Source organism: Streptomyces sp. NBC_01320 (genome assembly GCF_035974375.1).
In the GTDB taxonomy this organism is placed as follows: Bacteria; Actinomycetota; Actinomycetes; order Streptomycetales; family Streptomycetaceae; genus Streptomyces; species Streptomyces yanii.
The window spans coordinates 11,506,066-11,561,139 of the sequence record NZ_CP108390.1 but is presented as its reverse complement, the minus strand read 5'-3'; the positions used below and the strand labels follow the sequence as shown (position 1 = coordinate 11,561,139).

Here is a 55,074-nt window from a genome sequence, read left to right as displayed (position 1 = left end):
GTGTGCAACTCTTCCTCCACCGGAAACTACGTGAACTACTTCACGAAGGTGCAGACAGTGCTGAACCAGACTGGTCTCAAGGTCTACTGACAACGGGCCGCCGCAACCGGCGGAACCTGCCCTGGCCCGGCCGCGTCACAGGAACAGGGCAGTTGCCACGTCACCGTCTTTTCGGAGGTCCACATGCGCATCCGGGCGTCGCGCTCACTGAGCCTGCTCGCTGCGGCGGCTTTGTCCGCCGCCGGCTTGGGGGCCGTCTCCGGTTGCGGCGGCCAGAAGGATGCCGACGGCGACACGGCGGTGATGGCGCACCGTGCCCGCAAGGTCGCCAGAGCCTGGGACGGGTCAACCGCTGCCGCCGCGTGGCGAGTTGGCTACCACCCCATGGGCGAGGTGGCCCAGCTGCCGCGCGGCGGCCTGCGGAGCCAGGCTGACAAGCGGGCCTACCAAGACCACACCTTCGTCCTGCGGGGCACGCTACCCGACACCGGGCCGAAGGACGGCCGGGTGACTTGGATCGGAGGCGGATCGCTCACACGGCAGCTGGCGGGGGCGGTTGAGTCGTACAAGACCCTGGCTGGGGGCCGCACCGGCGGAAAGCCACACCTCACTGTGACCGGGGCGAAGCTGGGTGAGATGAGTGTGGCCACCAGCCGGGGACCGGCGGTGGTCCCAGCCTGGCTGTTCACCCTAAATGGCTATGCCTCCCCTCTCAAGCAGGCCGCTGTCATCCCGTCGCCACTCCCCCGGCCGCCGATCGGGCGGGCCTACGGCGTCCCGGGCTATCCGCTCAATCAGCTGGTCCAGATTGCCGCAGGAGGGCGTTCGGTGACCGTGGTTGCCCTCCACGGTGCCTGCGACGATGGCCCCGTGGTGGCTGTACTGGAAACACGGGGCAGCGTGGTGCTCTCGGGCTCCGTCAAACACCGTAAGGACGACGGCGGCCACTGCACCAAGCAGGCAAGGTTGCAACAAGTGACTGTGAAGCTGGCACGACCCGTAGGCGACCGCGTTGTGGTCGACGCGCACACCGGCCAACCGGTTCCCTGCAAGCCACCGCACGGACCCTCGCCGAGCTGGAGTTGAGCAGCGCAAGTCCTTGCCTGTGGAGCTCGAAAAGCCATCGCTGCAGCTCAAGCCGCGTATCGGTATTCGTTGATGACCCCGCCCAGGACGCGGGTGCGCAGAAGCCTGCGGGGTACGCGATCGTGCAACACCGCTGGCTGTCCCGGGGCTTCGGGTGGTCTTTGGTGTCGTGATCGGTGTGGCCGGTGGCAGGTGTAGTGCTCCTGATACTCGGCGAGGACCTGTCGGGCGTGGACCTCGTTCATGATCGGGATATGGTCGAGGCCTCGCGCCGGATCGTGCCGATTACTCGCTCGCAGTAGGCATTTCACGCGCGGCGCCCGAGGTGCGCTGAGCAGCACCTCGGTGTCCTCGGCTTCGAAGACGGCGTCGAAGGAGTCGGTGTACTTGCTGTCGCGGTCGCGGAGAACGAAGCGCAGCAACTCGACGCGGGTGCCGAGGTCGACGGCGAGATTGCGGGCCTGCTGGGTCGCTCACTGCGCGGTGGGGTGGGCGGTGACGCCGCGCCGTGATCGAGGACGCCTACTGGCGTGCCAGCCCGTGGCGGTCGGCCCAGGCGTTGATCGCCGCGGCCAGCTCCTCGGGGCGGTCCTCCGGGGAGTGGTGGCCGGCCAGGCCGTGGCGGGAGACCTCCAGGCCCGCGATGTTCTCCTCGCACCAGGCCACGGTCCCCTGATCGGTCATCGCGCCCGGTCCCGGCTCGAACGCGGCGAGCAGTTTGGGGACTTCGGGGCTGGCGGCCAGCCAGGCGTCGTACTGCTCGATGCGGGCCACGACGTCGGCGGGCTCGGCATCCAGCGGCATCATGCGCGTCCATGCCAGTACCGGGCGGCGGCTGTGCGGGGTCGGGAAGGGGCGGCGATAGACCTCCAGGTCGGCAAGATCGAGCGGGGTGGCGAGTGTGTCCGGGAGCCCCTCAATGAACAGCGACTTCTCCAGGATCATCTCCTCGCCCACCCCGGGGGTGCGTAGAAGGGTGAACAACTTCCGCCCGGCTGCCGGAAATTCGTCGTCGACCAGCGGCTTGATGATGGTCTCGGTGAAGGCGAGGCCGCGGACGGTGCCCGGGAGGCGGGCGGCGCGGTCGAAGGCGAGCGCGCCGCCCCAGTCGTGGCCGACGAGGACGGCCTCGGTAAGGCCGAGGGCGTCGAACCACGCGTCGAGGTAGCGGGCGTGGTCGTCGAAGGAGTAGGCGAGGTCGGGCTTGCCGGAGTCGCCCATGCCGATGAGGTCGGGGGCCAGAAGGCGGCGGCCGGGCGCGGCCACCCCCGGCAGGACGTTCCGCCACAGGTGGGAGGAGGTGGGGTTGCCGTGGAGGAAGACGAAGGGCAGCCCGTCGGGGTCGCCGGACTCGCGGTAGTAGAGGGCGGAATCGAGGACGGGGAGGGTGGGCATGGCGGTGTCACTTCGCTTTCGATACGGGGGATTCAGAGGTTGAGGCTCAGGACGCGGTCGACGGCGATCTCGACGACGACCAGGTCCAGCGGGGCGGGCGGGTCCGCGCGATAGCGGACGGTGTAGCGGCGGACCGCCTCGGCCAGGCGCGCGGGGGCATCGGTGACCGCGGCCCGGCCTTCGAGTGTGATCCAGCGGAAGCCGTCCGCCTGACAGAGCGCGACACGGGCCGCCGGGCCGCCCGCCTCCACGTTCCGGGCCTTGCGGGCCCCCGCCCGGGTGGTCACCCGGACCAGGCCGGTGGCCGCGTCGAAGGTGAAGCGGACGGGGGTGACGTGCGGGGTGCCGTCGGGGCGGAGGGTGGTGAGGGTGGCCGTGTGCGGGAGGGTGAGGAACGCTCGTGCGACGACCGGGAGTTGGAAGGTCGGGCGGCTCACTTCTTCTTCACGCCCTCGTCCCAGATCAGCTTGGCGATGTTCGGCTTCACGGCCGTGGTGATGACGCCCATGGCCGTACGGACATACCGCCGCTCCGCCAATTCGCGCAGCATGCTCGCGGCGAGGTCGGCACGGGCGGTGAAGACGCCGTCGGCGCTGGTCTCGGCGGTGTGGTAGTCCGTGACGACGGGGTGCTCGAAGAGGCCCGAGGGCCGGACGAAGGTCCAGTCGAGGCCCGTCTGACGGATCACGGCCTCCATGCGGCGCATGTCCTCGTGGAGGGTGCGGCCGAGACGTCGGTTCACCAGCGGGTCGAGCACATGGTTGAAGAAGTGCGCGCCGGTAGGGCGCCAGTTCGGGTCGGCGATGCTGGAGCTGACGGCGAGCAGCCGCTTGATGCCGTGGCGGGCCATGGCCCCGGTGATGACGGTGGCGCTCGCCGAGTACGTGGTGATGGTCTCCTTGCTGAAGCGTGCGCCCAGCGCGGAGAGGACGGCGTCCGTCCCGCCGATCGCGGCGTCGACAGCCGCCGGGTCGGTGGCGTCGGCGACGGCCACGGCAAGGCCGGGCCGCGCGGGCAGGGAGCCGGGTCTGCGGGTCACGGCGACGACCTCGTGGCCGGCGGCGAGGGCCTGGTCGGTGAGGCGGCGGCCGGTCGGTCCGTTGGCACCGAAGACTGCGATACGCATGGTGTCGGGTCATCCCTTCGTATGGTTTCCGGAACGCCCTTGACTGTGCTGCTCACCAAACGCAGGCTCAACGCTGATGAATAACGCCGCCCCTGCCCCCACCCGCACCCGAGGCCGCCCCCGCGGCAACCCGCCGACCCGCGAGTCGATCGTCTCGGCGGCCCGTTCGCTGTTCCTGGAGCACGGCTACCGGAGCACCACCCTGCGCGCGGTGGCCGGGGCCGCAGGGGTCGACCCGGCGCTGATCGCGTACCACTTCGGCTCGAAGAAGGGCCTGTTCGCGGACGTGATGCAGTTCCAGTGCGCCAATGCGCTGGCGGTGGACGACGTCCTCGGCGGTGACCCGGCCACCCTCCCCGACCGCCTGATCGACGCGGTGACCGACCTGTGGGAGGACGCCGACTTCCAGCAGCTCACCACCCAGGGCGACGAGGCCGCCGAGGTGATCCGCGAATACCTGGAACGCGAGCTGCTGGCCCGGCTTGTTGAATTTCTCGGCGGCCGGGACGCGACCGCCCGCGCCACGGCCGTGGTGACGATCCTCGGCGGCCTCATCTACACCCGCTACCTCAACCCCCTCCCCACCCCCGCCGCCCTCACCCCGTCCGAGATCCGTCACAGCCTCACCCCGGCGCTGCGCGCGGCACTGGCCCCGAGGCCGCGCGCGGCGGCACCCACCAGAGCCGGCCGTCAGGGCTCGCCGACCTCGGGCGGAGGCGCCGTTCGGCCTTGACCGCCTCAGCGCCTCCAGTGCGGCGTAGCCCGAAGACCGGGGCGTCTTCCGGGAATCCCGGTGAACCCCGGCGGTGCCCGCGCCCGGTGTGCTGACCGGCCAGGATCAATCGCGCCGGCATTTCCTGTACCTCAACTACTCACGCCCGGGGTGCGGGTGCGGGCATGACCGGCACTCGCCCCGGGCGGCACCCCATCCGCGCAATCCTGAACGACGAATGGAGCAGCATGTCCTACGACGGGGCGTTCCTGTGGGGCCCGGCGAACTTCACCGGACGGCCGCCTGCCCGGCTGGTGGTGGAGGGCGTCGTCGTGGGCGTCGTGACGGCCGGTCTGGTCGCGGGTGCCGCGGTGACGGGTGTGCTGACCGGTTTCGACATGATCGGCACGGTGGTCGGAGCCGTCGTGGCCCTGGTCTCCGCCGGGTATCTCCTCTCGACGAACGCGGGACGTGTCCTGGTCGGTGCGGTCGCCCTGTTCGGCGGGTTCCTCGCCTTGTGGATACCGGGCCAGACCGCGCAGGCCGTCCTGGCGGCGCGCGGCGAGAGCCGCACGGTGGTGGTGACCGAAGTCCACGTCCACCGCTACGAAGGACGGAACTACGTCAAGAACTCGTGCTCGGTACGTCTCCTTGACGGCACCCCGGTCCCGAACGAAGCCTGGCGCAGCTGCGGCGCCGACGCCCGCCCGGGCCAGCACATCACGATGGTCTTCGACCCGGAGGACGCCGTCCCCCCGGCCGACCGCATCCTTCCCGCCTCCGCCGCAGCAGCCCTCGCGAGGCCGGCGGCGGCAAGTTTGGCGCTCGCGGCACTGTGCTGCGCCGCGGTGATCCGGTCCCAGCCGTGAGACGGGAGCGAAGCACGCGAGGCATCGGTGTGGGCTGGACCCAGAACGGGGCGTTGCACGGATCTTTCTTGAGGTGTTTTCCGAGTTCAGAGGCAGTTTCAGGACTCCGGGGCGGGGCGCTGTGCGGGCCGTGTCGCCACCCCCAGGCGCGTAGAGCCTGGGGCAAGGGATGAGGCAGCGCGGAGCGGGGGAACCGGGCGCGGAGCGGCCGGTGACCGACTGCCCCGTCCCGCGGCACGGCACGGACGGCGCGGGTGCGCCCCCTCGTGGAGGTCGCGCGGGTGACTCCTCCACCCCGTGAACGGGGTGGCTTCTCGCTATGCCGGTTGGGCTTCGCGACGGACCAGCCCGGCCCGTAGAACGTTGAGAGCACCGACTGTGTCCGCGTGCGCGGTGTGGCCACAGGCGACGCAGTGGAACTTCTCCTGGGTGGGCCGGTTCTCCTTGGCGGTGTGCCCGCATTCGGGGCATCGCCGGGAGGTGTTGCGGGGGTCCACGGCGATCACTTCCCGCCCGGCGCTCTCAGCCTTTGCATTCAGGATCGCGAGGAACACCCCCCATCCGGCATCCGATATCGAGCGGTTCAGTCCGGCCTTGGCCGCTGCCCCGTTGGGCAGGAAGCTGCCCGGCTGGTCGGGGTCGGGCTTCGGTTCGGGGGCCTTGCTCATGTTGCGGATCTTAAGGTCTTCGTGCGCGATGAAGTCGTGTTCCCGCACGAGGCCGAGGGCGGTCTTGTGGGCGTGGTCGAGGCGCTGGCACCGCACCTTGCGGTGCAGACGTGCCACAGCCTCTACCGCCTTGCGGCGGCGCTTGCTTCCGCGCTTGCACCTGCTCAGTGCCTGCTGAGCTGCTTCGAGCTTCCCTGCGGCCTTTCGCCCGTGACGCGGGTTGGGCACGAACTCGCCGTTCGAGCCGGCGAGGAAGTTGGCAATGCCCAGGTCGATGCCGACCACGCTGCCGGTCGCGGGCAGCGGCTCGGGCCGGGGCCGCTCGGCCGTCAGGACCACATACCAGCGCTTGCCCTCACGCTTGACCGAGACCGTCTTGACATGGCCGACCACCGGCCGGTGCCGGTGCACCTTGACGTGCCCGATGCCCTGAAAGCGGACGCGGGTGACCGGGTCATGCGCGGTGGCATCCCAGCGGCAGCCGTCACCGTCCCTGGGGAAGTCCACCGTGTCGAAGCGGCCGATCCCCCTAAAGCGCGGACAGCCCGGCTTGTCCCCGGCCTTGATGCGCCGGAAGAACGCGGCAAACGCCTTGTCCAGCCGGCGCAGGGTGGCCTGCTGCGAGGAGAACGACCAGCGGCCCTGACGCTCCGGGTCGAACGCCCGGATCTCCTTGAGCTGCACCGACTGCTGCCCGTATCGGACCGTCGTCTTCGAGGCGTGCCGGTAGGCGTCACGACGCTCTTGCAACGCGCCGTTGTAGAGCGAGCAGTGATCGCGCAGCATCTCACCGAGCGCTTGTTCCTGCCGGGCGGTGGGCCGCATGAGGAACTTGTACGCACGGATCATTCAGCCCACCCCTCCGACTCGAATCGACCTTAACCGTAACATTGGTTCATGTCACCACGTTGGGAACCAAACCCCGACGTACGGCGCGGCCGTCACGTCATCCACCACCTCCACACGCAATTGATGTCAGTCACCAGATACCGGCGGACCGTCTTCAACGACGAGATGCTGACACGCTACGAAGAGAGGAGTTCACCGGCCACGTCAACCAGGCCATCATGCACGGCCGCTTCTGGTCCGGCTCCTACTTCGCGGGGTCATGCGGCGGCGCACCCCTCCACGTGGTCAAGGACTACATCGAGAACCAGAAGCGGCCCGACTGAGCGCGGCTCCGCGGGCGAGGCATTCCGGAGCGAAACTGCGGCGCTCCGCGCCGCAGGGTTCAGGATCGGATTCCCTCCCCGCCTGAAGGCGGGGATTCCCTCCGAAGAAGAGGGATGGATCCTCGGGCCTGGCCCGATGTCCGCGGCCCGGGCTCCGTGGAGGAGATCCGGGAGGCGTTCCGGCGTTGCTGGATCCAGTACATGCCGCACGCCGGAGCGATCGAGGTCCGTGACATCGGGTGGGCGGGCTGACCTGCTGCCTTGCGGCCAAGCATCAATGCCGACTGCCCTACAGGGCTACACGCGCGATTGCTGTACCCGTACGGATGAGTCCCCGCCCAGCCGGGAATAGCGGGCACGGGTCGCTGTTGATCACACCATGACTTCTGAGACGCGCGAGGCATTCGGACGGGTCGGCATCTGGAGCAGTGCCCTGCACGGGGCGCGGGCGGACGACGCGGGCAAGGGGGCGATCGCGGAGGCGGTCGCCGAGCTCGAAGAGCTGGGGTACGGCACTCTCTGGATCGGGGGCAGTCCCTCGCCCGACGACGCCGCGGCTGTCGTCGCCGCCACCCGCACAGTCACTGTGGCCACCGGCATCCTGAGCATCTGGGACCACACCGCCGAGGAGGTGGCGGCGCGGATCGCGGCGATCGACGCGAGCACGCCCGGGCGATTCGTCCTCGGCCTGGGCGTCAGCCATGGCCCGATGGTGCCGCAGTACGCGAAGCCGTACAGCGCAATGGTCGCCTACCTCGACGCACTCGACGCCGCCACCCCGCCCGTGGATTCCGGACGTCGGGTCCTGGCGGCGCTCGGCCCGAAGATGCTGAAGCTCGCGACCGGCCGGGCGCTGGGCGCACACCCCTATCTCGTCACCACCGAGCACACTGTGGAGGCACGCGAGGCGCTCGGCCCCGACGCGCTGCTCGCCCCGGAGCTGTCGGTAGTGCTCGACACCGACCTCGACCGGGCCCGCACCACTGCGCGGAACATGCTGGGAATGTACCTCCGGCTGCCCAACTACACCGACAACCTGCTGCGCCTGGGGTTCGCGGAGAGCGACTTCGAGGGCGGCGGCAGCGTCCGTCTCCTCGACGCCCTCTTCGCCCTGGGCGACGCCGAGCGCGTGAAGGCCCGGACGCGGGAGTACCTCGACGCCGGCGCCGACCACGTCGCGCTCCAGGTACTCACCGCCGACGAGGGCGGCGCCGGCCTGCCGCGGGCCGAATGGCGTGAGTTGGCCGGGGCCTTCGCCGATGAACTGTAGAGGGCGGCTCGCACGGGGAGCCGGACCGGGGACGCTGCCACTGCTGACTCTTCATGCTGACGCTGCCGCTGATCACGGGCCGTGAGGTTCCGCCGGATCACCTGCCAAGCTCCCAGGTCGTCTACCAGGATCGTCATCACCTGGGCAAACGCGGGCCCCACCTCCCAGGCATTCCAGACATACAAGGTGTTCGGGGTGCCAGGCTCCCAGGGCGAGCAGCGCGTCGGCCTGGCTGCGCGGGAAGTCGGCCCAGGTCGTGCTCTGCCGTTCGGGCGCGGGCGGGATGCCGTGCTCGCGGAGGGTCTCCCAGACCGTGGAGGCGGCGGCCTTGATGCCGAGAGCCGGGAGCTCGCCGTGGATGCGGCGGTGTCCCCACGAGGGGTTCTCGTGGGCCAGGCGCGGCACGAGGGCGCGGATCGAGCGGACAGTGGGCGGGCGCCCACAGCACTTGGGCGCGCAGGTCACGGCGTGGCGTCGCTTGAGCAGGTTGCGGTGCCGGCGCGCGATCGTGTCCGGGTGTACCAGCAACAGGAGGTGCCGCAGCTTGTCCATGGGGAGGTGGTGGAGCAGGCCGACGAGGACCGCGTGGTCGGTGTCGGTGAACCTGGGCCGGCCGACCTGGCGCTGCAGGACCAGCAGTTGGTGCCGCAGCGCGAGGATCTCGATGTCTTTGTCCCGATCGCTCATCGGCAGCAGGCGCAGGAACGCGAAGGTGTTGGTCACGGCGAGGCATGCCAGGCGCAGCAGCACGACAGATCATGATGCCGCCCGGCACCTGTCCCGCGAAAACCGCGGGACGAGCAGCGAGTGCCGCCCCGAGATCGGCGCTCAAGACTGCCACCTGCACGGATGATCTATCGGCACCCGCAGTGCTGAGGAGTCCGGCAGTGGTCGGCCGTAGCGGGCGGAGAGACCGGGCGGTACAGCGGGTGGGCAATACCCATAGCCGACATCGCGAAGCGGGCCAGTTACCAGCAGATCGAGTTGTCCTGTTGCGCACTGCCCGTTGCCCAACATCTCCTCATATGCTTGTAGTTCACCTATCCGCCCGTTTCAGGGGGTGTCGTGCCAGCCGACACGATGTACTGCTACACCTGCGAATCTGACGAACAGCACCGTCGCCTCAATGCCACGGAGAAAGTCTGGCTCAAGAACCGCACGGGCCGGAAGACCGTCGAGGAGTTCTTCATGTGCAAGGCTCCGGGCTGCCGCAATCTGCGGACCGGTTTCAACAAGCGCCCCTTCGACCCTGTCATCCGCGTGCCCTTGCCCGACTGACCCCTCGCGGGACAGCAGACCCGCCGACGCACGCTGCTGAAGATGCTGCCGGGCGAGCTGGAGCAGTGGGCACCGGTGCCACCGGCCATCGCTGGCCCGGTCCAGCCTTCGCGCGGATTACCGAGCTGACCGCCGTGGCACCCAGTACGGTCCCGGCCTGGACGCAGGACTGACACACCACCGCGAGGTCTCGCACGCCGACGTTCCCCGCTCCGGGCCCTGATCAAGGGCAGGGGGACAACGCCATGGGCGTCATCCCCTTACCCCGGCGCTGATGTCGCGGCAGGCTCAGGGCCGGCGGCCTACCGGGTGTCCGCCGGGGCGTCGGCCAGCATGACTGCGGCCTTGATCGGCCTCGGGAAACATCGGTGCAGCGGTCAAGACCGGCCGCGGCTCCGCGACTACAGCTGAGCTGCGTCAGTCCAGGCAGAACTCGTTGCCCTCCGGGTCGGTCATCACGATGAAGCCGGCGCTCATCGGGGGAGCGGGCTCGTGGCGACGTACCCGCGTCGCTCCCAGCGCGACGATCCGGTTGCACTCGACCTCCAGCGCCGCCATCCGCTCCTCTCCCTGCAGTCCGGGAGCCGCGCGGACGTCCAGGTGGACGCGGTTCTTGGCGACCTTGTCCTCCGGCACCTGCTGGAAGAACAGCCGTGGGCCGTGACCGTCCGGGTCCTCGATGGCCGATCTCGTGTTGCGCTGCTCCTCAGGTACGCCGATCCGCGCGAGGAAGTCGTCCCACGCGGCCAGCGGGTCGGCGCCCTCGGGCAGGTCGACTCCGGGCGGGCCGGGGTGGAGGTAGCCCAGTACGTCGCGCCAGAAGGACGACAGCGCCCGCGGGTCGTGGGCGTCAAAGGTGACCTGGATGTGGCGGCTCATCGGGTTGCTCCGTTCGTAGCGGGTTTCGTGTGCAGGTAGAGGTCGCGCAGCAGGCAGACCTCGGACAGGTGGTGGATCAGCTCGCGGTGGATGTGCAGCACCAGTTCGGCCATGGGCATCTCGGGGAAGGGCTCCTTCTCACCGATCGGGGCCCGGAGCCCGGCGTCGCCGAGGCCGCCCACCCCAGCCAGCCAGATGTCGAACTGGGTCTCGAGCTGGTCGAGCGCGGTGGCCGCGCTGCCGGCGTACTCCCAGGTCTCGTACGACGCCGCCGGCGCGCCGAAGTCTCCCGCGTTGCGCGCGGCAAGCACGCCGACGAGGACGTGACCGAGCCGCCACGCGATCGTGGTGAAGGCCGAGGGGACCGGCTGGGGGGATGCGTAGTCCATCGCGAAGTCCCCGGCACCGAGCTGCACGGGCGCCGTCGAGCTGCCGCGCGGCCGCACGCTCCAGGCGTCCGGCACCGGCGACCAGAAGTACTCGTCGTCGGTGAGGCCCTCAAGCCGGGCTCGGAGTTGATGTTTCCAGTGGAACTCCCACTGCTCGCGCAGCGTCCGGTTCCAGTCGATCTCGTCTGCATCCATGGAGCCACCGTGACACCTCTGGCGGACAGGATCGGTCCGCTATTTCTGGCAGGGTGGGCAACATGGACGTGTCAAGCGGCGACGAGCGGGGTACGACGGAGCGGGTGCTCACCCTGCTCGGGCTGCTGCAGCAGCGCCAAGTCTGGACCGGCCCCGAGCTCGCCGACCGGCTCGGGGTCACGCCGCGCACGGTACGGCGTGATGTCGAGCGGCTGCGCACGCTCGGCTATCCAGTGCATGCCAGCCAGGGTGTCGGCGGCGGCTACCGGCTCGGGCCGGGGCAGGACCTGCCGCCGCTGCTTCTCGACGACGAGGAGGCGATCGCCACCGCGGTCTCGCTGCTCGCCGGCGCGGGCGGCGCGGTCACCGGCGCCGGCGATGCCGCGCTCCGGGCACTGACCAAGCTCGACCAGGTGCTGCCGACCCGGTTGCGGCACGAGGTGCGCGCGCTCTCCGGCTCGGTGGAGTCCTTTGGCGGAGGCCGCACGCCAGTCGACCCCGAGATGCTCATGACGCTGGCCAGAGCCTGCCGCGACGAGGTTGAAGCCGGCTTCGACTACCCGTCCGGGGGCGATGTGCGACGGCGGCGGGTCGAGCCCTACCGCCTGGTCGCCTCCGACCGGCGCTGGTACCTCCTCGCCTACGACCTCGATCGCGACGACTGGCGCAGCTTCCGCGTCGACCGGATGACCGACGCGTCCGCACGGACCTGGCGCTTTTGCCCGCGCGCGGCGCCCGACGCGGCAACGTACGTGCAGGAGGGTGTGGCGAGCCGGGTCTACCCACACCAGGCGCGCTTCCTCGTGCACGCGTCGGCCGACACGGTGCGCACCCAGATTCCGGCGTCGGCGGCCGTCGTACGACAGCGCGGGAGCGAGTTCTGCGAGGTGCTCAGTGGCGCCGCCAGCCTCGACGCCGTGCTCATGCACGTACTCCTGCTGGGACACGCCTTCGAGATACTCGACCCTCCGGAGCTCGGAAGGCGCTGTCGCGCGCTGGCGCAGAGATTGCTGTCGGCTGGTGCAACGATCTCACCCATCCCGGACGTGGAGGAGTCATGAGCCGCGACCACACCAGCGCCGAGGAGCACCTCCGTCCTGAGCACTTACGGTTCCGGCCCGGATACCCCCGAAACATCACCACGCGCTCCTTTCACATCTTCGGCTCGGCTCACGCGAGGCCCCCTGGCTTCACCATGGAGCCAACGCGGCTGCCGACGTCACACCGCCGACCCCGTACCACAGGGAGGCACTTGGAGGCGCGACGTCGACGCCCACCAACCGAGAGACAGACGCCCGGATCCTCCGAAAGACGGCGAGCGTCAGCTTCCCGCGGAAGTGAGACACCGACGAAGCCGAACTCTGCCGGACCTCGCCCGCGAAACCGGCATGAGCACCGCGAACATGGCCCGCTGGGCCCACACCCACAACATCCCCCTCCGGCCCCGCGGCGGAGTAAGCCACAACATCGCACTCCGCGTCGTCGAGCAGGCAGCCAAGACCCAACCATCCTGGGAAAGGCCCTCACCAGTCCCTATGCCTGGCAGCGACTCGACCGCTTCGCGACCGCATCGTCCTACCGTTCCTAAAGACTGAGCATGAGTTGCACATGCTCAGCCGAACGCCCCGAACGGTCTTGGGGGTTCTGGTCCACCGCGTTCGCTCCGCATTCAGTGCCATCGGATCGTGTCCGTGGTCCGGGTAGGTGGGGGCGGTGTTCCTCGCTCCTTCGGCCGCTGGGTCGAGCCTGGACGGTCCGATGCCCCGCACCATCGCTCTGGTGGTGTGGGGGCGGTGCCGTCCGTCGCCTGATCCGGTGACCGAGGGAGCGTCGTCCAATCGCCACCGCTGCGGCGTAGTGCCGTGCAGCGGGGCGTCGAGGTGTGGAGAGGGGCTTTTGCCAGTGCTCGGCGCCCCACTTGGAGGTGTAGGCGGGATCGACAGCTATCACGCCAATGCCGGCTTCGGCGCACATGCTCAGCAGGCGTGCGCGGAGCTTTCCGGTGGGGATGCCGGAGATGAGCTGCCGGAACTTCTTCTTCCGGCCGTGCTTCTCCCGCGTTTTGGAGTCGGTGAAGTCGAGGTCTTCGATGGCGATGACCTTGACGCCGACGTTCCGCGCCCAGTGGAGGAGGCGGGTGAGGGCGTGGCGGAGCTGCGCGTCGCGGTGGCTGGCAGTGCCGGACAGGTCGTAGCCGAAGCGGCGGGGTGCACCCACCGGGTTGCCGTACTTGTCCAGCAGCCAGGCGGCCAGGTGATCCGCGTTCGTGTCGACGCCGATCACGCCACCGGCCCGCAGCGTGCTGAGAGGGACGATGGGCAAGTCCCTGCGGGTCCAGGACGCATCGAGGTACCAGCGCCCCGAGGACGCGTTGAGATGGATGCGGTAGGCCACGGCCCGGTTCGTTTCGATGCGGTCGCGCCACTCTTCGCCCCGGTGCGGGAAGGTGACCTTCGCGGTCAGCACGTACCGGCCGTGCTTGCTGTTGGCCAGGCCGGCGAGCGGGACCGGGAGTTTGATACTGATCTCGCCCTCGGGGGTGACGCGGATCGTCTCGTTGCCGAAGCGTTTGCCGGACTCGCCGTCAGCGGTCAGGAACCAGCGGGATGTCTCCCACTCAGCCCGCCACCGCTGGGGCGTCTTGCCTGCTGCGGCAAGGTTGTGCCGCTGCTTGACCAGCCGACGACTGCCCCGCACCACGGAGACCTTCCCGACTTCCCGTTCGGCGCGGACTTGCTCGTACCGGCCTTCGAGGATCGCCAGGCGGCGCGTCTTTTGGAACCACTCGTGCTTGGAGCGGTAGCCGCCAGGCTTGCCCCGGCCGCCCTTCTCTCCAACCGGCAGCGACAGCCGGTGCCGGATCGTGCGGATACCGGCATCCAGAGAGACAAGGTGCTGATGCTGGGCGCGACGGGACAGGCCCCACTGGTCATGCGTGTTGGAGGTGACCGAACCGGCCCACCGTGACGACGACTCGGCGGTCATGTCCCGCTTGCGTGCCGCCCACGTGTCCGTGGAATGCTCCAGGCCGTCCCGGCACCTACGGGAAAGATCCCGGGACGCCAGGCAACCCATGTGCTCGCCGACCAGCCGCAAGACCTTCTCGTCCTCGCCGGTCAGGCCCTTGAGGCGGTCCCGGATGCTCACACCCGTGGGCCCGTCGGCGACGAACGGCCGGGCGATCTGCCTGAGCGGCCTGTGCTGGTCAGCCATGCTGCGCGGCCTCCAGGGCCTTACGGGCACGGTTCTTCGCCGAGCGGCGCCCGTACAGGCGGGCGCAGAACGACGTCAGCACCTCCACCACATCGCGCACCAGATCGTCCTCGACCTCGCCGTCGTCCAGGACGACGAGGCGCCGACCATGCGCGGACAGAGCGGCTTCGACGAGTTCGACGTTCATGCGCCCGAGACGGTCTTTGTGCTCGACCACGACCGTGGTCACGCAGGGGTCGGCCAGCAGCCGTTTCGCCTTGGAGCGGGCGCCGTTCATCCCAGATGCGATCTCCTCCTCCACGCGGACCACCCGGTGACCGGCCTTGGCCGCCCACTCCGACAGGCGGGCTACCTGACGTTCCAGGTCGCTCTTCTGATCGTGCGAGGAGACGCGGGCATACAAACCCAGGCCGCCGATGGCCTCCGGCGTGGTGGCTGCATCGACGTTGACCAGGATCGTGCGCGGCCCAACACGCCGAGCAGGCACGGGAAGCGTCCCGTTCTTAAACCAGCGGTACGCAGTGTGGGGGCTCACCCCCTGCGCTCGTGCCCACTCAGTCAGATTCACACGAAGATCATAACGCAACTAGAGTCAGGTCACGCACACTTATACACACTCAACCGACGCCAGCTCCACACCCCACGATGCGCGAGGCAGCGCAAGCCCTCGGTATCAACCAACCGACCCTGGTGATCCAGATCAACCGGTTGGAACGAGACCTGGGGCAGCCTCTGCTTGAGCGGGCTGAACGCGGCCGAGCCATGAAACTGACTACCTTCGGAGACGAGGTCGCCACTGCTATTCGGGCTCTCCGGCTGGCATCGACAGGTCACCACCCCAAAATCGATTGACGGCGGTTGCAGAATCTCTGTCATGGGGACGGACATCAGCGGTTTTGTCGAGTGCCGAGCATGGCACCTCCACGAGGAGGACGAGGACTCGGTTTGGCGAGCCGCCATCGACCTCTTCTTCCTCAACATCACCCGGAACTACGACGCGTTTGGCTGCCTCTTCGGAGTCCGCAACTACGCGAACTTCCGACCGCTGGCCGCAGACCGAGGAATCCCAGTCGATGCGTCGGAGACTGTTCGTGCCGAACTCGATCAACTTGCCCAGTGGCCGGACCAGGCATACGGCACCACCTGGATCACCTGGGCCGAGATCAAGGAGGTCGATTGGGGCGAGCCAGCTGAGAAGGCCGACAGCCGACTCCACCAATACCGGCAGACTCCGGATGGGTTCAGGTTGACGGGGAAGTCCGCCTGGAACTCTCGCTTCGCGCAAGCCGTCGGCCTTCCTGCACAAGTGCCGGACGAGGCTCAAGAGTGGCCCGAGGGGAGCGAATGGCTCATCGGCGACACTCTCTACAGATCCGAGAAACTCCGCCGTCGAGATGCCGTCCCGGAGACCGGCGAGTGGAAACCGGTCTGGACGGTCATGGAGGCGCTCGCATCGCAGCACGGCGATGACAACGTGCGACTCGTTGTCTGGTTTGACAACTGAGTAGGCCCAGGCACGAGCTCTACCCGCCGCTCTCGCTGAGGAAATGCCACCCGTCCTGAGACAAGAGTGGTCGGCCACGACGTGAGACAGCCGGAGAGCTCACTGGTCAGCACGATGCCCTGGGACATGAGCCGCGAGATCCTACAAGTCATGTAGGGTCTCAAATTTTGTATCGGAATCGCACGGCTGGTGCCGGATGGAAGTCGGATCCGACGTGGCGTTGAGACATGCAGGTCGCGCCTGTACCTCGTTCGCGTTGAAACGCCGACGCCTGGAAGGCCAAGCGGCCGCGCCGGGAACAGACGGTCCGGCCGGCACGGTTGCATCGACCGAGGGACCGGCGCCGCGCGGGCGGGGAACACGGAGGCCACAAGGTCGTCCGCCCCACCAGGATCCGGGCCCCAGGATCGCGGTACGCCCGCCGCGCACTCGGACCAAGACGTATTTCTGCAGGAGGACTGTTTCATGACTGACCGGCCCTTGACGCTCATGGCAGTACACGCCCACCCCGACGACGAGGCCACCGGAACCGGAGGGGTCCTCGCGCGGTACGCGGCGGAAGGCATCCGCACGGTTCTCGTGACGTGTACCGACGGCGGTTGCGGTGACGGACCGGGAGGTATCAAGCCGGGCGATCCCGGGCACGATCCGGCGGCGGTCGCCTTGATGCGCCGTCAAGAACTTGAGGCGAGCTGTGACGTCCTGAAGGTCAGCGATCTGGAGATGCTGGACTATGCCGACTCCGGGATGACGGGCTGGCCGAGCAACGACGCCCTCGGATCCTTCTGGCAGACCCCCGTGCAGGAAGGCGCGGCCCGACTCGCGGAACTCATGCGGCACTACCGACCTGATGTGGTCGTCACCTACGACGAGAACGGCTTCTACGGCCACCCCGACCACATCCAGGCCCACCGCATCACGATGGCGGCGCTGGAGATGACCGCGCTGACGCCGAAGGTGTACTGGACCACGATGCCCCGCTCGATGATGCAGCGGTTCGGCGAGATCATGCGCGAGTTTCATGAGGACATGCCGGAGCCGGATTCTGCCGAGACCGCCGCGATGGCCGAGATCGGCCTCCCCGATGATGAGATCACCACGTGGGTGGACACCACCGCGTTCAGCTGTCAAAAGTTCGACGCGTTGGCCGCGCACGCCAGTCAGGGCGAGAACATCTTCTTCCTCAAGATGGGCAAGGAGAGGTTCGGCGAGTTGATGGGCATGGAGACCTTCGTACGTGTCCAGGACGCCACCGGCTCGGCCATACCCGAGAACGATCTCTTCGCCGGGCTGCGCTGATCCGCCCGTCCGACTGGCTGGGAAAGCGCATCGGCCGCATGGCGCGATCGAGCGGGTCACACACCCGGAGGCTTGTCCACGCGAGTTCCGTTCCGGCAGCCCGCGTCCAGGCCCTCGCCGACGGCGTCGACGCGTGCCCGCACTTCCGACCCGACACCGCGCTCGTCCTCAAACCGCCTGGCAATCGCACAGGTGGGAGACCTGCGGGCTGCTGACTTGGAAGGTGCGCGACAGCCCAGGTCACAAGCCCGCCGAGGAAGCGACACGAAGCCGAGGCTCCGATATTCGACACGCCGTGAGGCAACGGAAGAAGCAGCAGGTCACGAGGGCGGTCTCCGACACCAACCGCGAGACCCTACAAGCCATGTAGGGTCTCAGGCTTCGCTGCACAGTCTCACGCCTGACTGCATATCGACTGCACTTATGAAGCGAACGTGAGACAACTAGAAAATCCCCAGGTCACAGAGCTGGAGCATGCAACGAGCCGCGAGAATTTACACCCGTTGCAGGGTCTCAATCTTCGCGTCGGATTCTCCGAGTTGATGTCGGATCCGAATCGGATGCGCCATGAAGCTGAGACTCGCAAGGCGCGGCCATCATTCGCAGACCTGCCGTATTGGGCAAAATCGTCAAGTGGCCTTGGGCGCTCGAACGGTGTGGAACTCGGCGAAGGACACGAGAAGTGCGGCGGTTTGCTGCGGATCCTCCAGAATGGGTGTGTGTCCGGCGCCGGGCAGCAACTCGACTTTCGCGCCCGGAACGACGCGGTAGTCGGCCGCGGAGGAGGGTCGCCATCTGCGGTCTTGGTCGCCGAAGATTACCTGCAGCGGCTTACCGAGGGCCATCAGTCGATCCGGGAGCGCCTGCTGGTTCAGATAGGCGGTGGACGCCTGCATTGCTGCGGTGACCGCGCGGTAGGTCATGCCACGCAGTTCGTCGACGAGTTCTTGTGGGACCTGGTATCCCACGCGGAATCCGGTGCTCGCGAACTGGCGGATCTGCTCGTCGGTCGGTGGCCACTGCGCGGGGTGGAACGCGGTGGGCCCCTGTGCGATGAAGGCATCCATGCTGGGGCCGGTGTTGATGAGCGCGAGCGCGGTCACCAGGTCGGGGCGTTGCTCGGCGAGAGCGGTGGCGGCATAGCCACCGCTGGAGTGGCCGACGACTATGGCGTGCTCGACGCCGAGCCGGTCCAGTGCCGTGCCGATCCTGCGTCCCTGCTCCGGGGTCGCGTAATCGCCGTCGACCGGTTCGGCCGAGCGGCCGTGCCCCGGCAGGTCGATCCGGATGACGCGATGGAGCGTGGTGAGCAGCGGAACCAGGGCGTCCCACGAACGGCTCGAGGTGGCGGATCCATGGATGAGCAGGAGCACGGGGGCGTCGCGAGGGCCATCCTGGCAAACGTAGATGTCGCCGTGCTCCAGGCAGAGGATCGAATCCTCAGGGGCGCCGGCGTCGCCGGTCATATGAGGGTGCCTGTCGGGAGGGGTCATGAGTCCACTGTCGCCGCCGGTGCACACCGGCGGCTTGGATAAATGTTCCCTCCTTGGCCCGCGTAGCATTTGGTGATGGGGTCCACCATGAGTGAACGTGACGATCCCGCTGTGTGGGACGTCGCACGTCCGCAGCGGCCCAGCCGGGTGGCTGGTGTCGATATGGCCGGGTTCCGGGTCCCCGGCCCGCTCGTTGGTGGCCTGCGAGTGGTTCCGCATCCGGCCGTGATGCTGATCCTGGAGTTCGGGGCGAGCGCGTCCACCGTGGAGGATGGCGGTGGGCGGCGACATCGGGGAAGTCTCGTCGCCGGGCCCGGGTTCGGCTCCGGAGGCGGGGTTCGGGCGTGGGGCGAACATGTCGAGTGCGTGCAGGTGCGCCTGTCCCCAGTGGTCGCAGGGGCGGTTCTGGGCTCCTGTCCGGCCGATCTGGCCGGTTCCCTGGTGTCCCTCGACGAGGTGTGGGGCAGGGAGGCGTCACGGATTCGCGAGCAACTGGGCGAAATCCCCTCGTGGGAGGGCCGCTTCGCGTTCACGGACGCGTTGCTCGCCCGTCGTTTTGAGGCGCGGTCGCTGGTGGACCCGGCGGTGGCCTGGGCCTGGAACCGGATCGTCGTCGGCAGGGGCCTCGTCCGGGTCGACCACCTGGCGGCCGAACTCGGATGGAGCCGCAAGCGTCTGTGGTCCCGGTTCCACTCGCACATCGGCATTCCACCGAAAAGTGCCGCGAAGCTGGTCCGCTTCGACCATGCCGTGCACCGTCTGGTCGCGGGTGAAGGGGCAGCCCAAGTCGCGGCGGACGGCGGCTACTACGACCAGTCCCATCTGCATCGGGACGTCGTGGCGTTCACCGGTACAACTCCGGCGACCGTGTTGGGCGAGCCATTCCTGACGGTGGACGACCGCGCATGGCCGACCGTGAAACGCCCACCCAAGACCCACGTTTCCACGGATCTCGGCTCGGTCGCCGTTACCGACGTCGGCTCACGAGGGGGTCGCTGAGGAAGGGCAGCGACGTTGAGACGGCCCACAGTTGAAGTGGCGTGAGACAGCGGAAGAAGTCGCAGGTCGCAGCGTCGCCGTATGAAGCCGAGCGCGAGGCCCTACAAGTCACCAGCGAGGCGTACAACAACCTGTGCGACAGGCTAGGCGTGGTGCAGTCCATGGGGCGCGTGGGATCAGCCCTGGACAATGCCGCCGCCGAGTCGTTCAACTCGCTGATCAAGGTCGAGTACACCCACCGCAACCAGTTCGCCACCCGCGCCGAGGCCCGGCTGAAGATCGCCACCTGGATCACGGACTTCTACAACCCGCGCCGCCGCCACAGCGGGGCCGCCGGCCTACCGCCAATCGAGTTCGAACGCACCCTCAGCGAAGCACGCGCCGAGCACCATCAGAAGGACCAAGCCGCGTAAGGAAGGCCTCTACGTTTCCAGGGGATTGACATCAGTGCGCTCGGCACGTCCTTGCGCCGCGTGTTGTTCCGTTGCGGGATCGTCAATCGGTCCGGGTGCGGAGGCTCCGCGCCAGGGTGGGGATCATCACCGTCGCAGGGACGAGGTGTAGCCCGAGAAGGGCGGTGGTGGCGGTGTTTGCCCCGGAGAGGAGGGGCGGGACCATCGAGATCGCGGTCAGCGACACTGCCGTCCACACGAATCGCTTGGCGGGGCGAGCGCTCCAACGAAGAATAGCGACGGCAATGACGATGCCCATGACCGAGAAGAAGCCGGTCACCACGGCGAACCCGGCTAACGGGATCGTCTCGCCACCATCGGGGACCTCGAAGTCGACGCCAACGGCCTGGGCAAGCGCAGCGGCGAGGGTGGTGGCCACCATCGCTGCGAGCGTGGCAATGAAGCCGGTGCCGGCGAGCCTGCGGAGTCGGTGGGTGTGGCTGGTCCGGCCCGATGCCGGGCCTGCGACGACGCCGGTGTCATTCATGCTGTTCATGTCGTTCCTCCATCATTCGGTAACTGGCGTACGGGTGTGTTGACTGGCATGTGACGGTCCTGGCCTTGGGGGTGACGATGCGCACCCTCGCCGTGCGACGGCCGGGGTTGCGCAGGGCGCGGACGCCGGTGCCGCGGAGCCAGAACCCGGCGCCGCGTCCGAGAACCGGCCCGGGCTCGCCGTCGCGCAGCTCCAGCTGCACCCGCCCGCGGGTGACGACGCCGAACGCGTCGCACCATTCCGCTGCGACCACCGCGACACGCGTGCCACCGCGCAGCGCGAGCGTCCACATCGGGACTACTCCGTGCCGTCCGCCGGCAGGCGCTCCGGCAGCCCGAGCCGCGGGAACTGGTCGGCGTGGAAGATGACGATCTCGGTGATCGCCCCGCCGGTGACGCGCAGGACGTCGAGCGTCAACGGCAGGTAGGCGCCCTCGCGCTCGTTCCAGAGGTAGAAGGCGACGGCGGGCTGCCGGTTCACCGACGTGGGGACGCCGCGCAGTCCCTGCATGCCCTCGAAGCCGTCCTCGACCCAGCCGGTCACCACCGCGTCGCGGCCCAGGGACAGGCCCGGCGTGGGCGGCATCGAGCAGCGGACGTCGTCACGGAGCATGTCGGCGAGCCGGTCGACGTCGGTGGCCACGCTGGCGTCGGTGAAGCGACGTACCAGCTCGCGCGTCCCGGAGTCCTCGGCGCCGCCGGTCCAGTCCTGCCGCTCGGCGGGCAGGTGCTCCCGCATGCCGGCGCGGGCCCGCTGCAGCGCGCTGTTGACGGAGTTGACGGAGTCGCCGAGGAGCTCCGCGACGTCCTTCGCCGGCCAGCCGAGCACGTCGCGCAGGATGAGTACGGCGCGCGGGCGCGGCGCGAGGTGCTGGACGGCGACGAGGTACGCCAGCTCGATCGTCTCCCGCGCGACGGCGACGGTCTCCGGCTCGTCCGCGTCTCCCGCGGGCAGCTCGTCGAGCAGCCGGTCCGGGTAGGGCTGCAGCCACAGCACCTCGCCGCCGGTCGCGGGCTCCGGGCGGCGTTTGGCGAGCAGGTCCAGGCAGGCGTTGGTCGCGATCCGGTACAGCCAGGCCCGGAACGTTGACCGCCCCTCGAAGGTCTCCCGCCGCCGCCAGGCACGAAGGAACGTCTCCTGCACGGTGTCCTCGGCGTCCTCGAACGACCCGAGCATCCGGTAGCAGTGCACGTGCAGCTCTCGCCGGTGCCGCTCCGCCAGCCCCGAGAACGCCGGCTCGTCGACCTCGCCCAGACCGCTCCCGCCCAGACCGCTCTCGCCCAGCTCCTCCAGCCGCGTGTCCGCATTCATCACGTCATCCTTCCGTCTCGTCGTGTCCCGTCGTAGGTATGACGGGTGCGGGCGCGACAACTCATCACCAGGGTTGCGAGCTGCTGTCGGTTTGCTGCATTGAAGTGAGTTGTAGCGAGCGGGAGTGAGTCCTGTGGGTGGATTTGTGGGGGTGGGAACGGGGGTTCTGGGGTCGAATGGGTGACCTTGGTGGCTGCTGCTCGTTGGGTCGGGTGGTAGGTGTCCGGTCTGGAGGGTTGGGGTGATGTGGTGGGTGGTCTGCGGGAGTTGGCCGTGTCCTTCGTGGTGCCTGGGCCTTGCGGGGTGGCGGTCCGGGACCGCCTCAGACACCTCACGCCCCAGGACGAGAGGGTGCTGCGTGCGGTCGGTGCACATCAGGGGGCGCTGGCTTCCGGTGATCTCAAGGCCCGCTGTGCGGATGGTCTGGGGCACAGCGCGGATACGTGGGCGTCGCGGAAGCGGGAGCTGACCGGGGTGTCGTCGTCGCGGATCGCGGGGGCCATCACGAAGGCCACGCACGATCAGTGGGCGCTCGCACGCCGTTGCCAGGCAGCGCACATCCAGAACCTGGCGGCCGGGATCACGATGCTGCGGCACCGGCTGTCCCTCCCGGTCGGGGAGAAGGGCACCAAGCGTGCGGCGGGTGGTTATCGGTCGAAGGGCGAGTGGTTCCGCAAGTCCCGCCGCCTCGCGGCACTGGAAGCCAGGCATGCTGCTGCTGTGGCCGACTGGCAGGCCGGACGGGTCCGGGTGGTACGGGGCGGGAAACGTCTCCTCAACACCCGCCACCACCTCACCGAGGCCCAGCTCACCGAAGACCAGTGGCGACAACGCTGGGAGGCGGAACGCTGGTTCATCGCTGCCGACGGTGAGTCGGGGAAGCGGTTCGGGAACGAGACGATCCGCGTCACCCCGGACGGCGAAGTCAGCATCAAACTGCCAGCCCCGCTCGCGCACCTGGCCAACACCAGGCATGGCCGGTACACCCTCACCTCCATCGTGGCGTTCGCGCACCGGGGCGCGGAGTGGGCCGACCGCATCGAAGCGCACCGGGCCGTCGCCTACCGCATCCACCTCGATGTGAACCGCGGACGCTGGTACCTCACCGCATCCTGGCAACGCCCCGCCGTCCGGATCGTCCCGTTGGAGACCGCCCGCGCCCGGGGGATGATCGGTGTCGACACCAACGCCGACCACTTCGCCGCCTACCGGCTCGACCGGCACGGCAACCCGGTCGGCGGGCCGCATCGTTTCCCCTACGACCTGTCCGGTTCGGCCGGTCACCGTGACGCACAGATCCGTCACGCGCTGACCCGCCTGATCAACTGGGCCAAGTCTGTCGGTGTCGCCGCGATCGGCATCGAAGACCTCGACTTCGCGCCTGAGAAGACCCGGGAGAAGCACGGCCGCCGCAAGCGGTTTAGGCAGCTCGTCTCCGGTATCCCGACCGGCAAGCTCAAGGCCCGGCTGGTGTCGATGGCCGCCGAACACGGCCTGAGCATTGTCGCGGTCGATCCCGCCTACACCTCCCTGTGGGGTGGTCAGCACTGGCAGAAGCCGCTGGTCACCCCCCACCGCACCATGTCTCGTCACGATGCCGCGGGCATCGCGATCGGACGACGTGCCCTTGGATACCCGGTCCGGCGTCGGACGGCACCGCCCCCACGCGACCGGAGTGATCGTGTGGGGCATCGGACCGTCCAGGCCGGGTCAGGTGACCGGGGGCGTGAGGGAACCCGCCCACCCGCAACGGACCGGCCCCCTGGAGGACCGTCGCCGAGCGGGAAGCGAAAGCGGGAACCCAGCGCATCCAACACCGTTCGGGATGCGCCCAGTACGCAACAGTGGGTCCAGGACTCACTCATGCGCACTGGTTAGGAACGGTGGCGTTGTCACGTTGTCGAAGGTGTTGGCGCTTGGCGGGGTGCCGGGGCGTGCTGGGGTCGGTTCCGGCTCCGCACTCAGGCCGTGGCGGGCAGGCCGGCAGTGCCGGTGATCTGCTCCCAGATCGCGAAGCGGACGGTCATTTCGGCGCGGTGGTCGGTGGCGGTCATCAGGTGGCGTCGGAGTCGGAAGTGGGGTGAGATGCCGCTGAACGCGGACAGGAACCGCTGGGCTCCGCCGACGCTGCGGAAGCCCTTCATGGCGCGTTCTCGTTGCCGGGTCGGCTGGTGGGAGTTCTCGGCCCGGTTGTTGAGGCCAAGCGTTTCTTCCGCAAGCTCCTCAAGAAGACGCGCTCGGTGCCGCGAGTGGTGGTCACGGACAAGCTCCGCAGTTACGGGGTCGCGCACCGCGAGGTGATGCCTTCCGTCGAGCACCTTCAAGATCCAAGTCTCTCCGGTGTCCAAGATCCGGGGTCAGGGCCCGGATAGCGAGGACGGGGGTCCGCACTGCACACGCAGCAGAAATGCCGGGGCCTCGGACACCCGTGTGGCGCTGGAGTTCGCGACGCGAGCGCAGGCGGGTTGGCAAGTGGTCAGTGCGTGATTGTGTGGTTAGCGTTCGTGGTGTGGCGCACATCGTGATCGTGGAGGACGACGCCTCTATCGGACCCAAGCTTGCGGCCTCGCTGCGCAATGTCGGACATGACAGCGACTGGTGCCAGGACGGCGCGGCAGCTCTGGCCAGGGCCGCCGATGGCGGCGTCGACCTGCTGCTGCTCGACCTGGGGCTGCCGGACGTGGACGGCTTCGAGCTGTGCCAGCGGCTGCGGGACCGGCTGCCGGGCGCGGTGCTGGTGGTGCTGACGGCCCGCACCGGGGAATTGGACGTCATCCAGGCGCTGGAGTCGGGCGCCGACGACTACCTCACCAAGCCGTTCCGACTCGCCGAGCTCGTGGCGCGGGTGACGGCGCACCTGCGGCGGGCGGCGGACGGCGGCGACACGGCGGAAGCGGCGGGCCTCGTGCATGGGCGGCTGGTGATCGACCGCGCGGCGCGGCGGTGCCTGACGCCCGAGGGTGAGGTGGAACTGCGGCCGAAGGAGTTCGACCTGCTGGCCGTGCTGGCGGCGGCATCGGGACAGGCGGTAAGCAGGGAGGAACTGATGAGCCGGGTCTGGGACGAGAACTGGTTCGGCTCGACCAAGACCCTGGACGTGCACGTCGCGGCGCTGCGCCGCAAGCTGGGGGACCTGGTGCACATCACCACGCTGCGGCACTTCGGGTACCGTCTCGAGCCCCCGTCGGACGCCTGAGGTGCGCCGCCGCATCCTGCAGGCCACGGTCGTCGCGGTGCTATGCGCGCTGTTGCTGTTCGCCGTTCCGCTGGCAGTGGCGGTGCTGCGCCTGTACCAGCAGGACGAGATCCGTGAGCTGGAACGGGCTGCCGACCGTGCCGCGCTGACCCTCCCCACGCAGGTTCGGGAGCTCGACCCGCGTGAGTTGCCGCGTCTGCGGTCCGGCACACGGCTGGCGGTGTACGACACCAGAGCACGTCTGGTGACCGGTTCGGGGCCGGCGAATGGTGATGCCGCTGTACGGGCTGCCCTGGCGGGCTCCGCGCAGTCCCGCCAGGTCGGCGGGAACCTGGTCGTGGCGGTGCCGGTGGGGTCCGCCAAGCGTGTGCGCGGTGCGGTTCAGGTCAGCCGTAGCGGCGCGTGGGCGTGGCGCCGTTCGGCGCTCACCTGGCTTGCCATGGGAGGGCTCGGAGCCTTGGCCGTCGGCGCCGCGGCCCTGGTGTCCGTGCGGTCCAGCAGGAGACTGGCGCAGCCGTTCGAGGCGCTGGCGGCGACCGCGCGGCGACTGGAGAACGGTGAACTGACCGCGCGGGCCGCCACCTGCGGGCTGCCGGAGGCCGACGCGGTTGCCATCGCCTTGAACCGTGCCGCCGACCGGCTTGACCGGCTGCTGCAGCGGGAGCGGGCCTTCAGCGCCGATGCATCCCACCAGTTGCGCACCGCGCTGGCCCGTACGCGCCTGGAGCTGGAGAGCGAACTCACCGTCAGTCCACCCTCCGACCCGCACGCAGCGATGCGTGCAGCGCTGGAGTCGCTGGACCATATGACGACGATCGTGGACGACCTGCTGGCCCTGGCGCGCGACGTACCGGAGCGAACCTTGCTGGATGTAGCGGCTCTGCTCGCGGAAGCCCGAGGGCGATGGTGGGACGATCTCGCGGTGGCGGGCCGTCGGCTGCGGGTGGTGGTCGAGGACGACCTGCCGCCGGCCGTCGGTTCCCGGCAAGCCGCTTTCCAGGTACTCGATGTGCTGATCGCCAACGCCGCGTCCCACGGCCGGGGAGAGGTGACCGTGCGGGCCAGGGACGCCAGCGAGGTCCTGGCCGTCGATGTCGAAGACCAGGGCCCGGGGCTGCCCGAAGGCCAGGACGTCTTCGCCCGCCGCCCGGCGGGCGAAGAGCACGGCCTCGGGCTGACGCTCGCCCGATCCCTGGTGGAGGCCGAAGGGGGGCGGCTGTTTGTCTCCCGCCGGGCCCCGCGTCCCTGCTTCACCTGGCTCATCCCCCGGCCGAACCCGCAGAACTCAGGCTCTGACCTGGCCTGACCGCAGGCACCCGCGCTTGGCAGGCGGCGCTTGTCGATGATTGCGACCTCGGCGACGTTGAAGTGCGGACGCTCAAACGCACGCTTTAACCGTGGCCTAACCCTCCCCACAGCGGACGCTAACCAGGTGCTCGATAGCGTGATTGATGTCGGCAGAGTCCCGTGATCGGGGATCGCCGCGTCGCGGTCATACCGGACAGCAACCCGGGAGCGGTTCGCTGCAGAGGGAGACGGTAGCGATGACAGGGCAGAGGGAACTGCCACCGCCCGACGAGGCCTGTGCCGCCGTACAGGATGGGCCCCCAGAGGCAAGTAGTCAGTTCTGGTCCGATGTGCGACTCCTGAACGAGTGCTTCGAGCGCGCATGCGACAGGGGCCCGGAGTGCACCGCCGTGGAGTGCGGTGCGGAACGGCTCTCCTACGCCGAGCTCGACCGGCAGGCGAATCGGCTGGCCCGGTTGCTTCTGGCGCGAGGGGTGGGGCCGGGCGACGGCGTGGGCATTCTGCTCGACCGGTCCCTGGACTCCTATGTGGCGCTGCTCGGCGTGATCAAGTCGGGGGCGAGCTATGTGCCACTGGATCCGGCGTTCCCGGCCGACCGGCTGGAGTTCATCGTTCGGGACGCGGGGCTGCGCGACTTCGTGACGTCGTCATCCTTGTCCGACCGGACCCTGCACCTGCCGTGCGCGGTGCTGGAGGTGGACCGCGTGGTCGATCGGCTGGCCGCGCTGCCGGCCGGTCGGCCCGGTGTCGAGATCGCCCCCTCCTCTCCGTGCTACGTCATCTACACATCGGGCACCACCGGACGGCCCAAGGGCGTGGTGGTCTCGCACGCGAGCATCGTGAACTTCCTGCGGGTGGTCACGCCGTTCTACCGCGTGACCGGTCGGGACCGGGTCTATCAGGGCCTGTCGATCGCCTTCGACTTCGCGTTGGAGGAGATCTGGCCGGCTTGGATCGCGGGGGCGACGCTGGTCGCGGGGCCGGCCGGGGGCCGGATCGCGGGCCCGGACCTCACCGCGTTTTTGGCCGAGCGCGGTATCACCGTGCTGTGCTGCGTGCCCACCCTGCTGGCGACTCTCGAGCCGGAGCTGCCGCGTCTGCGCACCTTGCTCCTGAGCGGCGAGGCGTGCCCCGCCGACCTGGTGCGCCGCTGGTGGCGCCCCAACGTACGCATTCTTAACGCGTACGGTCCGACCGAGACGACGGTGACTGCTAGCTGCAGCGAACCCGTGCCGCACCGGCCGGTCACCATCGGCGCCCCGCTGCCCACGTACCGGCTCTATATCCTGGACGAATCGCTTCGCGCCGTTCCGACAGGGGAGCCCGGGGAAATCTGCATCGGGGGCCCGGGCGTGGCGATCGGCTACGTCAACCGGCCCGCCCTCACCGCGGAGCGGTTCGTCCCCAACCCGGTGGCCCGGGACCGCGCGGCCGCCCCGCGGGTCTACCGCACCGGGGACCGTGGACGGCGCACCACGACCGGCGAGATCGAGTACCTGGGCCGGGTCGACACGCAGGTGAAGATCCGCGGCTACCGCATCGAACTGGCGGAGATCGAGGAAGTGCTGCGCGAGGACGATGCGGTGGAAAACGCGGTCGTCACGCCGCTGGAGCGCGACGGCTCCGCTCAGGACCTCGTCGGCTACGTCACCCTCGCCGCCGCGCCGGACACTGTCTCGGAGGCAGACCTGCGGGAGCGTCTGCGGATCCGGCTGCAGGGCAGACTGCCGGGATACATGGTGCCTGCGCACCTGGAGGTGCTTTCCGCGTTCCCTCTGCTGGCCGCGGACAAGGTCGACCGCGCCGCGCTTCCCGCCCCGATCTCGCCCCCGCTGACCCGGCGCTCGCGACCGCGCGCCGCCCCCGCGACACCGCTGGAACAGCGGCTGGCCGGATTGTGGTCCGACGTGCTCGGGTGCGACGGGATCTCGGTGACGGAGGACTTCTTCTGCGACCTGGGCGGGCACTCCATGACCGCTGCCCGCCTGGTCTCGCGGATGCGGCAGGACCCCCAACTGCGGGACGTGGCCATGGGGGACCTGTACGCCCACCCCACCCTCAGGGGCCTGGCATCCTGCATCGAGGCCCTCGCCACCGAGCCGCAGGCCGGGCCGCCGGCCACTACCGAGGCGGCCCCGGCTCCCCTGAACCACTCCACGACCCGGGTGATGGTCTGCGGCGTGGCACAGCTCGCCGGACTGTACGCATGGTTGTTCCTGCCCGGACTCGCGATGACCGTCTTGTTCTACCGGCTGTTCCGCTCCGGGCACACCCGGGTGCCGGCGTCCACCGCCGGAGTCCTGGACCACCTCGTCCGGTTGCCGGTCCCGGCGATCACGCTACTGGAGATCGGATGGCTCGCGATCACCTTGCTGGTGCTGCCGCTGCCAGTGAGCCGACTGCTGATGGCCGGGGTCGGCCCGGGGCGTTATCCGCTGTGGGGTGTGACGTACTGGCGGTTCTGGATGCAGAGCAAGGTCCTCGCGCTGACGCCGCTGCGGCTGCTGGCCGGCTCTCCGCTGCTCGCCGTGTGCCTGCGCCTGCTCGGCGCGCAAATCGGCAGCCACTGCCACCTGCAGGCGATGCTGGCGCCACCGTCGCTGCTGCGGATCGGCGCGGGGACGAGCATCGGCTACGGGGCCAGGCTGCAGACCTACACCGTCGAGTCCGGGCGCCTGCGCCTGGGAACGATCCGGATCGGGTCGGGGTGCTTCGTGGGGACCAACAGCGTGGTGCTGCCGGGGGCCGTGATCGGCGACGGCGCCAGTGTGGGCGAGCAGTCGCTCGTGCCGGAGGACTGCGTCGTGCCGCCCGGTGAGCACTGGGCCGGCTCCCCGGCCACCCGGCAGGACACCGTGCCGGCACTGCTGCGGGACCTGGAAGCCCGAGCCGACCACGAACCCTGGCCCGCGCGGGTGCTCGCCGGGTACGGCGCGGGGGCGCTGCTGCTCGTGCTGGGCCCGATGGTGATCTTCGGTTCCGCCTCGGCGCTGGTGGAGTACACCGCCTGGCGGTACGGCTTGGTGTGGGCCCTGGCGGCAGCGGCAGCGGCCGGTCCGCTGGTTCCCCTGGCCACCTGCCTCTTCGCCCTCGTAACCAAACGCATCGTGATGCCCGCCGCACCACACGCCGGGATCCACCACGAGCGCAGCGCTTTCGGGGTGCGCAAGTGGATCAGCGACGGCCTGATGCTCATCAGCCTGACCATGACTCAGGCCCTGTACTCCACCCTCTATCTCGTGCCGTTCCTGCGGGCGATGGGCGCACGGACGGGGCGCTGGGCCGAGGTCGCCACCGTGAACTTCGTCGATCCCGACATGCTCGTTGTCGGCGAAGGCAGTTTCCTGGCCGACGTCAGCGTCGTGGGCCCGGCGATCTTCCACCGGGGCCGTATTGCCCTGGCCCCGGCGCAGATCGGACGGCGAAGCTTCGTCGGTAACGGCGCGCTGGTGCCCGGCTCCTGCCGGCTCGGCGACAACAGCCTCCTCGGGGTGCACTCGCTCGCGCCGACCAGGCCCATGGACCCGGAGACGACCTGGCTCGGTTCACCGGCGATCTTCCTGCCCCGCCGCGAGGCGAGCCAGGCCTTCCCCGCGAAACTGACCTACACACCGAGCCGCGGCCTTGTCGCGGCGCGCCTGGCCATCGAGTACTTCCGGATCACCCTTCCGGCGACGGTCAGCGCGCTGAGCGTCCTCGGCGTCCTGTTCGCCGCACTGCACATGGTGGGTTCCCTCTCGCCCGCGGTGGTGGTGATACTCGGCCCCGCCCTGCTCCTGGGCGCCGGTCTCGGCTGCACGGTGGCTGCCGTGGCAGTCAAGTGGGCGGTCGTGGGACCGTACCGGCCACGCGTGGAGCCCCTGTGGAGCATCTGGGTGCGGCGCACGGAACTGGTCACCGGCCTGTACGAGAACCTCGTGGTGCCGGTCATGGTGAGCCTGCTCACCGGCACGCCGTGGATGGGCACGGTGATGCGCATGTTCGGCGCCCGCATCGGACGCCGGGTCTGGATCGCCACGACCTTCATGACCGAGTTCGACCTGGTCCACGTCGGTGACGACGCCGCCGTCGGCGAATTCACCTCGCTGCAGACCCACCTGTTCGAGGACCGCGTGATGAAGATGGACCGGGTCACCGTCGATGACGGCGCCTCGATCGGACTCCGTTCCGTCGTCCTGTACGACGCACGCGTCGGAGCCGGTGCCCGCCTGGACGCGCTGTCCCTGGTGATGAAGGGCGAATGCCTGCCGGACGGCACCCGCTGGCGGGGCATCCCCGCCGCGCCCCGCCACGACCGCGCGTCCACAACCAGCACGGCGCAGGACCGCGATCCCGGTCCCGGTCTTCCTTCTCAGCTCTCCGCCTTCTCCCAGGGAGGCCCATCATGATCACGCCACTGCACACAGGAACCCGCGGACCGGTACGGCCGCACGTGGCCGGCGAGCTGCCCGGCCCACGTTCGGCAGCACTGCTGGCGCGTCAGGAACAGTGGGAGTCGCGGGCCCGCACCTACCCCCGCCACCTGCCCATCGCGCTCGCCGAGGGATCGGGGAGCTTCGTCCAGGACGTCGACGGGAACGTCTTCATCGACTTCCTCGCCGGCGCGGGCGTCCTCTCCCTTGGCCACAACCACCCGGAGATCGTCCGCAGCGTGATCCGGCAACTCAGCGCCCTCACCCACGGCCTGGACTTCCCCACCCCCGTCAAGGACGCCTTCACCCAGGCCCAGCTCTCCATGCTGTCGCCGCGCCTGCGCACCCGGATGAAAGTGCACTTCTGCGGCCCCACCGGAGCCAACGCCGTCGAGGCAGCCCTCAAGCTCTGCAAGACCGCCACCGGTCGCGGGGGTGTCATCGCCTTCCGCGGCGGCTTCCACGGCAGCACGCACGGCGCCATGGCCGTCAGCGGGCTGGTCTCACAGAAGACGCCTGTCCACGACGGGATGCCCGGTGTCCACTTCCTCCCCTACGGCTCCCTCGGCCCGTACCCAGCGGGACCAGCGAGCCGCCTCGGCCCGCAGGAGTGCGCCGACCAACTAGAGCAGATACTCACCGACAGCCTCGGCGGCGTCCCGCTGCCCGCTGCCGTCATCGTGGAAGTGGTGCAGGGCGAAGGCGGCGTGGTCATCGCGCACCCCGACTTCCTGCGACGCGTGCGGGTGATCACCCGCGCCCTGCGCATCCCTTTGATCGTCGACGAGGTGCAGACCGGCTGCGGGCGCACCGGCACCTGGTTCGCGTTCGAGCAGTACGGCATCGAACCCGACGTGATCGTATTGTCCAAGGCCCTCACCGGCATCGGCATCCCGGTCTCGCTCATCCTCTACGACGCCGCCCTCGACACCTGGGCGCCCGGCGCCCACATCGGCACCTTCCGCGGCAACCAACTCGCCTTCGCCGCAGGAGTGGAGACCATTCGCATCTTCCGCCGGGACGACGTCCTGGGGAACGTACGGCGCAGAAGCGAGCAGATCGCGAACGCGCTCGGCGAACTCGTCACCGACCCCTGGGTCCGCGACGTACGCGGCCGCGGCCTGATGTGGGGCATCGAACTGGCCCGCCCCGACGACGACGGACGGCCCGCCCCGCAGCTCGCGGCAACCGTGCAGACGCAAGCGCTGCGGCGCGGCCTCATCGTCGAACGCGGCGGGCGCGAGGACGCCGTCATCCGCATCCTGCCCCCGCTCAACGTCACCGCCGACGTGATCGATACCGCCACCACGATCCTCGTCGACGTCGTCCAAGCCTGCACATCGAAGACGTTCGCCGGCTCCACCAAAGAAGGCGTCTGACGTCATGGCTCTGCTCGTCCAGAAGTACGGCGGATCCTCCATCCCGAGCCTGGACAGGATCAAGGCCGTCGCCCAGCGCATCGCGGCCGCCCACCACGCGGGACACGACGTCGTCGTGGTGATGTCCGCCATGGGCGGCACCACGGACCAGCTCCTGACGGACGCACGGAACATCACCGCCGCTCCTCCCCCACGGGAACTCGACGCCCTCCTGGCCACGGGCGAACAGGCCTCCAACGCGCTGACCGCCATGGCCCTCAACGCCCTCGGCACCGAGGCCTGTTCCTTCACCGGCTGGCAGACCGGCATCCTCACCTCGCACACCCACGGCAGCGCCGACATCATTGATGTCCATCCATACCGGGTCCGCAACGCACTCGACCGCGGCGTCGTCCCACTGGTAGCCGGCTTCCAGGGGCTGATCTACGGCGGCGCCGACGTCACCACCCTCGGCCGCGGCGGCTCCGACACCACCGCAGTCGCCCTCGCAGCCGCACTCAAGGCCGACGTCTGCGAGATCTACACCGACGTGTCCGGGGTCTACACCGCAGACCCCAAAGTCGTCCCCGAAGCCCGGCCACTGGCCTGCCTCACTCACCAGCACATGTGCGAAATGGCAGCCGGCGGCGCAAAGGTACTGGCCCTGTCCAGCGTGGAATACGCCCAAAAGCACGGCGTGCCCCTCCACGTCCGTTCATCCTACGACCACTGCCCCGGAACCATCGTGTCCGACGAGTTCTTCGACGTCACGTACGCGCAGCAGAGCCCGACCGTCATCGCCATAACCCACAACCCCCACAACACCAAGATCACTCTGCCCGGCCGCCCCGAACCGGCACCGGCAACCCTGCGCCTCCACGCAACCACATCCACCGCCGCCGGATGGTCCACCCCGCGCTCGTATCCCCTGCACACCGGACACGGCGACGTCCCCTACGACGAGTACACCGCTACCGCCTCACTGATCGGGTCCGGCCTGTGCGCCCACCCTGAAACACTCGCGACACTCCGCAGAACCCTGACACGCGCCGGGATCCCGTTCACACCCATGACCATGACGGACACACGAATCACCCTCATGTGCCCTCCCTCCCACCTTGCCGACACCGTTCGCGCGCTACACAAGGCGTTCCTCACCCACACGCCGCAACCACCGGTCCCACGACACAACGGCCAACTGACCCTGCAGCCATGACCAGAACCGGCCAAACCCCTCCAGCACACCGTCCGGCCCAAATGATCGATTCCAAGGGGTCAGTGGTCGAAGGCGGTTAGTGATCGCAGTACTGGCTGTCCGGTGTGGTCGTTGTGCCAGCTCGCGAGTCTCGGCTGCTGCTTCGTTTCGCGGCCCCCAGGGACCCTGTGATGGTCGCGAAGTGGGTCAAGTTCCAGATCCTCGACACCGAACGCCAGGACTGGGCCCGCGGCTACGACGCGGCACGCCGCTACTTCGACCGCGAGGGCTGCCTGGACGTGCCCTACGAACACGCCGAGGGAGCCTATCCGTTGGCCTGGCGGATCCAGTTGCGCAGGGCCTCGTGATGCACGCCGAGTTCCTCGGCCATGCGGCGGATGACGGGCTTCGGCTCGGCGGTCCGATACATCCGCACCGCACGCTACGCAACTCCAGCGGATATTTCCTCGGGGCAGGCCACGTCTGGGCTCCTCTCATGAGACCCATCTGACCTGCTGTCACCTTTCCCCGCATCTCGGGGGAACCTCACAACCACCCACCCCGGGCAGGAACCGGTGACGTATCGGAACGGGGGCCGGTGCCCGGACGGCGCCGCGTAGCCTTGCCCGACAAGCTGCGGCCTTTCGCGTGGCCGGAACACAACAGGAGGCTGCACGTTGCTCACCGTGGATCTGCACCCGATCTTCCGCAACAACCGGGACATCGAACTGGCCCTGCGTCAGGCCATATTCAAGGCAGCGCGCAGCGGCGAGACCACGATGGAGATCATTCCGGGCAAGGGCTCGGGAAAACTGAAGAAACGCGTGCTCGCGTTCCTCAACCAGCCACACATCAAGAAGCTGTACGAACGCTTCGAGACAGACCCGACCAACGACGGCAGAATCATAGTCCACCTCAAGCCGTAAGACCGGACCACCCAACGGGAGAACGGCCTCACGCCCGAACGCCACACGCTGATCGCCCCAACCGCGGTCTGCGGGGCAAGGGCAGGATCAGATTCCGGCTCAATGCCGCCGACATCGCCGTTCCAGAGGCGGCGTAGGTGACCGGCCGGCCCGGGTGAACCAGAGTCCTGCGCTTCGAGCGTGAAGCTTCGCGTCCGCCTGTACACGCCGCCGCGGAGTCGGACGGTCACCCGTGCCGCCGCGCGGTCCGACGGCCCCTGCCGCCATGCCCGGATCGCATCACGTGCGCCCCTGCGGCGCTCCGCGCCGCAGGGGTCAGGATCGGATTCCCTCCCCGCCTGAAGGCGGGGATTCCCTCCGAAGAAGAGGGATGGGCTCGTCGGCCCGGCCTCGCCGGTCACCGATGTGGCGTAGGCCGGCCCGGTGCCGATGGCTGTCTCCACTCCACCGGGCGGAGATCCAGCGGCCGGTGCAAGTCCCGCAGCTGCGGCTCGCTGACGTCGTCAGCGATCGGCTTGGTAGCGCGCCGTGCGAGAGCCACGTCGAACGGCACATGAAGATGACCGAGCCGGGCTCCCTCGCGCCCCCTCATCCGGACCGCGAGGTGACCCGGCAGAAACGTCTTAGCCGAGCCGGAAACCCTGAACGCCGAGCAACACGACGCGGACGCATACCGAGAAGAGCCCGCCCGTCGGCCGCCACCAGAACAACACGGTGAACGCGCGGACGGCGTCAGGCAATGCTCCCGGCAGGACTCGAACCTGCGGCCAGACGCTTGAGAAGGCGCCCGCTGTTTGCTCAGAACAGCGCCAGGCCCTCACTGCTGGTGTCCGCGATGACTGGCCGGAACCGGGTGGGGAGGCCGTCCAGGCGGTCGGGTCCGGCCGCGGCAGCAACGGCAGGGGCGGTCTCGGCCAGCCAGGTGCCAAACCGCTCGACGGCTTCGCGGTAGGGGACTCGCGCCAGGACACGGTGCTCGCCGGAGGGGCAGAAGTCGACGGCGACAGTGAGCAGGCAGGAACGGGGCGTGTTCTGGCTGCCCGTCCAGGACACGCGCAGCACACCGCAGGGTTTGCGTGCGCGGGAGCCGCGGGGGTCGCGGTGGGTCGGGCGCAGTGACCGGCAGGCTATGTGCGCGGTCCATGCGGCGAGGTGTGGCAGTGGGAGGGTGGTGCGGGCGCGGCAGCCGGGGCAACGATGCCAGTGGTGGAGCCAGTCGGCCGTGTGGGTGTGGAAGAGGCGTGTGTAGTGGCTGGCCACGCGGATGTCGTTGCTGTACAGGTGGTCGGGTCGTTCTTGTGTGTTGCAGGAGTGGCAGACGGGGGCGCGGACGTAGCCGTGTTCATGGCAGTGGTCGAGTACGGCGGCGGGTGCGGTGCGACAGATGGCGCAAGTCCACTCAGCCACCTTGCGGGAAATGCCGGGTTTCCTGCTGAGCGTCGAGTACAGGTGGCCTTGCAGTTCTCCGTTGTACGAGCGCGGTGGGGTGGTTGGGCAGTGGGGGCTCGTCGTCTGCCGGCCGTCGGCGGCCAGGGTCTGCCGGTGGTGGGAGGGCGGCTCGGTGGCGGCTGCGCCTTTCTGGCGGGTCCGTGCGGCTTGCAGCCACTGCGTTTCGGTGTGCTCGGCCGCGTCCAGCAGTCTGACCACGGCGCGCGGCAGCCACCATGTCCGCGCCGTGTGGCCGCGGGTTTGTTCCACGAGTATCCGCCGCCAGTCGATTCCCGCCAGATGGTGCGGCCGGCCGCCTTCAGGTTGTGCTGCCCGCTCGGGGTCGCCCAGCTCCTGGAGTTCCCGGGTGATGCGCTGGCGCCATCGCAGCGGCGTTTTCTCGTTCTGCTTCGCGCTACGGAACGGACCGATGCGGACCAGGTCCTGGCGGTCCATCTCAACCGCGTTCAGTTCCGCTGCCGCCCCGCGCACCTCAATCTCCGGAACACTCCACTGGCCGCCGCTTGCCTTCACCGTCGCCACCACACGGCCGCCGAGCAGGACGTACCCCGCCCGGGCATTGGCAGGAGAGCAGGTGAACGCCGCAGAAGCCGCCGGCACAGCGCTGTCGGTCGTCAAGTCGGCCCACAGAGCGTCCGCGGCGCCCAGAGTGATCAGGCCGCCCCTATGGCCCGCGATGACACGCTCTGACATACCCACAGGCTAACGGCCGGCACCGACATACCGATAGTCGGTGATCGACACGCTGCTGGAGCAGACGGCGGTGACGTACTCGGTCTCCAGGTCGGTGAGGCAGGCGGCGATCCACTCACCGCGCCGGGCGGCACCATCCGATGAAGCACTCGACGTTCGTGTACGGGGTGCGGGCCACCGACACCGATCACGACGGCCGCGCCGAGCAGGCCGCGGGAACGGGGCAGCCGTAGCACCTCCTCCACCGTGCCGTGCAGCCGGCGGGTGGTGGCCAGCGCCTCCGCCAGGGCGGGGCGCAGCCGGGCATTGTCGTCCTGCGCGAGGCCCGCCTCCAGCGGTGAGCTGAAGTCCGGTCAGTGGAGTGCGCAGCTGGTGCGAGGCGTTGGCGGCGGTACGCTGCCGCGCGGTCGGTGGAAGCAGGCTTCCCGGCCGCCGCTCGTCGGTTCAGTCCACGTTGGGCCGGGCGAGGCCGTGGTCGTAGGCGAAGATCACGGCTTGGATGCGGTCGCGGGCGCCGATTTTGGCGAGGACGCGGCCGACGTGGGTCTTGACGGTGGACTCGGACAGGACGAAGCGGGTGGCGATCTCGCCGTTGGTCCAGCCCTTGCCGACGGCGACGAGGATCTCGCGTTCGCGGTCGGTGAGGGAGCCGAGTCTCGGATCCTCGGCGGAGTCTTGGCGGTGGGCAGGGACGTAGCGGGCGAACTCGTCCAGGATGCGGCGGGTGAGGGCAGGCGCGATGACGGCGTCACCGGCGGCGACGGCGCGGATGCCGGCGAGGAGTTCTTCGGGGCGCGCGTCCTTGAGGAGGAAGCCACTGGCGCCGGCGCGGAGGGCGGCATGGACGTACTCGTCGAGGTCGAAGGTGGTGAGCACGAGGATGCGCGAGCGGTCGCCGGCGGCGACGATGCGGCGGGTGGCTTCGATGCCGTCCATGCCCGGCATGCGGACGTCCATCAGGACCACGTCCGGGCGCAGTTCGGCGGCCTTGCGGACGGCCTCGGCGCCGTGGGCGGCCTCACCGACGACGTCGGTCTCGGCTACGGAGTCCAGGAGCATGTGGAAGCCGTAGCGTTGCAGCGGCTGGTCGTCCACGATGAGCACGGTGGTCATCGGTCACCGCCTTGGGGTGTGAGGTCGAGTACGGCCTCGACGCTCCATCCTCCGCCGCCGGTCGGCCCCGCGCTGACGGTCCCACCGTACAGAGCCGCTCTCTCCCGCATGCCCACCAGGCCGTGTCCTTCCTCGTTCGGCGGTCCGGAGGGTGTGGCCGAGCCGGTGTCCCGGACCCGGATGTTCAGCCGGCTGTCCTCGACGAGGATCGCCAGGTGCACCCGGGTGCCGGTGTCGGTGTGCTTCAGGGTGTTGGTGAGGGCTTCCTGGACGATGCGATACGCCGTCAGCTGCACGCCACTGTCCAGGGCGTCCACGTCGCCGGAGGTCCGATAAACGACCTCAAGACCGGCGGCGCGCACCTTGGCGCACAACGCTTCGATGTCCGCGATGCCGGGCTGTGGGCTGAGTTCGGGGCCGCCCCGGGGACCGTCCGCCGCCTCGCGTAGCACGCCGAGCACGCGCCGCAGCTCGCCGAGGGCCTGTCGGCCGGTGTCACCGATAAGCTGGAGGGCCTCCTTGCCACGTTCGGGGGCGATGTCGGTGGCGTAAGCGCCGGCGTCGGCGAGCGTGATGATGACGGACAGGTTGTGGCCGACGATGTCGTGCATCTCGCGGGCGACACGGGTGCGTTCGGTGGCCGTGGCCAGCCTGCTGCGCTGGTCGCGCTCGATCTCCAGCCGGGCGGCCCGTTCTCGCAGTCCGGCGAGCTGGGCCCGGCGGATGCGTACCATCAGGCCGAGCGCGAGAGCCGCGGTCGCCGTGCTCAGCAGGAAGAACAGCGCGTCCCAGACGGAGACGGCCGAGGACGCGCGTACCGCGACCAGCGCCATGGCGCCTGCCATGGCCGCACAGGCCCACGGCAGCTGCCGCAGCTGCCCGTGCAGGGCCAGGCTGTACAGGGCGACGAAGAGGGCGACGTCCGCGCGCAGCGCCGCGCCCAGGGACCATTGGACGACGAACACCGCGGCGATGACACCGAAGGCCGCCACGGGCTTGCGCCGCCGCCACAGCAGGGGCAGTACCAGTCCGGCCTGCAGTACCAGAATTCCCGCGACGGGCAGCTGAGTGAAGGCGAGCCGGAACCGGCGCGGGCCGTCGCCGTCGTCCACAACGCCGTGGAGCAGGTCGGGCAGGCAGAACATGAGGAAGACCAGGACCACGACCGCGGTGTCCAGCACCCACGGATGTGCCTGGTCGGCCTGCCTCAACCGCTGGCCGCCCCGGGACAGACGGGCGACCAGCGGTCCCATCCCGCTGATGTCATCGGTGGTCACGGACGTCACCTGTCCATGGTGCAGGCGTCAGACGTCGCTGCGCGCGAGCCGGTACGCCGCGCCCGCCAGCGCCAGTGCCGTCCAGCTGAGGAAGACCAGCAGCCCTGCGGCCGGCGACAGGGTCGTGGAGTCGTGGGTCAGCGCGAACATCGACTCTCCCGCGTTGGACGGCAGGTAGGGGCTGATGTCGTCCCGCCAGGAGCTCGGCAGCAGGGAGATCAGGCCCGGGATCAGCATCAGGGTGGCCACCAGCACCGAGATCCCGCCGGCCACCGACCGCAGCAGCGCGCCCAGCGCGGCACCGATCACCCCGACCAGGCCGAGATACAGCCCGGCGCCCAGCAGACTCCGCAGCACACCCGCGTGCGAGAGACCCATGGCCGCGGGCGTGCCCGAGACGATCCCGCTCCCGACCAAGAAGGTGACGAACGCACCGACGGTCCCCAACGCCAGCGCGACCAGCCCGAACACGGCCGCCTTGGACCACAGTACGGGCAGCCGGCGGGGCACCGCCGCGAGCGTCGAGCGGATCATGCCGGTCGAGTACTCCCCCGCCGTGACCAGCACGCCGAGCACGCCCAGGGCCAGCTGGGCGAAGTTCGTACCGAAGAGGGACAGGCTCACGGCCGTCGAATCGGCGAAGTCCCGGTCCAGGTGGCCGGAGTTGATCCCCGACTTGTAGCGGCTCGCGGCGATCAGGCCGAAGGCCACCAGGAACAGCAGGCCCAGGCCCAGGGTGATCCAGGTCGAGCGCAGGGACCACAGCTTGGCCCATTCGGAGGAGAGCACGCGCCGTCCGGTCACCCGGTAGGCGGGGCGGGCGGGGGTGGTCCGGGGTTCCTCGACGGTTGCGGTGAGGGTGCTCATGCGGGCCTCCCGAGGGTCTCGATCCCGGTCGTGGAGCCGTGGTACTCCACGGCATCCCTGGTCAGGTCCATGAATGCCTCCTCCAGCGACACGGTCCGCGCGCTCAGCTCGAACAGCGCAATCCCGTGCTCCGCGGCCTTCAGCCCGATCTCGCGGGCGGTCAGCCCGGTCACCTGCAGCTCCTCGGAGCCGATCCGGCCGGTGACGTCGACGCCAGGCCCCGTCAGCACGTCCCGCAGCCGCGCCGGGTCCTGCGTCGCGACCTTCACCGTGTCGCCGCCCGCCTCGCGGATCAGGTCTGCCACGGTCGTGTCGGCCAGCAGCTGCCCGCGCCCCACGATGATCAGGTGGTCCGCGACCAGAGCCATCTCGCTCATCAGGTGCGAGGACACGAACACCGTCCGGCCCTCGTCGGCGAGCGTCTTCAGCAGGTTGCGGATCCAGAGCACACCCTCCGGGTCCAGCCCGTTGACCGGCTCGTCCAGCATCACCGTCTGCGGATCGCCCAGCAGCGCCGCCGCGATGCCCAGCCGCTGGCCCATCCCGAGGGAGAAGGCGCCGGCCCGCTTTTTCGCCACGCTGCCCAGTCCGGCGAGGTCGATGACCTCGTCGACCCGGCGGCCCGGAATGCCGTGGGTCAGCGCGAGGGCCCTGAGGTGGTTGTACGCCGAGCGGCCTGGGTGGATCGACTTCGCCTCCAGGAGGGCACCGACCTCCTGGAGCGGTGCCTGGTGGTGGGCGTAGCGGTGGCCGTTCACGGTGACGGATCCGCTCGTCGGGGCGTCGAGGCCGACGATCATGCGCATCGTCGTGGACTTGCCCGCGCCGTTGGGCCCCAGAAAGCCGGTCACCGTGCCCGGCCTCACGACGAAGTCCAACCCGTCGACGGCCGTCTTCTCGCCGTACCTCTTGGTCAACTGCCGTGCGTCGATCATTCGCGTTCTCCCTGTCGGGCTCCGGCGTCCGTCGCTTCCGACGCCTCACCGGCCACGCTAGGAGCCGAATCACCCCAATCCGGTGGTACCGGGAGGCTGAACTACGCCGGGCGCGTAGTACCGCGGTACTACCCGACTACCTGCGGTGCCTTCCGTGCTCGTCGGCCGCCCCCAGGGCCTGGCCTGCCTGTCAGACTCCCAGGCCAACTCGTCCACCAGCAAACAAGGGGGTGACCACCCAGATCTCCCTGAGAGGGCGTTTAGCGTGGGCGAATTGCCTCTTATGCCCTAGCAGGTTCCTCGCCAGGTCGGTGTGGTCTCGTCCGTCATGCGCTTGGCGAGATTGTCGATAGAGGCGACGTGGATCATGGCTTCGGAGCTGGCAGTGAACGCACCGAACCCCGCCCGCACCCTGGCCGACGCCGGCCCCGGGTACGGGCGAAAATTCAGCGGTCGCGGGGCGAGTACGTCCGGGGGCGCGGCGGGGCCGGCACGGGGCAGCGGCCCCTGTGGAGGTAGAGCGTGCAGCCTGTGCCGGACTCGCCAGGCATGTCGCGGGTCTCCGTCTCGGCCAAAGTCATCGGCGCTCGCAGATCATCGATCCTCCCCCGCGCGCCGCTTCGCCACCCGGTACACCCGGTACACCCGCCGCAGCTCACTGGCGTCCGTGCAGTCCATGCCTCCCGTGCGGCACTCGGTGCACGCCTGGGTGTGGCGGATGAACCCGCTGTATGCGGTCTGGACGGCGGCGTCTTCGGCCCTGCGCTCGGCCGCCATTGGGCCGGTGTTCTCAGGCACGTCATCAGCTCCCACTGCCGGTGTCCACGCCCCCGGGGCCGTGCCATCGGCTGCAGGGAGGGTCTTCGTGTGACTGCAGCATAGCGTGCTACGGCATGCTAGATATGGCATATCTCGCGTGCTGCGCTATGGCCTGCCTAGCTTGGCCGGGTGATCGAATTTGCTCCTGACCAGCCACGGTGGCGCCAGGTCGCCGAAGTGATCCGGCAACGGATCGCGGACGGCACCTACGCGCCGCGCACCCGCGTGCCGTCGGTGCTACAGCTCCAGGCCGAGTTCGGGATCGCCGCGGCGACCGGGCAGAAGGTGCACCGGGCGCTGCGCGAGGACGGACTGATCTACACGGAACCCGGGCTCGGGTCGTTCGTCGCACGCCCTCTGCCCCCGGCTGGCGGCGCACCCCAGGAGTGACTTCACTTCACCGCGGCCAGCAGCCCGAAGGATGCGGCGACAATTACACCCAGGAGTGACTGTCGCTGCCCGGCCTACTGCACGTTCGTGACGATGTGCAGCTGATACGGTCCCGCCGGCGAGCCTGACATTGAGGCGTGCCAGATCTGCACCCCCGCAGACCGGCCTGGCTGAGGGCCGACATCCTGGCCAGGATGCGGGATCTTCCTACCTCCCACGCCCGCCGGAGAGAAGGCATGGCGGGGAACCGCTGCCGAAACTGCAGCAACAAGCCCAGCACTGGCCACAGCCACTGCCTCAAGTGCCCGGAGCGCGCAGCCTGCGGTGCCAAGGCGACAGTTGGCGGCCCCCGGAGCTCAGGCCGCCGACCCCTCGGACGGTCTCCGGGTGGATTCTGCGGCACCCCGAAAGCCTCACAGAGAGCGCCTTCGGTGCCGTTGTCGGTGAGGGCGTCGGTGATCGGCTGCCAGTCGCTGTGGCCGAAGCGCCACCACACCGGCCCGTGCGGACCGTGGATGCGGAGCTGGTCGAGGTGGGTGGCGATGACGGGGACGGTGCCGGCGAAGTCCCACCAGTCGTCTTCCTCCGAGGCGTTGGGCGACCAGCCGTGAGGGTTCTGCCATCGGGGCTGCCAGCAGGTGGCTTTGGCGGTCTGATCCGGCTCCACTTTTCGGCTTGAGTTGGCCCCAGGGTTGGGGGCTTACGGGAGCGTTCGGGGGGTGTTCCGGTCTCATTTGGCCCCACCGGGTGGCGGGCCTCACGGTGATCCCCGGACCAACGATCAGACGGACTGGAAGCAGCGGCTACATGCGTCCAGTGCCATCGGCCGGGCTGGCAGCTGCCCACCAGCCAATCACTCCGGCGGCCACCGCGTCCGTCCGCTGGAAATTGGGATCGAGGCCGAAGTGATCCTCTAGCTCCTGCCGCAGGTACTCGCCGATCTCCGCCTGGCCAGCACCGGCGCGGAGCTGCTGGAGCAAAGGGGCGAGCATGCAGTCGTACTCGTCCTGCACGAAGTCAGCGACGCCGATCGGGTCCCACTCATTGAGCAGACGCCGCAGATCGCTCTCGGTGGAGCTGTTCCAGGGGAGCATCGCCCCAGACTGCCACCCGGCAACGCCCGCCGTAACTCGCCCCCACCTTGATCCAAACGAGAGGTCCTAGTCGTTCTCGGACCGGGCACGCCTGCGCCGCCGCAGCGGTGCTGTCACCCACATCGTCAGTCCGACAAGGGACAAGAGCACCGCCCCTCCGATGATGGTGGGGACGGCCGCCATGAGGAGAAGGGTAAGCAGCAGCTCTGCCCACGTCGGCTCCTCGCCCATCGTGCTCCCACCCTGTGCCATAAACGCCACCACGCCAACAGGCAGCGATCAGTTCCGGATGTGCGCGTCGGATACGCGGGCGACGCCGGATACATGTTCCGCCGCCTGTCATCCTGCCGGTCAATACCGGGCGCAGCGGAACGGTGATCCAAACGAAACGCCCTAGGTCAGGGATCGCCAGAGATCCGTCCTGTAGGTCCCAGACCACGGGGTCCAAGGGCAGCGCAGCGAAGATCACGCCGCCCAAGATTTGAACCGCCAAGGTTCCCTGACTCAGGTCACTGTCCGGTGACCGGCACGTCCCAGGACCGGGGTCGGATAAGAGCCTGCCACTCGTCCCGGAGCAGGGCCAGCACCGCGACGTCGTACCGGCGGCCGCGGTGCAGACAGGCTGAGCGGCGCACCCCCTCCTGGACGAACCCGGCCCTGTCCAGGACGCCGAGAGCCGCGGTGTTGGTGGTGTGGGTGACAGCCTGGACGCGCTGCATGGGCAGTTCACCGAAGGCGAGGTCGACAAGCGCGTCCACAGCGTCCACGCCATAGCCCCGGCCCCGGTGGTCGGGGTCCAGCATCAGCATGATCTCGGCTGTGCCGTCGACCATGTCCTGGTCTGTCAGGGCGATGTGGCCGATCGGCGTGCCGTCGGGGAGCAGGACGAGGAAGTCGTCACGGTCGTGCTCGTCGCGGTCGCGCTCGATGCGCTCGCGCACCGCAGAGAGAGAACGCGGCCACATGCCGACCTCATGGGCAGCCACGGGGTCGGCGCGCCAGACGTGGACCAGCTCCGCGTCGTCAACGTCGAGCGACGCGAAGACGACACCCCTACCCCGCCAGCAGACCTCCCGGGCCGATCCCCCGTCCCCGTCCTCCGGTTCCTCCCCGGCAAGGCGCCCAGCCACAGCCTCTGCCACGTCCTCGATCACGGGCGGATGCTACCGGCCACCGGGACCGGCGGACCAGTCAATTCCGTCCCCGGACGGCCCACGGCAGACGGGACCCGAGTGACCTGAGTCAGAAGTTCTTCGCTAGTGCTGTGACCGCACAGGTTCGCCAGGTTGGTGGTCGTGGCGGTTGGATGTGCGGTGACGTCCGGTCCGACCGCTGGAGGCGCGGTGGCTGAGCCTGTCCGTGCGCACAGACTGACCGACCAGGAGGGGCAGCTGCTGCAGCGAATCGTGCGTCGGGGCAGCACGAGTTCGGTGCGCTACCGACAGGCGATGATGCTGCTGGCCTCGGCCGGCGGGAACCGGGTACCGGTGATCGCCCAGCTGGTGCAGGCCGACGAGGACACCGTCCGCGACGTGATCCACAAGTTCAACGAGATCGGCCTGGCCTGTCTGGACCCTCAGTGGGCGGGAGGCCGTCCCCGCCTGCTCAGCTCTGACGACGAGAACTTCATCATCCAGACAGCCACCACCCGACCGGTCAAGCTCGGCCAGCCCTTCACCCGCTGGTCACTGCGCAAATTGGTCGCGTACCTGCGGAAAATCCACGGTCGGATCATCCGCATCGGCCGCGAGGCATTACGCTGCCTCCTCGCCCGCCGCGGTATCACCTTCCAGCACACCAAGACGTGGAAGGAATCTCCGGACCCCGAGCGCGACGCCAAGCTCGACCGCATCGAGCACGTCCTGGACTGCTTCCCGGACCGGGTCTTCGCCTTCGACGAGCCACCCGGCCGATCCCGAGATCGGCGGGCGCGCAGGTGCGGTTCCTGGTGAAACGACTGAAGGGCACCAGGCCGGTGGCCGACTTGCTGGGGGTGTCCCAGCGCACCGCCGAGCGGTACGTCAGGGACCGGATCAAGACGCCGCGTGCACAGCTCGCGGCCCGGCTCGCCGATAAGGTCCGCACACGGTGGCAACCGCGGGTAAAGGAGAACGCGAAGAAGAACGCGGCCATCTTCACCGGCATCATCGTGGAAACGAGAGCGCGGTTCGGGTTCACCGCCGCGCCGGGCAGCACGGACGACGGACGCATCCGGCGCCTCACCCAGCACCTTCCCGCCACCTACGCAGCCCGCCTCTTCGACGCACAGGCTGCCGGTGCCCCTGAGCAGCAGCTCCGGGCCGTCCTCGCCGAAGGACTCCAACAGGAGTACTTCAAGGACCGCGGCCGCCGTGCCGACGGGCTCCTGGTCGAATTCACCGACATCGACTACGTAGAACTCAGCTTCTGACACAGCAACGAAGCCCCGATTGAGCACTTCAGTTGGTGAGCCAAAGCGCGATAGTTGTCACATAGGCAGGCTTGTTGTCACCTGCGAGGTTGGGCGCCGGACTCGGGGGGGTCGGTCGACTCCATGGTGGTGGGTCGGCGTCCGCCGCAGCAGGCCACCACTACTGTCGCCGTGGAGTTCAGGAAGATCGTGAACCAGGATGACCTGTCCACCGCGTCGATGGATCCGGTACGAAGCGGCTCTTCCCCGGCTCGCAGAAGGATGTCGACACTGTCGGCCAGGCCATCGATCGTGTGGCCACGCTTCAAGGAGTGGTGCATTCGACTCCGGAAAACGCCCGCGTGCCGGTTGGCCGGGACCAGGCCGTCCCAGACGACGAAGTCAGCCCCGGCGATCAAGGCGTTACGTGCAGGCCCGCATGCCGGCGTCTGTTCGCGGAGCATGGCGATGAGGTCGTCGCGAGTCACACTGCGCCCCGGCGACAGGAAGACCAGTGATCGGCTATGTGTGACAACTCCAGCGCCTCTCTGGTGACAGTCCGGCTGCTTCGACCTGGTTTCTGTGCAGCCTATGCGGTGCCGTCGGTGACAACTACCGAGCCTCGGCACAGTTGGTGAGTCGAAGCACGGATAGTTGCCACAAAAGCAGACCTACTGTCACCAAGGCCCCTGGCGAACGCCCAGCGGTGCCCTGGATGGAAACGAACGCAGGCCGCTGACCGCATTGTTGAGTTGGTGGTCCTTCTCGTGGACGCTTGTGGGGTGAACGAGGACGGCGAATACATGCTGAGAGAACTCCAGTCGCTGGGCCCCGCGGTGCGCGCGGACGTCCTGCGCGTGCTGGACTGCGGCGTCCAGGGTCTCCCCGCTCACTGGCGGCGCCGCAGGGGGGTGCCGCAGCTCATGGTGTTCCTCGACGGTCCGGAGGATGTGCGGGTGACTCCTCCACCCCGTGAACGGGGTGGCTTCTCGCTATGCCGGTTGGGCTTCGCGACGGACCAGCCCGGCCCGTAGGACGTTGAGAGCACCGACGGTGTCCGCGTGCGCGCTGTGGCCGCACGAGACGCAGTGGAACGTCTCCTGTGTGGGCCGGTTCTCCTTGGTGGTATGCCCGCATTCGGGGCATCGCCGGGAGGTGTTGCGAGGGTCCACGGCGATCACTTCCCGCCCGGCACTCTCAGCCTTTGCGTTCAGGATCGCGAGGAACACCCCCCATCCGGCATCCGATATCGAGCGGTTGAGCCCGGCCTTGGCCGCGGCCCCGTTGGGCAGGAAGCTGCCCGGCTGGTCGGGGTCGGGCTTCGGTTCGGGGGCCTTGCTCATGTTGCGGATCTTGAGGTCTTCGTGCGCGATGAGGTCGTGTTCCCGCACGAGGCCGAGGGCGGTCTTGTGGGCGTGGTCGAGGCGCTGGCACCGCACCTTGCGGTGCAGACGTGCCACAGCCTCTACCGCCTTGCGGCGGCGCTTGCTTCCGCGCTTGCACCTGCTCAGTGCCTGCTGAGCTGCTTCGAGCTTCGCTGCGGCCTTTCGCCCGTGACGCGGGTTGGGCACGAACTCGCCGTTCGAGCCGGCGAGGAAGTTGGCAATGCCCAGGTCGATGCCGACCACGCTGCCGGTCGCGGGCAGCGGCTCGGGCCGGGGCCGCTCAGCGGTCAGGATCACATACCAGCGCTTGCCCTCACGCTTGACCGAGACGGTCTTGACATGGCCGACCACGGGCCGGTGCTGGTGCACCTTGACGTGCCCGACACCTTGCAGGCGCACCCGCGTGACCGGGTCGTGCGCGGTGGCATCCCAACGGCAGCCGTCTCCGTCCCTGGGGAACTCCACCGTGTCGAACCGGCCCACTGTGCGAAAACGCGGATAGCCCGGCTTCTCACCGGCCTTGACACGGCGGAAGAACGCGGCGAACGCCTTGTCCAGCCGGCGCAGGGTGGCCTGCTGGCTGGAGAACGACCAGCGGCCCTGACGCTCCGGGTCGCATGCCCGGATCTCCTTGAGCTGCACGGACTGCTGCCCGTATCGGACCGTCGTCTTCGAGGCGTGCCGGTAGGCGTCACGACGCTCTTGCAACGCGCCGTTGTAGAGCGAGCAGTGATCGCGCAGCATCTCGCGAAGGGCCTGGTCCTGCCGGGCGGTGGGCCGCAGGAGGAACGTGTACGCACGGATCATTCAGCCCACCCCCTCCGACTCGAATCGACCTTAACCGTAACATTGGTTCATGTCACCACGCTGGGAACCAAACCCCGACATACGGCGCGGCCGTCACGTCGTCCACCACCTCCACACGCAATTGGTGTTCGTCACCAGGTACCGGCGGACCGTCTTCAACGACGAGATACTGACACGCTGCGAAGAGAGGAGTTCACCGGCCACGTCAACCAGGCCATCATGCACGGCCGCTTCTGGTCCGGCTCCTACTTCGCGGGGTCATGCGGCGGCGCACCCCTCCACGTGGTCAAGGACTGCATCGAGAACCAGAAGCGGCCCGACTGAGCGCGGCTCCGCGGGCGAGGCATTCCGATCCTGAAGGCGGGGATTCCCTCCGAAGAAGAGGGATGGAGAAGATCACCCTGCGGGAGCTGTCCGGGCATGGGTATCTCGACGAGTTCAGCCGCTGGGCCGGCAGCGTCCCGGTATCGAAGGCCAGGGAACACGGCTGTGCCGCCCTGGTCCACGGGAACCGTATTCACGCGAGGATCAATCAAATCGGCCCCGTCGGATCGGGCCGGCACCGTCCCGACACCTTCGTTTGCGTCCGCACCGTGCACCGGGATTTGAGAATGAGCCCATCTTTTTCTCTCAAGTTCGATGTCGAAGGCCGGTTCTTCCCGCGGCTTGTGTTTCATAAGTGGGTCTTCGACACCATCGCCCGCGCCCGGCAGAGTTGAGCCCGAGGCGAGTATTTCGGTCGTACCGGGAAGCTTTGGCCGCTGTCGCGCAACGAAGCCGACCACAGGAGGCAGTGACCGATGGACAAGGACCGCATCATCCAGCTGGAGAAGCTCGGCATGATCTGGTCCCACTACGACGTCGCCTGGGGAGAAGGCCTGACCGCCGCCCGCGGATGGGCCGCCAAGGCGGGCCACCCCCTGGGGGCATCCCTGCCTGCCGTACCGAGGCACCGGGCCGGGCCGGATGAAGTTCGGTGCAGGTGCGTTTACGGAGCAGTCGGGTGCGTCCTACCGCGGCGGCCGTTCGCGTGGGCTACTCAGCCACGCGGCGGCCGAGGTCGAGTTCCACGCCGTCTGGCCGCTGCAGTCCGCGTTCGAACAGCGAGCGTACGCGGTGCGCGTTCTCGGGTCGCCCGGCAGTCTGGAAATAGGCCTGAAGGCTAGCCCCGTAGGACTCGGCCGTCGGCAGGGACTCGACGTCCACCAGAGCCTTGATCCGGGTGACCGCAGTCTTGTCGAAGACTGCGATACGACGGGCGAAGGTGTCGACGAACTGCTCCAGTTCGCCCGCCGGCACGACGCGGTTGACATAGCCGTACTCTGCCGCAAGATCGGCTGGGAAGTCGTCGGCGCCCAGCAGGATCTCGAGGGCGCGTCCACGGCCCACCAAATGAGGCAGCCGACCGCTGGGGTTGCCCCCGGGCACGGATCCGACGCTCACTTCGAACTGTCCCAGGATGGCATCGGGCCCGGCGAAGCGGGTGTCCGTCGCCAGGACGAACTCGCTGCCGGCGCCCCGGGCTCGGCCGTTGATCTCGCTGATCGTGACAGCGGGCACCTGAGCGAGCCGGTACAGGTTGTCGGCGAACGGATGCAGACCCGAGGGGGCCGGCTTCATGGCGGCCACACGAGACCGGTCCGCCTGGAAGTCCCAGTGCGCCATGAAGAAATCGGCGTTGCTGCTGCGGAAGACGACGGCGGTCAGATCCGGGGCCTGCTCGATGCGGGTGACCAGCTCCGCGAGCTGCTCGATGGTGTCGGGGTCGATCAGGTTGATCTCTCCGTTGGAGAAGGTCACCCTCCAGTAGGACGGGCTGACCTCTTCGACGGCGAACTGCTCGTGGTTACTCATGCGGGGTCCCTCCTTGTGAGGACAGTGGTGCGCACAGAAGCGCTGTTCACGTAGGAAATCTCGGCGAGAGTGGGGCGGTCGTCCGACGTCTTCACGTGTCCTGCGCGCCGAGGCCGGGCAGAGGCCGCTCCATGTGCGTCTCGAAGTCGCCGGGGATGCCAAGGCTTCGTTCCTGGGCGGCGGCGAGCCGCCTCCAGCCCGCCGGGCGACCCGCCGAGGCCCAGCCAGCGGCCACGGCCGGTGCACGGCCGGCCCGACGGCGCATGTGCAGGACGTTCCCAGCAAGGGCCATCCCCGCGAGCAGCACGAAGCCCAGTCCGCTGAGCACCACGCCGGCCCACCCGAACGCGGAGAACATGACTGCTGCCACAGCGGATCCGACGGCGCCTCCGGCGAACACCGCGAAAATGTAGACGGTGTTCAACCGGGCTCTGATTGCGGGCTGCGCGGCGAAGATGCGCGTCTGGTTGGCGATCTGGCCGCTGGTGGTCCCGTAGCCGAGAAGATTGCAGCCGACGGCAAGCGCTATCAATGACTGGCCGGCGAACCCGAACAGGGCGAAGGCGAGCAGCACCGACGTGAGTGACAGCACGTTGACGCGTCGTGCGCCCCATCGGTCGCTGAGGTGTCCGGAATAGCGGGCGGCCAGGGCTCCAGGGACGCTGAACAGTCCAAAGAGCCCGATCACCGCGGGCCCCAGCGCGATCGGAGGGGTGGTGAGGTGGAAGGCTAGTGACGACCAGAAGGCGGAGAAGGCCGCGAAGACCGTCGCTCCCAGCACCGCCGAGAGGCGCAGAGGCGCGTGCTCGGTGATCAGTCTGGGGAGTGAGGCCAGCAGGCGCCCGTAACTCTGCCGCGTTCCGGCCGGAGTCGGCGGATCGGCGGGCATGTATCGCGGGAGGACGAGGAGAAGGGCTCCGGTGGCCACGGCCGCGACGGCGAAGCCGGCCCGCCATGTCCCGATGGCCTCGGCGATGAGGCCGGCAGCGGTGCGCGAGAGCAGGGCGCCCATGGTCAGGCCCGTCCCCACCGCCCCGAGGACACGTCCGGCGTTGCCGGGAGTGGCCATGGAGACGACAGTCGGCATGATGACCTGCGGGAGCACGGTACTGGCGGAAAGTATGAGGGTGGCCATGCTCAGCGGAGCGATCGAAGGAGCGGCGGCGCCCGCCAGGAGGGCAAGGGTGGTCACCACCAGGAGAAGGGTGGACAACCGTCGCAGCCGGACGCTGTCCGCGAGCGGCACGATGGCGATGATGCCCAGGGCGTAGCCGATCTGCCCTGTTGTGGCCACCAGCCCGGCAGCGGAGGCTGACGTGTGGAAGTCCCGGGCGATCTCGTCGAGTAGCGGCTGGGTGAAGTAGATGTTGGAAACGGTGATCGCTGTCGCGGTGGCGAAGACGGGGATGGTTCCGCGCTTCACGCCTGGGCGTGTGATTGCGCTGGTCATGGGGTCCTCATGTCGTGATGTGACAGGCGGAGACGCGAAGCGTGGCAGGCGCGACGGTGCTCCGGTGCCGGCGATGTCCTCTGTCAGCGGTGTACGGCTCTCAGACCCGGCCGAGCGGCTGCCGGCGGCAACATCGCCACGGGTCATGCGGAGCAGGCTTTCGCTCCTGCGGTTCGGTGCCTCGGCCGGCTGAGCAGTGTCTTCAAAGGATTTCGTTTTGATGGATCACGGCTGGGTGGTGATTCAGTGCCATGAACTTTCCGGTGCGGAGCGGGCGTTCGCCCGTCCGTCCGCCGCTGCCTGCGTTCCTGCGTGGCAGGAGGCGGTCGGACGACCGCAGCCGTGCTGGCCGGGGTCGTGGGGAGGTTCCGTGCAGGGCTGCTTGACGGGGACGCGCCCGAGCAGTGCGGCCCACTGGGCCACGCCGCAGGTCCGCTTTCACCGAAGGGCCAGGAAGGAATACGCATTCAACTACGGGGGCGACAGGCACGGCAGGACGCGGCCCGTGGTCAGGCCGGCCTCTCCCACACGAGTTCGGCCGTGCGCTCCGCGCCCCACAGTCGGGTGGGGGTGGGGACGGCGAGGGTGAGCAGTGGGCCGTCGAAGCGCACCTTTCGTGTCTGGGGATGTCCGGTCCAGTTCGGGAAGAGGCTGGTGGTGACGTGATGCTCGACAGTGGTGGCGTCGACGATCTCGAACGGTCCGCCGTACGCGAGGTAGCCGACCGTCGTCCGGGCCAGTTCCTCGGGCGTGGCGTCCTCGAGCCGTGCGGAGCTCAAAAGTGGGCGATCGCTACGTCCCAGCTGGGCGGACATGTATCCCTGGGGGGTGTAGAGGATCAGTCCGTTCGGGTTGGGGCCGAGGGGCTCGATCACGTCCCCGTCAGTGCTCGTGGCGGTGTAGGACACGAGACGCCAGGCGCCGAGCAGTTTCCCGCGTATCTCGTCGCGGGCCTTGCGTTCGGCGTCCGCAGAGGTACCTTCGGTGGCGTTCATGGAAAAGGGGGGCTCCTTCCATTCAGGAGAGGGGGACCCGTCCGTAGCGGCGGACGGGTCCCGGGAGAACGGTTCAGCGCTGCGTGATTTCGCCGTCCACCAATCGCCACAGGTGCAGCGGGTTCGCCTCGCGCAGTGGCTGCGGCAGGAGCTCGTCCGGGAGGTTCTGGTACGTGACCGGGCGGACGAACCGCTCGATCGCGCCCGTGCCCACGGACGTGAATCGACTGTCGGAGGTCGCCGGGAAGGGACCGCCGTGGGTGGATGCGTAGGAGACCTCCTGCGGGATGGAGAAGGCGTTGAACACGATCCGTCCCGTGCGGCGTTCCAGAACCGGCAGAAGCCGTTCGGCAATGCCGCGGTCCGCGACCTCGGCGTGCAGGGTGGCCGAGAGCTGCCCGCGGAAGGCTCGGGCCGCCTCGAGCAGCTGTTCCTGTCCAGTCACCCTGACCAGCAGAACGGCCGGGCCGAAAACCTCCTCGCGCAGGGCAGGTTCGGCCAGTAGCTGCTCGCCGGTGACCTCGTACAGCAGGGACTGGCCGGCCCCGGCGTGCGTGGGGGTGTCGCCCTCGGCGATCCGGACGGCGCCGTCGTCCTCCAGGCGCTGCGCGTTGCGGGTGTAGGCGTCGTGGATGCCGGGTGTGAGCATGGTTCGCGCGGTTGCCTTCTTCACCTCGGCGGCCGCTGCCGCACGCAGTTCCGCGAAGCCGGGTCCGTCGGCCGCGAGGAGGATCGCGGGCTTGAGGCAGGCCTGTCCGACGTTGTACATGGCTCGCTGCACCAGGCTGGTGCCGATCTCCGTGCCACGGGCCGCGAGCGCGGCGGGCAGCACGAAGGTCGGGTTGACGCTGGTCATCTCGGTGAACACGGGGATGGGGTCAGGACGCTTCTGCGCCCGCCGGTAGAGGGCCATGCCGCCGCCCTCGGAGCCGGTGAACGCGACCGCCCGGACCAGCGGATGGTCCACGAGCTCCTCACCGATCTCGTTGCCGGCGCCCCGGATGAGAGAGAAGACACCTTCGTGCAGTCCCGCCTCCGCGACGGCTTCCTGGATGACGCGGCCCTGTATTTCCGAGGCGCCGGGGTGTGCGTTGTGCGCCTTGACGATCACGGTGCAGCCGGCCGCAAGGGCGGAGGCGGTGTCACCGCCCACCACGGAGTAGGAGATCGGGAAGTTGCTCGCGCCGAAGATCACGACAGGCCCCAGGGCCACCTTCTGCAGCCGGTGGTCCAGACGTGGTGCGGGCTGCCGGTCCGGCTGCGCGGGATCGATGGTCGCCTGCAGAAAGCGGCCCTGACGGACGACGGTGGCGAACTTGCGGAACACACCGGCGCTCCGCACGGCCTCACCCTCGAGCTGCGCCGCGGGCAGGCCGGTTTCCAGGGCAACACGCTCCGCGAGCTCGTCCTTGACCGCCTCGAGCTTGTCCGCGATGAGGTCAAGGAACGCGGCCCGCTCGGCCAGGCCGGTGTGGCTGTAGCTGTCGAAGGCCTCGTCCGCCAGGCGGACCGCGTGGTCGGCCTCGGCCGGGCCACCGAAAGCGAACTCGGGCTCGATGAGCTCACCGGTGGCGGGGTTGAGCGCCTTCATGGCCCCCGCGGTGGCGGCCACTCGGGACGCTCCGATCAACAAGGCTCCGGTCAGTGTCATGCGCGTCCTCCCTTGAATGCGGCGGTGAGCTCGTCGGTGGTGATGATGGCGTGGGCGTAAGTCGGGCCATTCAGGTCGTGAGCGGCGTGCATCATCTCCGGCAGGAACGCCGCGGTGGCGTCACGCACCAGCGTCACGTGGTAGCCCAGTTCCATGGCGAAGCGGCTGGTGGACTCGATGCAGGTGTTCGCCAGCAGACCCACGGCCACCACATGCGTGATGCCGTGCTGCTTGAGCTGGAAGTCGAGATCGGTGTTGGCGAATCCGCTCTGCGCCCAGTGCTCCTGGACGACTACATCACCGGGCTGCGGCTGGAAGTCGGGATGGAACTCGCCGCCCCACGTCCCGCGGGCGAAGCTGTGACGCTCCATGATGCTCAGCTGCGTGGGGTTGGGATGGTTCCACGTTTCGTAGTCACCCGGCTCCCATCGGCGATGCGGGACGAACACCACGCGGACACCAGCCTCACGGGCGGAGCCCACCACCGAATGCAGGTGCTCAAGCAGTCCGACCTCCTGCGCCATCTGCTCCAGGCGCGGCCAGATCTTGCCGCCCTCGGACAGGAAGTCGTTGTAAGGGTCGACCAGCAGAACGGCCGTACGACGAGGGTCGTAGGTACGGGACATGGTCGCATCTCCAATCTGGATGATGGTCGTCATCCACTAGCTAGATTACGTTGGTCATCCAGAATGTCAAACGAAAACCACAAAAGCCTCATGCGGGACATGGGTGTATGATGACCATCATCCAGTTTTGTGGTGGCCATACTGCGCCACCCCAAGGAAAGGCAGGGTCGATATGGGCCACTCGCAGGCCGAGAAGGCTGCGACCCGCGAACGGGTCCTGCAGATCGCCTCCCGCAAGATTCGCTCCGAGGACATCGCCCGCCTCGGTATCGCGGACCTCATGAACGAGGCCGGGCTGACGCACGGCGGCTTCTACAAGCACTTCGACTCACGCGATGACCTGGTCACACAGGCTGCCGCCGCCGCGCTGGCGGAGGGCACGGCGAAGATGGAGCGCTCCGCACAGCAGAACGCCCGGGATCCGCAGGCCGGCCTCATCGACGCCTACCTGGCGAAGAGACACCGAGATGATCCGGCCACGGGCTGCGCGCTGGTCACCCTGGGCGCCGTCGCCGGACGTGATGACCGGCACCTCAAAGAGGCCTACGAGAAGCAGGTCCGCACATACCTGGACCTGATCGCGGGACTCGACGGCAACTCCGAGGACGCCCGGGCCGAGGCGATACTCACCCTCAGCGCCCTGGTCGGTGCCGTACTCATGGCCCGGGCCGTGGCTGACGAGGCCTTGTCCGACGAACTACTGGAGACGGTCAGAGCCCGGCTGACCTGATCCGCGAAGCGAAGACCTGGCGACGGACCTGAAGCCCACCGGGCATGACACCCGCGCGGGGCATCGCACGGGGTGGGCGCCACCGCGCCTCCGCCACCCGAACCGCCGGGCTGCCCGCACTACGGACTCCCGCAAGACCGGTACCCCACCCCGCACGAGGGCCACCGGGTACTTCTCGAGCCCGCCGTCGGTTGCGTGACGTGCACCGCGATGCGCTCAGCGGTGCGGTGACCGTCGGACGGACAGGACCGCCACATCGTCGTGCTGGGCGCCCTCCCCGGCGAACACGCGCGCGTCTTCGTAGAGGGCGCGCGGCAGGTCGGTGTGGGAGAGAGATACGTGCTTGGCG

At 68.8% G+C, this 55,074-nt stretch carries 54 protein-coding genes and 9 pseudogenes (2 of these 63 cut by a window edge); 30 read left to right on the top strand and 33 right to left on the bottom strand.

Going from position 1 to position 55,074, the window contains the following annotated elements; genetic code table 11:
• Window positions 1–90: the 3' portion of a trypsin-like serine protease gene (locus OG395_RS53385; RefSeq protein WP_376346587.1), read on the top strand. The gene continues 102 nt to the left of window position 1, outside the view; only the last 90 of its 192 coding nucleotides appear in the window; its start codon lies beyond the left edge, outside the window; its stop codon occupies window positions 88–90.
• Window positions 91–183: 93 nt separating this feature from the next.
• The gene (locus OG395_RS53380) at window positions 184–1,086 is read left to right on the top strand and encodes a hypothetical protein (RefSeq protein ID WP_327241313.1); all 903 of its coding nucleotides are present in this window, start codon (window positions 184–186) and stop codon (window positions 1,084–1,086) included.
• Window positions 1,087–1,133: 47 nt separating this feature from the next.
• On the opposite strand, the gene OG395_RS53375 is transcribed toward OG395_RS53380, so the two are convergent.
• The 4 genes from OG395_RS53375 to OG395_RS53360 form a co-directional block, all read right to left on the bottom strand.
• Window positions 1,134–1,508, bottom strand: coding sequence for an integrase (locus tag OG395_RS53375; protein ID WP_327241314.1), 375 nt, complete (start codon window positions 1,506–1,508; stop codon window positions 1,134–1,136).
• A 100-nt stretch (window positions 1,509–1,608) separates the two neighbouring features.
• Window positions 1,609–2,517 carry a haloalkane dehalogenase gene (locus tag OG395_RS53370; RefSeq protein ID WP_327249229.1) on the bottom strand — a complete coding sequence of 303 codons (909 nt, stop codon included), beginning with the start codon at window positions 2,515–2,517 and terminating at the stop codon, window positions 1,609–1,611.
• Complete coding sequence (locus tag OG395_RS53365) at window positions 2,514–2,918, bottom strand: pyridoxamine 5'-phosphate oxidase family protein (protein ID WP_327241315.1); 405 nt, start codon at window positions 2,916–2,918, stop codon at window positions 2,514–2,516. The genes OG395_RS53370 and OG395_RS53365 overlap by 4 nt, the downstream gene beginning before the upstream one ends.
• Entirely contained in the window at window positions 2,915–3,607 is a 693-nt protein-coding gene (locus OG395_RS53360) for an NAD(P)-dependent oxidoreductase (protein WP_266977703.1), read from the bottom strand. The genes OG395_RS53365 and OG395_RS53360 overlap by 4 nt, the downstream gene beginning before the upstream one ends.
• 76 nt (window positions 3,608–3,683) lie before the next feature.
• On the opposite strand from OG395_RS53360, the gene OG395_RS53355 reads away from it, so the two are divergent.
• Window positions 3,684–4,340 carry a TetR/AcrR family transcriptional regulator gene (locus tag OG395_RS53355; RefSeq protein WP_327241316.1) on the top strand — a complete coding sequence of 219 codons (657 nt, stop codon included), beginning with the start codon at window positions 3,684–3,686 and terminating at the stop codon, window positions 4,338–4,340.
• Window positions 4,341–4,504: 164 nt separating this feature from the next.
• Window positions 4,505–5,188, top strand: a complete 684-nt coding sequence (locus OG395_RS53350) for a hypothetical protein (protein WP_327241317.1) — start codon at window positions 4,505–4,507, stop codon at window positions 5,186–5,188.
• A gap of 317 nt (window positions 5,189–5,505) precedes the next feature.
• Here OG395_RS53350 and OG395_RS53345 read toward each other — a convergent pair whose 3' ends face one another.
• Window positions 5,506–6,705, bottom strand: coding sequence for an RNA-guided endonuclease InsQ/TnpB family protein (locus OG395_RS53345; protein WP_327241318.1), 1,200 nt, complete (start codon window positions 6,703–6,705; stop codon window positions 5,506–5,508).
• A gap of 233 nt (window positions 6,706–6,938) precedes the next feature.
• Here OG395_RS53345 and OG395_RS53340 point away from each other — a divergent pair.
• From OG395_RS53340 to OG395_RS53330, 3 genes and pseudogenes are all read left to right on the top strand, one after another.
• Window positions 6,939–7,028: pseudogene (locus OG395_RS53340) on the top strand (transposase); the annotation flags it as partial.
• Window positions 7,029–7,142: 114 nt separating this feature from the next.
• Window positions 7,143–7,280: pseudogene (locus OG395_RS53335) on the top strand (hypothetical protein); the annotation flags it as partial.
• 127 nt (window positions 7,281–7,407) lie between these two features.
• Window positions 7,408–8,298, top strand: coding sequence for a TIGR03620 family F420-dependent LLM class oxidoreductase (locus tag OG395_RS53330; RefSeq protein ID WP_327241319.1), 891 nt, complete (start codon window positions 7,408–7,410; stop codon window positions 8,296–8,298).
• Window positions 8,299–8,508: 210 nt separating this feature from the next.
• Here the strand turns inward: OG395_RS53330 and OG395_RS53325 are convergent.
• A pseudogene (locus tag OG395_RS53325) lies at window positions 8,509–9,048 on the bottom strand (integrase); the annotation flags it as partial.
• A gap of 315 nt (window positions 9,049–9,363) precedes the next feature.
• Here OG395_RS53325 and OG395_RS53320 point away from each other — a divergent pair.
• A complete protein-coding gene (locus OG395_RS53320) occupies window positions 9,364–9,576 on the top strand; it encodes a hypothetical protein (protein WP_327241320.1) in 213 nt (70 codons plus the stop codon).
• A 417-nt stretch (window positions 9,577–9,993) separates the two neighbouring features.
• On the opposite strand, the gene OG395_RS53315 is transcribed toward OG395_RS53320, so the two are convergent.
• Window positions 9,994–10,455 carry a VOC family protein gene (locus OG395_RS53315; protein WP_327241321.1) on the bottom strand — a complete coding sequence of 154 codons (462 nt, stop codon included), beginning with the start codon at window positions 10,453–10,455 and terminating at the stop codon, window positions 9,994–9,996.
• Window positions 10,452–11,039, bottom strand: coding sequence for a DinB family protein (locus OG395_RS53310; RefSeq protein WP_327241322.1), 588 nt, complete (start codon window positions 11,037–11,039; stop codon window positions 10,452–10,454). Before OG395_RS53310 ends, OG395_RS53315 begins: the two co-directional genes overlap by 4 nt.
• Window positions 11,040–11,101: 62 nt before the next feature.
• On the opposite strand from OG395_RS53310, the gene OG395_RS53305 reads away from it, so the two are divergent.
• Complete coding sequence (locus OG395_RS53305) at window positions 11,102–12,100, top strand: helix-turn-helix transcriptional regulator (protein ID WP_327241323.1); 999 nt, start codon at window positions 11,102–11,104, stop codon at window positions 12,098–12,100.
• A 523-nt stretch (window positions 12,101–12,623) separates the two neighbouring features.
• Here OG395_RS53305 and OG395_RS53300 read toward each other — a convergent pair.
• A complete protein-coding gene (locus OG395_RS53300) occupies window positions 12,624–14,252 on the bottom strand; it encodes an IS200/IS605 family accessory protein TnpB-related protein (protein ID WP_327241324.1) in 1,629 nt (542 codons plus the stop codon).
• Window positions 14,245–14,820, bottom strand: coding sequence for an IS607 family transposase (locus OG395_RS53295; protein WP_327241325.1), 576 nt, complete (start codon window positions 14,818–14,820; stop codon window positions 14,245–14,247). Before OG395_RS53295 ends, OG395_RS53300 begins: the two co-directional genes overlap by 8 nt.
• A 77-nt stretch (window positions 14,821–14,897) precedes the next feature.
• Here OG395_RS53295 and OG395_RS53290 point away from each other — a divergent pair, with 77 nt between their 5' ends.
• The 3 genes from OG395_RS53290 to OG395_RS53280 all read left to right on the top strand — a co-directional run bounded on the left by OG395_RS53290 (window position 14,898) and on the right by OG395_RS53280 (window position 17,055).
• Window positions 14,898–15,104, top strand: a complete 207-nt coding sequence (locus OG395_RS53290) for a LysR family transcriptional regulator (protein WP_327241326.1) — start codon at window positions 14,898–14,900, stop codon at window positions 15,102–15,104.
• Window positions 15,105–15,126: 22 nt separating this feature from the next.
• Window positions 15,127–15,756, top strand: coding sequence for a hypothetical protein (locus OG395_RS53285; protein ID WP_327241327.1), 630 nt, complete (start codon window positions 15,127–15,129; stop codon window positions 15,754–15,756).
• A gap of 465 nt (window positions 15,757–16,221) precedes the next feature.
• Window positions 16,222–17,055: a PIG-L family deacetylase gene (locus OG395_RS53280; protein WP_327241328.1), complete on the top strand. Its 834-nt coding sequence runs from the start codon at window positions 16,222–16,224 to the stop codon at window positions 17,053–17,055.
• 629 nt (window positions 17,056–17,684) lie between these two features.
• Here the strand turns inward: OG395_RS53280 and OG395_RS53275 are convergent.
• Entirely contained in the window at window positions 17,685–18,548 is an 864-nt protein-coding gene (locus OG395_RS53275; protein ID WP_327241329.1) for an alpha/beta fold hydrolase, read from the bottom strand.
• 162 nt (window positions 18,549–18,710) lie between these two features.
• Here OG395_RS53275 and OG395_RS53270 point away from each other — a divergent pair, with 162 nt between their 5' ends.
• Both OG395_RS53270 and OG395_RS53265 read left to right on the top strand, forming a co-directional pair.
• Window positions 18,711–19,547 carry an AraC family transcriptional regulator gene (locus tag OG395_RS53270; protein WP_327249230.1) on the top strand — a complete coding sequence of 279 codons (837 nt, stop codon included), beginning with the start codon at window positions 18,711–18,713 and terminating at the stop codon, window positions 19,545–19,547.
• A 41-nt stretch (window positions 19,548–19,588) separates the two neighbouring features.
• On the top strand, window positions 19,589–19,960 hold the full coding sequence (locus OG395_RS53265) for an integrase core domain-containing protein (protein WP_327241330.1): 372 nt from the start codon (window positions 19,589–19,591) through the stop codon (window positions 19,958–19,960).
• Window positions 19,961–20,042: 82 nt separating this feature from the next.
• Here the strand turns inward: OG395_RS53265 and OG395_RS53260 are convergent, their stop codons facing one another.
• Genes OG395_RS53260 through OG395_RS53250 form a run of 3 tightly spaced genes read right to left on the bottom strand, consistent with a single transcriptional unit; the run spans window position 20,043 to window position 21,806 of the window.
• Complete coding sequence (locus tag OG395_RS53260) at window positions 20,043–20,495, bottom strand: DUF6069 family protein (protein ID WP_327241331.1); 453 nt, start codon at window positions 20,493–20,495, stop codon at window positions 20,043–20,045.
• Window positions 20,479–20,787: a hypothetical protein gene (locus tag OG395_RS53255; RefSeq protein WP_327241332.1), complete on the bottom strand. Its 309-nt coding sequence runs from the start codon at window positions 20,785–20,787 to the stop codon at window positions 20,479–20,481. The genes OG395_RS53260 and OG395_RS53255 overlap by 17 nt, the downstream gene beginning before the upstream one ends.
• A gap of 5 nt (window positions 20,788–20,792) precedes the next feature.
• A complete protein-coding gene (locus OG395_RS53250) occupies window positions 20,793–21,806 on the bottom strand; it encodes an RNA polymerase subunit sigma-70 (RefSeq protein WP_327241333.1) in 1,014 nt (337 codons plus the stop codon).
• 249 nt (window positions 21,807–22,055) lie between these two features.
• Here OG395_RS53250 and OG395_RS53245 point away from each other — a divergent pair, with 249 nt between their 5' ends.
• A complete protein-coding gene (locus OG395_RS53245; protein ID WP_327249231.1) occupies window positions 22,056–23,684 on the top strand; it encodes a transposase in 1,629 nt (542 codons plus the stop codon).
• Between the two features lie 83 nt (window positions 23,685–23,767).
• Here OG395_RS53245 and OG395_RS53240 read toward each other — a convergent pair.
• Window positions 23,768–24,007, bottom strand: a pseudogene (locus OG395_RS53240) (IS6 family transposase); the annotation flags it as partial.
• Here OG395_RS53240 and OG395_RS53235 point away from each other — a divergent pair.
• The 6 genes and pseudogenes from OG395_RS53235 to OG395_RS53210 all read left to right on the top strand — a co-directional run.
• Window positions 24,005–24,145 (top strand): annotated as a pseudogene (locus tag OG395_RS53235) (IS6 family transposase); the annotation flags it as partial. The pseudogenes OG395_RS53240 and OG395_RS53235 sit on opposite strands and share 3 nt — an antisense overlap.
• A gap of 170 nt (window positions 24,146–24,315) precedes the next feature.
• A complete protein-coding gene (locus OG395_RS53230) occupies window positions 24,316–25,002 on the top strand; it encodes a response regulator transcription factor (RefSeq protein ID WP_327241334.1) in 687 nt (228 codons plus the stop codon).
• Window position 25,003: 1 nt separating this feature from the next.
• Window positions 25,004–26,308 (top strand): sensor histidine kinase, encoded by a 1,305-nt coding sequence (locus OG395_RS53225; RefSeq protein WP_327241335.1) that lies wholly within the window; start codon window positions 25,004–25,006, stop codon window positions 26,306–26,308.
• 238 nt (window positions 26,309–26,546) lie between these two features.
• Window positions 26,547–30,698 carry a Pls/PosA family non-ribosomal peptide synthetase gene (locus OG395_RS53220; protein WP_327241336.1) on the top strand — a complete coding sequence of 1,384 codons (4,152 nt, stop codon included), beginning with the start codon at window positions 26,547–26,549 and terminating at the stop codon, window positions 30,696–30,698.
• Entirely contained in the window at window positions 30,695–32,101 is a 1,407-nt protein-coding gene (locus tag OG395_RS53215) for an aspartate aminotransferase family protein (protein ID WP_327241337.1), read from the top strand. The genes OG395_RS53220 and OG395_RS53215 overlap by 4 nt, the downstream gene beginning before the upstream one ends.
• Before the next feature lie 4 nt (window positions 32,102–32,105).
• Entirely contained in the window at window positions 32,106–33,296 is a 1,191-nt protein-coding gene (locus OG395_RS53210) for an aspartate kinase (RefSeq protein ID WP_327241338.1), read from the top strand.
• 59 nt (window positions 33,297–33,355) lie between these two features.
• Here the strand turns inward: OG395_RS53210 and OG395_RS58905 are convergent.
• A pseudogene (locus tag OG395_RS58905) lies at window positions 33,356–33,463 on the bottom strand (IS982 family transposase); the annotation flags it as partial.
• A gap of 3 nt (window positions 33,464–33,466) precedes the next feature.
• Between OG395_RS58905 and OG395_RS53205 the strand changes: the two are divergent.
• The gene (locus tag OG395_RS53205) at window positions 33,467–33,643 is read left to right on the top strand and encodes a helicase associated domain-containing protein (protein ID WP_327241339.1); all 177 of its coding nucleotides are present in this window, start codon (window positions 33,467–33,469) and stop codon (window positions 33,641–33,643) included.
• On the opposite strand, the gene OG395_RS58900 is transcribed toward OG395_RS53205, so the two are convergent.
• A complete protein-coding gene (locus OG395_RS58900; RefSeq protein WP_376343250.1) occupies window positions 33,601–33,705 on the bottom strand; it encodes a transposase in 105 nt (34 codons plus the stop codon). The two genes, OG395_RS53205 and OG395_RS58900, sit on opposite strands and share 43 nt — an antisense overlap.
• Before the next feature lie 256 nt (window positions 33,706–33,961).
• On the opposite strand from OG395_RS58900, the gene OG395_RS53200 reads away from it, so the two are divergent.
• Window positions 33,962–34,201, top strand: a complete 240-nt coding sequence (locus OG395_RS53200) for a Smr/MutS family protein (RefSeq protein ID WP_327241340.1) — start codon at window positions 33,962–33,964, stop codon at window positions 34,199–34,201.
• Window positions 34,202–34,999: 798 nt separating this feature from the next.
• Here the strand turns inward: OG395_RS53200 and OG395_RS53190 are convergent.
• The 7 genes and pseudogenes from OG395_RS53190 to OG395_RS53160 form a co-directional block, all read right to left on the bottom strand.
• Entirely contained in the window at window positions 35,000–36,343 is a 1,344-nt protein-coding gene (locus OG395_RS53190) for an endonuclease domain-containing protein (RefSeq protein ID WP_327241341.1), read from the bottom strand.
• Between the two features lie 444 nt (window positions 36,344–36,787).
• Window positions 36,788–37,456: a response regulator transcription factor gene (locus OG395_RS53185; protein ID WP_327241342.1), complete on the bottom strand. Its 669-nt coding sequence runs from the start codon at window positions 37,454–37,456 to the stop codon at window positions 36,788–36,790.
• Window positions 37,453–38,733, bottom strand: a complete 1,281-nt coding sequence (locus OG395_RS53180; protein WP_327241343.1) for a sensor histidine kinase — start codon at window positions 38,731–38,733, stop codon at window positions 37,453–37,455. The genes OG395_RS53185 and OG395_RS53180 overlap by 4 nt, the downstream gene beginning before the upstream one ends.
• A 27-nt stretch (window positions 38,734–38,760) precedes the next feature.
• On the bottom strand, window positions 38,761–39,600 hold the full coding sequence (locus OG395_RS53175) for an ABC transporter permease (RefSeq protein ID WP_327241344.1): 840 nt from the start codon (window positions 39,598–39,600) through the stop codon (window positions 38,761–38,763).
• Window positions 39,597–40,535, bottom strand: coding sequence for an ABC transporter ATP-binding protein (locus tag OG395_RS53170; RefSeq protein ID WP_327241345.1), 939 nt, complete (start codon window positions 40,533–40,535; stop codon window positions 39,597–39,599). The genes OG395_RS53175 and OG395_RS53170 overlap by 4 nt, the downstream gene beginning before the upstream one ends.
• A gap of 288 nt (window positions 40,536–40,823) precedes the next feature.
• Window positions 40,824–40,922: pseudogene (locus tag OG395_RS53165) on the bottom strand (IS5/IS1182 family transposase); the annotation flags it as partial.
• A 207-nt stretch (window positions 40,923–41,129) separates the two neighbouring features.
• A complete protein-coding gene (locus OG395_RS53160) occupies window positions 41,130–41,333 on the bottom strand; it encodes a hypothetical protein (RefSeq protein WP_327241346.1) in 204 nt (67 codons plus the stop codon).
• Between the two features lie 150 nt (window positions 41,334–41,483).
• Here OG395_RS53160 and OG395_RS53155 point away from each other — a divergent pair, with 150 nt between their 5' ends.
• Window positions 41,484–41,744: a GntR family transcriptional regulator gene (locus OG395_RS53155; protein WP_327241347.1), complete on the top strand. Its 261-nt coding sequence runs from the start codon at window positions 41,484–41,486 to the stop codon at window positions 41,742–41,744.
• An 803-nt stretch (window positions 41,745–42,547) separates the two neighbouring features.
• Here the strand turns inward: OG395_RS53155 and OG395_RS53150 are convergent.
• Window positions 42,548–42,838 carry a hypothetical protein gene (locus OG395_RS53150; protein ID WP_327241348.1) on the bottom strand — a complete coding sequence of 97 codons (291 nt, stop codon included), beginning with the start codon at window positions 42,836–42,838 and terminating at the stop codon, window positions 42,548–42,550.
• A gap of 509 nt (window positions 42,839–43,347) precedes the next feature.
• A complete protein-coding gene (locus OG395_RS53145) occupies window positions 43,348–43,992 on the bottom strand; it encodes a GNAT family N-acetyltransferase (RefSeq protein ID WP_327241349.1) in 645 nt (214 codons plus the stop codon).
• A 189-nt stretch (window positions 43,993–44,181) separates the two neighbouring features.
• Here OG395_RS53145 and OG395_RS53140 point away from each other — a divergent pair.
• The 3 genes and pseudogenes from OG395_RS53140 to OG395_RS53130 form a co-directional block, all read left to right on the top strand.
• Window positions 44,182–44,739 (top strand): annotated as a pseudogene (locus tag OG395_RS53140) (helix-turn-helix domain-containing protein); the annotation flags it as partial.
• Between the two features lie 47 nt (window positions 44,740–44,786).
• The gene (tpg, locus tag OG395_RS53135; RefSeq protein ID WP_327241350.1) at window positions 44,787–45,248 is read left to right on the top strand and encodes a telomere-protecting terminal protein Tpg; all 462 of its coding nucleotides are present in this window, start codon (window positions 44,787–44,789) and stop codon (window positions 45,246–45,248) included.
• A 761-nt stretch (window positions 45,249–46,009) separates the two neighbouring features.
• Window positions 46,010–46,261, top strand: a complete 252-nt coding sequence (locus OG395_RS53130) for a hypothetical protein (RefSeq protein WP_327241351.1) — start codon at window positions 46,010–46,012, stop codon at window positions 46,259–46,261.
• On the opposite strand, the gene OG395_RS53125 is transcribed toward OG395_RS53130, so the two are convergent.
• Window positions 46,220–47,419 (bottom strand): RNA-guided endonuclease InsQ/TnpB family protein, encoded by a 1,200-nt coding sequence (locus tag OG395_RS53125; protein WP_327249201.1) that lies wholly within the window; start codon window positions 47,417–47,419, stop codon window positions 46,220–46,222. The genes OG395_RS53130 and OG395_RS53125 overlap by 42 nt on opposite strands.
• A gap of 49 nt (window positions 47,420–47,468) precedes the next feature.
• On the opposite strand from OG395_RS53125, the pseudogene OG395_RS58895 reads away from it, so the two are divergent.
• Both OG395_RS58895 and OG395_RS53115 read left to right on the top strand, forming a co-directional pair.
• Window positions 47,469–47,743, top strand: a pseudogene (locus tag OG395_RS58895) (transposase).
• 62 nt (window positions 47,744–47,805) lie between these two features.
• A complete protein-coding gene (locus OG395_RS53115; RefSeq protein ID WP_327241352.1) occupies window positions 47,806–48,138 on the top strand; it encodes a hypothetical protein in 333 nt (110 codons plus the stop codon).
• Window positions 48,139–48,454: 316 nt separating this feature from the next.
• Here OG395_RS53115 and OG395_RS53110 read toward each other — a convergent pair whose 3' ends face one another.
• The 5 genes from OG395_RS53110 to OG395_RS53090 form a co-directional block, all read right to left on the bottom strand.
• A complete protein-coding gene (locus OG395_RS53110; protein WP_327241353.1) occupies window positions 48,455–49,273 on the bottom strand; it encodes an enoyl-CoA hydratase/isomerase family protein in 819 nt (272 codons plus the stop codon).
• A gap of 91 nt (window positions 49,274–49,364) precedes the next feature.
• Window positions 49,365–50,723 carry an MFS transporter gene (locus tag OG395_RS53105; RefSeq protein WP_327241354.1) on the bottom strand — a complete coding sequence of 453 codons (1,359 nt, stop codon included), beginning with the start codon at window positions 50,721–50,723 and terminating at the stop codon, window positions 49,365–49,367.
• 509 nt (window positions 50,724–51,232) lie between these two features.
• Window positions 51,233–51,718: a lipocalin-like domain-containing protein gene (locus OG395_RS53100; RefSeq protein ID WP_327241355.1), complete on the bottom strand. Its 486-nt coding sequence runs from the start codon at window positions 51,716–51,718 to the stop codon at window positions 51,233–51,235.
• Between the two features lie 73 nt (window positions 51,719–51,791).
• Window positions 51,792–53,369 carry an aldehyde dehydrogenase (NADP(+)) gene (locus tag OG395_RS53095; protein WP_327241356.1) on the bottom strand — a complete coding sequence of 526 codons (1,578 nt, stop codon included), beginning with the start codon at window positions 53,367–53,369 and terminating at the stop codon, window positions 51,792–51,794.
• Complete coding sequence (locus tag OG395_RS53090; protein ID WP_327241357.1) at window positions 53,366–54,028, bottom strand: isochorismatase family cysteine hydrolase; 663 nt, start codon at window positions 54,026–54,028, stop codon at window positions 53,366–53,368. Before OG395_RS53090 ends, OG395_RS53095 begins: the two co-directional genes overlap by 4 nt.
• Window positions 54,029–54,167: 139 nt before the next feature.
• Between OG395_RS53090 and OG395_RS53085 the strand changes: the two genes are divergently transcribed.
• On the top strand, window positions 54,168–54,725 hold the full coding sequence (locus OG395_RS53085; protein WP_327241358.1) for a TetR/AcrR family transcriptional regulator: 558 nt from the start codon (window positions 54,168–54,170) through the stop codon (window positions 54,723–54,725).
• Between the two features lie 216 nt (window positions 54,726–54,941).
• Here the strand turns inward: OG395_RS53085 and OG395_RS53080 are convergent, their stop codons facing one another.
• Window positions 54,942–55,074, bottom strand: partial view of a PP2C family protein-serine/threonine phosphatase gene (locus OG395_RS53080; RefSeq protein WP_327249232.1) — the 3' end only. The gene runs 986 nt beyond the window's last position; the window shows 133 of its 1,119 coding nt (coding positions 987–1,119); its start codon lies off the right edge, out of view; it ends in the stop codon at window positions 54,942–54,944.

Excerpts from the sequence above, each read along its gene's own strand:
- OG395_RS53380 (WP_327241313.1), top strand. The coding sequence starts at position 184 with ATGCGCATCCGGGCGTCGCGCTCACTGAGCCTGCTCGCTGCGGCGGCT.
- OG395_RS53360 (WP_266977703.1), bottom strand. The coding sequence starts at position 3,607 with ATGCGTATCGCAGTCTTCGGTGCCAACGGACCGACCGGCCGCCGCCTC.
- OG395_RS53355 (WP_327241316.1), top strand. The coding sequence starts at position 3,684 with ATGAATAACGCCGCCCCTGCCCCCACCCGCACCCGAGGCCGCCCCCGC.
- OG395_RS53350 (WP_327241317.1), top strand. The coding sequence starts at position 4,505 with ATGACCGGCACTCGCCCCGGGCGGCACCCCATCCGCGCAATCCTGAAC.
- OG395_RS53345 (WP_327241318.1), bottom strand. The coding sequence starts at position 6,705 with ATGATCCGTGCGTACAAGTTCCTCATGCGGCCCACCGCCCGGCAGGAA.
- OG395_RS53330 (WP_327241319.1), top strand. The coding sequence starts at position 7,408 with ATGACTTCTGAGACGCGCGAGGCATTCGGACGGGTCGGCATCTGGAGC.
- OG395_RS53315 (WP_327241321.1), bottom strand. The coding sequence starts at position 10,455 with ATGAGCCGCCACATCCAGGTCACCTTTGACGCCCACGACCCGCGGGCG.
- OG395_RS53310 (WP_327241322.1), bottom strand. The coding sequence starts at position 11,039 with ATGGATGCAGACGAGATCGACTGGAACCGGACGCTGCGCGAGCAGTGG.
- OG395_RS53305 (WP_327241323.1), top strand. The coding sequence starts at position 11,102 with ATGGACGTGTCAAGCGGCGACGAGCGGGGTACGACGGAGCGGGTGCTC.
- OG395_RS53300 (WP_327241324.1), bottom strand. The coding sequence starts at position 14,252 with ATGGCTGACCAGCACAGGCCGCTCAGGCAGATCGCCCGGCCGTTCGTC.
- OG395_RS53290 (WP_327241326.1), top strand. The coding sequence starts at position 14,898 with ATGCGCGAGGCAGCGCAAGCCCTCGGTATCAACCAACCGACCCTGGTG.
- OG395_RS53285 (WP_327241327.1), top strand. The coding sequence starts at position 15,127 with ATGGGGACGGACATCAGCGGTTTTGTCGAGTGCCGAGCATGGCACCTC.
- OG395_RS53280 (WP_327241328.1), top strand. The coding sequence starts at position 16,222 with ATGACTGACCGGCCCTTGACGCTCATGGCAGTACACGCCCACCCCGAC.
- OG395_RS53275 (WP_327241329.1), bottom strand. The coding sequence starts at position 18,548 with ATGACCCCTCCCGACAGGCACCCTCATATGACCGGCGACGCCGGCGCC.
- OG395_RS53270 (WP_327249230.1), top strand. The coding sequence starts at position 18,711 with ATGGCCGGGTTCCGGGTCCCCGGCCCGCTCGTTGGTGGCCTGCGAGTG.
- OG395_RS53260 (WP_327241331.1), bottom strand. The coding sequence starts at position 20,495 with ATGAACAGCATGAATGACACCGGCGTCGTCGCAGGCCCGGCATCGGGC.
- OG395_RS53255 (WP_327241332.1), bottom strand. The coding sequence starts at position 20,787 with ATGTGGACGCTCGCGCTGCGCGGTGGCACGCGTGTCGCGGTGGTCGCA.
- OG395_RS53250 (WP_327241333.1), bottom strand. The coding sequence starts at position 21,806 with ATGAATGCGGACACGCGGCTGGAGGAGCTGGGCGAGAGCGGTCTGGGC.
- OG395_RS53220 (WP_327241336.1), top strand. The coding sequence starts at position 26,547 with ATGACAGGGCAGAGGGAACTGCCACCGCCCGACGAGGCCTGTGCCGCC.
- OG395_RS53215 (WP_327241337.1), top strand. The coding sequence starts at position 30,695 with ATGATCACGCCACTGCACACAGGAACCCGCGGACCGGTACGGCCGCAC.
- OG395_RS53210 (WP_327241338.1), top strand. The coding sequence starts at position 32,106 with ATGGCTCTGCTCGTCCAGAAGTACGGCGGATCCTCCATCCCGAGCCTG.
- OG395_RS53205 (WP_327241339.1), top strand. The coding sequence starts at position 33,467 with ATGGTCGCGAAGTGGGTCAAGTTCCAGATCCTCGACACCGAACGCCAG.
- OG395_RS58900 (WP_376343250.1), bottom strand. The coding sequence starts at position 33,705 with ATGTATCGGACCGCCGAGCCGAAGCCCGTCATCCGCCGCATGGCCGAG.
- OG395_RS53190 (WP_327241341.1), bottom strand. The coding sequence starts at position 36,343 with ATGTCAGAGCGTGTCATCGCGGGCCATAGGGGCGGCCTGATCACTCTG.
- OG395_RS53185 (WP_327241342.1), bottom strand. The coding sequence starts at position 37,456 with ATGACCACCGTGCTCATCGTGGACGACCAGCCGCTGCAACGCTACGGC.
- OG395_RS53175 (WP_327241344.1), bottom strand. The coding sequence starts at position 39,600 with ATGAGCACCCTCACCGCAACCGTCGAGGAACCCCGGACCACCCCCGCC.
- OG395_RS53170 (WP_327241345.1), bottom strand. The coding sequence starts at position 40,535 with ATGATCGACGCACGGCAGTTGACCAAGAGGTACGGCGAGAAGACGGCC.
- OG395_RS53150 (WP_327241348.1), bottom strand. The coding sequence starts at position 42,838 with ATGCTCCCCTGGAACAGCTCCACCGAGAGCGATCTGCGGCGTCTGCTC.
- OG395_RS53125 (WP_327249201.1), bottom strand. The coding sequence starts at position 47,419 with ATGATCCGTGCGTACACGTTCCTCCTGCGGCCCACCGCCCGGCAGGAC.
- OG395_RS53115 (WP_327241352.1), top strand. The coding sequence starts at position 47,806 with ATGGAGAAGATCACCCTGCGGGAGCTGTCCGGGCATGGGTATCTCGAC.
- OG395_RS53110 (WP_327241353.1), bottom strand. The coding sequence starts at position 49,273 with ATGAGTAACCACGAGCAGTTCGCCGTCGAAGAGGTCAGCCCGTCCTAC.
- OG395_RS53105 (WP_327241354.1), bottom strand. The coding sequence starts at position 50,723 with ATGACCAGCGCAATCACACGCCCAGGCGTGAAGCGCGGAACCATCCCC.
- OG395_RS53100 (WP_327241355.1), bottom strand. The coding sequence starts at position 51,718 with ATGAACGCCACCGAAGGTACCTCTGCGGACGCCGAACGCAAGGCCCGC.
- OG395_RS53095 (WP_327241356.1), bottom strand. The coding sequence starts at position 53,369 with ATGACACTGACCGGAGCCTTGTTGATCGGAGCGTCCCGAGTGGCCGCC.
- OG395_RS53090 (WP_327241357.1), bottom strand. The coding sequence starts at position 54,028 with ATGACGACCATCATCCAGATTGGAGATGCGACCATGTCCCGTACCTAC.
- OG395_RS53085 (WP_327241358.1), top strand. The coding sequence starts at position 54,168 with ATGGGCCACTCGCAGGCCGAGAAGGCTGCGACCCGCGAACGGGTCCTG.